The organism is Streptomyces incarnatus (assembly GCF_001027185.1).
In the GTDB taxonomy this organism is placed as follows: Bacteria; Actinomycetota; Actinomycetes; order Streptomycetales; family Streptomycetaceae; genus Streptomyces; species Streptomyces puniciscabiei.
The window spans coordinates 8132190-8187343 of the sequence record NZ_CP011497.1 but is presented as its reverse complement, the minus strand read 5'-3'; the positions used below and the strand labels follow the sequence as shown (position 1 = coordinate 8187343).

Annotated in this window: 55 protein-coding genes (1 of these 55 only partly in view); 33 read left to right on the top strand and 22 right to left on the bottom strand. The window is 71.8% G+C overall.

What is annotated here, in order from left to right; translation table 11 throughout:
- Nucleotides 1-402: the 5' portion of a hypothetical protein gene (locus tag ABB07_RS37400; RefSeq protein WP_208902876.1), read on the bottom strand. It extends 174 nt beyond the left edge of the window; the window shows 402 of its 576 coding nt (coding positions 1-402); it begins with the start codon at nt 400-402; its stop codon lies beyond the left edge, outside the window.
- 326 nt (nt 403-728) lie between these two features.
- Here ABB07_RS37400 and ABB07_RS41220 point away from each other — a divergent pair, with 326 nt between their 5' ends.
- Both ABB07_RS41220 and ABB07_RS37390 read left to right on the top strand, forming a co-directional pair.
- A complete protein-coding gene (locus tag ABB07_RS41220; RefSeq protein WP_244189655.1) occupies nt 729-878 on the top strand; it encodes a hypothetical protein in 150 nt (49 codons plus the stop codon).
- Nucleotides 879-1056: 178 nt separating this feature from the next.
- On the top strand, nt 1057-1749 hold the full coding sequence (locus ABB07_RS37390; RefSeq protein WP_208902875.1) for a DUF899 domain-containing protein: 693 nt from the start codon (nt 1057-1059) through the stop codon (nt 1747-1749).
- Between the two features lie 215 nt (nt 1750-1964).
- On the opposite strand, the gene ABB07_RS37385 is transcribed toward ABB07_RS37390, so the two are convergent.
- Nucleotides 1965-2453, bottom strand: coding sequence for a hypothetical protein (locus ABB07_RS37385; protein ID WP_208902874.1), 489 nt, complete (start codon nt 2451-2453; stop codon nt 1965-1967).
- A gap of 363 nt (nt 2454-2816) precedes the next feature.
- Between ABB07_RS37385 and ABB07_RS37380 the strand changes: the two genes are divergently transcribed.
- Together ABB07_RS37380 and ABB07_RS37375 are read left to right on the top strand one after the other, a co-directional pair.
- Nucleotides 2817-3017, top strand: coding sequence for a hypothetical protein (locus ABB07_RS37380; RefSeq protein WP_208902873.1), 201 nt, complete (start codon nt 2817-2819; stop codon nt 3015-3017).
- The gene (locus tag ABB07_RS37375) at nt 3004-3354 is read left to right on the top strand and encodes an ArsR/SmtB family transcription factor (RefSeq protein ID WP_208902872.1); all 351 of its coding nucleotides are present in this window, start codon (nt 3004-3006) and stop codon (nt 3352-3354) included. The genes ABB07_RS37380 and ABB07_RS37375 overlap by 14 nt, the downstream gene beginning before the upstream one ends.
- 171 nt (nt 3355-3525) lie before the next feature.
- On the opposite strand, the gene ABB07_RS37370 is transcribed toward ABB07_RS37375, so the two are convergent.
- On the bottom strand, nt 3526-4245 hold the full coding sequence (locus ABB07_RS37370) for an FAD binding domain-containing protein (RefSeq protein ID WP_208902871.1): 720 nt from the start codon (nt 4243-4245) through the stop codon (nt 3526-3528).
- 251 nt (nt 4246-4496) lie between these two features.
- On the opposite strand from ABB07_RS37370, the gene ABB07_RS37365 reads away from it, so the two are divergent.
- From ABB07_RS37365 to ABB07_RS37300, 14 genes are all read left to right on the top strand, one after another.
- On the top strand, nt 4497-5435 hold the full coding sequence (locus tag ABB07_RS37365) for a DMT family transporter (protein WP_208902870.1): 939 nt from the start codon (nt 4497-4499) through the stop codon (nt 5433-5435).
- A gap of 10 nt (nt 5436-5445) precedes the next feature.
- Nucleotides 5446-6513: a glucose-1-phosphate thymidylyltransferase gene (locus tag ABB07_RS37360; protein ID WP_208902869.1), complete on the top strand. Its 1068-nt coding sequence runs from the start codon at nt 5446-5448 to the stop codon at nt 6511-6513.
- Nucleotides 6510-7526 (top strand): dTDP-glucose 4,6-dehydratase, encoded by a 1017-nt coding sequence (gene rfbB / locus ABB07_RS37355; protein WP_208902868.1) that lies wholly within the window; start codon nt 6510-6512, stop codon nt 7524-7526. The genes ABB07_RS37360 and rfbB overlap by 4 nt, the downstream gene beginning before the upstream one ends.
- A 93-nt stretch (nt 7527-7619) precedes the next feature.
- Nucleotides 7620-8219 (top strand): acyltransferase, encoded by a 600-nt coding sequence (locus ABB07_RS37350; protein WP_208902867.1) that lies wholly within the window; start codon nt 7620-7622, stop codon nt 8217-8219.
- A 290-nt stretch (nt 8220-8509) separates the two neighbouring features.
- On the top strand, nt 8510-9682 hold the full coding sequence (locus ABB07_RS37345) for a hypothetical protein (RefSeq protein ID WP_208902866.1): 1173 nt from the start codon (nt 8510-8512) through the stop codon (nt 9680-9682).
- Nucleotides 9679-10449, top strand: coding sequence for a WecB/TagA/CpsF family glycosyltransferase (locus tag ABB07_RS37340; RefSeq protein ID WP_208902865.1), 771 nt, complete (start codon nt 9679-9681; stop codon nt 10447-10449). The genes ABB07_RS37345 and ABB07_RS37340 overlap by 4 nt, the downstream gene beginning before the upstream one ends.
- The gene (locus ABB07_RS37335; protein WP_208902864.1) at nt 10449-11708 is read left to right on the top strand and encodes a nucleotide sugar dehydrogenase; all 1260 of its coding nucleotides are present in this window, start codon (nt 10449-10451) and stop codon (nt 11706-11708) included. The genes ABB07_RS37340 and ABB07_RS37335 overlap by 1 nt, the downstream gene beginning before the upstream one ends.
- Nucleotides 11709-11711: 3 nt before the next feature.
- The gene (wecB, locus tag ABB07_RS37330; protein ID WP_208902863.1) at nt 11712-12827 is read left to right on the top strand and encodes a non-hydrolyzing UDP-N-acetylglucosamine 2-epimerase; all 1116 of its coding nucleotides are present in this window, start codon (nt 11712-11714) and stop codon (nt 12825-12827) included.
- Between the two features lie 48 nt (nt 12828-12875).
- Entirely contained in the window at nt 12876-13715 is an 840-nt protein-coding gene (locus ABB07_RS37325; protein WP_208902862.1) for a YveK family protein, read from the top strand.
- Nucleotides 13678-15246, top strand: a complete 1569-nt coding sequence (locus ABB07_RS37320) for an oligosaccharide flippase family protein (protein ID WP_208902861.1) — start codon at nt 13678-13680, stop codon at nt 15244-15246. The genes ABB07_RS37325 and ABB07_RS37320 overlap by 38 nt, the downstream gene beginning before the upstream one ends.
- A gap of 371 nt (nt 15247-15617) precedes the next feature.
- Nucleotides 15618-16346: a hypothetical protein gene (locus ABB07_RS37315; RefSeq protein ID WP_244189654.1), complete on the top strand. Its 729-nt coding sequence runs from the start codon at nt 15618-15620 to the stop codon at nt 16344-16346.
- A 28-nt stretch (nt 16347-16374) separates the two neighbouring features.
- Entirely contained in the window at nt 16375-17175 is an 801-nt protein-coding gene (locus ABB07_RS37310) for a glycosyltransferase family 2 protein (RefSeq protein WP_244189653.1), read from the top strand.
- 62 nt (nt 17176-17237) lie between these two features.
- The gene (locus tag ABB07_RS37305) at nt 17238-17915 is read left to right on the top strand and encodes a class I SAM-dependent methyltransferase (RefSeq protein ID WP_208902859.1); all 678 of its coding nucleotides are present in this window, start codon (nt 17238-17240) and stop codon (nt 17913-17915) included.
- Nucleotides 17909-18892 carry a class I SAM-dependent methyltransferase gene (locus ABB07_RS37300; protein ID WP_208902858.1) on the top strand — a complete coding sequence of 328 codons (984 nt, stop codon included), beginning with the start codon at nt 17909-17911 and terminating at the stop codon, nt 18890-18892. The genes ABB07_RS37305 and ABB07_RS37300 overlap by 7 nt, the downstream gene beginning before the upstream one ends.
- Before the next feature lie 125 nt (nt 18893-19017).
- Here the strand turns inward: ABB07_RS37300 and ABB07_RS37295 are convergent, their stop codons facing one another.
- On the bottom strand, nt 19018-19917 hold the full coding sequence (locus ABB07_RS37295) for a glycosyltransferase family 2 protein (RefSeq protein ID WP_208902857.1): 900 nt from the start codon (nt 19915-19917) through the stop codon (nt 19018-19020).
- Nucleotides 19914-21941: an O-antigen ligase family protein gene (locus ABB07_RS37290; RefSeq protein ID WP_208902856.1), complete on the bottom strand. Its 2028-nt coding sequence runs from the start codon at nt 21939-21941 to the stop codon at nt 19914-19916. Before ABB07_RS37290 ends, ABB07_RS37295 begins: the two co-directional genes overlap by 4 nt.
- 80 nt (nt 21942-22021) lie before the next feature.
- Here ABB07_RS37290 and ABB07_RS37285 point away from each other — a divergent pair, with 80 nt between their 5' ends.
- Nucleotides 22022-22693, top strand: coding sequence for a hypothetical protein (locus ABB07_RS37285; protein WP_208902855.1), 672 nt, complete (start codon nt 22022-22024; stop codon nt 22691-22693).
- A 14-nt stretch (nt 22694-22707) separates the two neighbouring features.
- Here ABB07_RS37285 and ABB07_RS37280 read toward each other — a convergent pair whose 3' ends face one another.
- From ABB07_RS37280 to ABB07_RS37245, 8 genes are all read right to left on the bottom strand, one after another.
- Nucleotides 22708-23754 carry a glycosyltransferase family 2 protein gene (locus ABB07_RS37280; protein WP_208902854.1) on the bottom strand — a complete coding sequence of 349 codons (1047 nt, stop codon included), beginning with the start codon at nt 23752-23754 and terminating at the stop codon, nt 22708-22710.
- Between the two features lie 69 nt (nt 23755-23823).
- Nucleotides 23824-27426 carry a DUF4082 domain-containing protein gene (locus ABB07_RS37275; RefSeq protein WP_208902853.1) on the bottom strand — a complete coding sequence of 1201 codons (3603 nt, stop codon included), beginning with the start codon at nt 27424-27426 and terminating at the stop codon, nt 23824-23826.
- A 71-nt stretch (nt 27427-27497) separates the two neighbouring features.
- A complete protein-coding gene (locus ABB07_RS37270; RefSeq protein WP_208902852.1) occupies nt 27498-28616 on the bottom strand; it encodes a DegT/DnrJ/EryC1/StrS family aminotransferase in 1119 nt (372 codons plus the stop codon).
- On the bottom strand, nt 28613-29395 hold the full coding sequence (locus tag ABB07_RS37265; RefSeq protein WP_208902851.1) for a NeuD/PglB/VioB family sugar acetyltransferase: 783 nt from the start codon (nt 29393-29395) through the stop codon (nt 28613-28615). Before ABB07_RS37265 ends, ABB07_RS37270 begins: the two co-directional genes overlap by 4 nt.
- Complete coding sequence (locus ABB07_RS37260) at nt 29392-30531, bottom strand: DegT/DnrJ/EryC1/StrS family aminotransferase (RefSeq protein ID WP_208902850.1); 1140 nt, start codon at nt 30529-30531, stop codon at nt 29392-29394. The genes ABB07_RS37265 and ABB07_RS37260 overlap by 4 nt, the downstream gene beginning before the upstream one ends.
- Nucleotides 30528-31508 (bottom strand): SDR family NAD(P)-dependent oxidoreductase, encoded by a 981-nt coding sequence (locus ABB07_RS37255; protein ID WP_244189652.1) that lies wholly within the window; start codon nt 31506-31508, stop codon nt 30528-30530. The genes ABB07_RS37260 and ABB07_RS37255 overlap by 4 nt, the downstream gene beginning before the upstream one ends.
- A 24-nt stretch (nt 31509-31532) precedes the next feature.
- Nucleotides 31533-32588 (bottom strand): Gfo/Idh/MocA family protein, encoded by a 1056-nt coding sequence (locus tag ABB07_RS37250; protein ID WP_208902849.1) that lies wholly within the window; start codon nt 32586-32588, stop codon nt 31533-31535.
- 53 nt (nt 32589-32641) lie between these two features.
- Entirely contained in the window at nt 32642-34081 is a 1440-nt protein-coding gene (locus ABB07_RS37245) for a sugar transferase (protein ID WP_208902848.1), read from the bottom strand.
- A gap of 346 nt (nt 34082-34427) precedes the next feature.
- Between ABB07_RS37245 and ABB07_RS37240 the strand changes: the two genes are divergently transcribed.
- Genes ABB07_RS37240 through ABB07_RS37230 form a run of 3 tightly spaced genes read left to right on the top strand, consistent with a single transcriptional unit; the run spans nt 34428 to nt 37735 of the window.
- Nucleotides 34428-35321 carry a glycosyltransferase family 2 protein gene (locus ABB07_RS37240; RefSeq protein WP_208902847.1) on the top strand — a complete coding sequence of 298 codons (894 nt, stop codon included), beginning with the start codon at nt 34428-34430 and terminating at the stop codon, nt 35319-35321.
- A 24-nt stretch (nt 35322-35345) separates the two neighbouring features.
- Complete coding sequence (locus ABB07_RS37235; protein ID WP_208902846.1) at nt 35346-36689, top strand: MFS transporter; 1344 nt, start codon at nt 35346-35348, stop codon at nt 36687-36689.
- A 23-nt stretch (nt 36690-36712) separates the two neighbouring features.
- A complete protein-coding gene (locus tag ABB07_RS37230; protein ID WP_208902845.1) occupies nt 36713-37735 on the top strand; it encodes a TolB-like translocation protein in 1023 nt (340 codons plus the stop codon).
- Between the two features lie 7 nt (nt 37736-37742).
- Here ABB07_RS37230 and ABB07_RS37225 read toward each other — a convergent pair whose 3' ends face one another.
- Nucleotides 37743-37988 carry a Smr/MutS family protein gene (locus ABB07_RS37225; RefSeq protein WP_208902844.1) on the bottom strand — a complete coding sequence of 82 codons (246 nt, stop codon included), beginning with the start codon at nt 37986-37988 and terminating at the stop codon, nt 37743-37745.
- 172 nt (nt 37989-38160) lie between these two features.
- Here ABB07_RS37225 and ABB07_RS37220 point away from each other — a divergent pair, with 172 nt between their 5' ends.
- Both ABB07_RS37220 and ABB07_RS37215 read left to right on the top strand, forming a co-directional pair.
- Nucleotides 38161-39156, top strand: a complete 996-nt coding sequence (locus tag ABB07_RS37220; protein ID WP_208902843.1) for an urea transporter — start codon at nt 38161-38163, stop codon at nt 39154-39156.
- Between the two features lie 280 nt (nt 39157-39436).
- Nucleotides 39437-39823, top strand: a complete 387-nt coding sequence (locus ABB07_RS37215) for a DUF2267 domain-containing protein (RefSeq protein WP_208902842.1) — start codon at nt 39437-39439, stop codon at nt 39821-39823.
- A 65-nt stretch (nt 39824-39888) separates the two neighbouring features.
- Here the strand turns inward: ABB07_RS37215 and ABB07_RS37210 are convergent, their stop codons facing one another.
- Nucleotides 39889-41220 (bottom strand): erythromycin esterase family protein, encoded by a 1332-nt coding sequence (locus ABB07_RS37210; protein WP_244189651.1) that lies wholly within the window; start codon nt 41218-41220, stop codon nt 39889-39891.
- Between the two features lie 225 nt (nt 41221-41445).
- On the opposite strand from ABB07_RS37210, the gene ABB07_RS37205 reads away from it, so the two are divergent.
- Nucleotides 41446-42468 (top strand): sigma-70 family RNA polymerase sigma factor, encoded by a 1023-nt coding sequence (locus ABB07_RS37205; RefSeq protein WP_208902840.1) that lies wholly within the window; start codon nt 41446-41448, stop codon nt 42466-42468.
- 139 nt (nt 42469-42607) lie between these two features.
- On the opposite strand, the gene ABB07_RS37200 is transcribed toward ABB07_RS37205, so the two are convergent.
- Entirely contained in the window at nt 42608-42892 is a 285-nt protein-coding gene (locus tag ABB07_RS37200) for a hypothetical protein (RefSeq protein WP_208902839.1), read from the bottom strand.
- A gap of 113 nt (nt 42893-43005) precedes the next feature.
- Here ABB07_RS37200 and ABB07_RS37195 point away from each other — a divergent pair, with 113 nt between their 5' ends.
- Nucleotides 43006-43458, top strand: coding sequence for a YbhB/YbcL family Raf kinase inhibitor-like protein (locus tag ABB07_RS37195; protein ID WP_208902838.1), 453 nt, complete (start codon nt 43006-43008; stop codon nt 43456-43458).
- Between the two features lie 286 nt (nt 43459-43744).
- On the opposite strand, the gene ABB07_RS37190 is transcribed toward ABB07_RS37195, so the two are convergent.
- On the bottom strand, nt 43745-44140 hold the full coding sequence (locus ABB07_RS37190) for a DUF2267 domain-containing protein (RefSeq protein ID WP_208902837.1): 396 nt from the start codon (nt 44138-44140) through the stop codon (nt 43745-43747).
- 257 nt (nt 44141-44397) lie between these two features.
- Between ABB07_RS37190 and ABB07_RS37185 the strand changes: the two genes are divergently transcribed.
- Nucleotides 44398-44601, top strand: a complete 204-nt coding sequence (locus tag ABB07_RS37185; protein WP_208902836.1) for a hypothetical protein — start codon at nt 44398-44400, stop codon at nt 44599-44601.
- 14 nt (nt 44602-44615) lie between these two features.
- Here the strand turns inward: ABB07_RS37185 and ABB07_RS37180 are convergent, their stop codons facing one another.
- From ABB07_RS37180 to ABB07_RS37165, 4 genes are all read right to left on the bottom strand, one after another.
- Entirely contained in the window at nt 44616-45866 is a 1251-nt protein-coding gene (locus tag ABB07_RS37180) for a PP2C family protein-serine/threonine phosphatase (RefSeq protein ID WP_208902835.1), read from the bottom strand.
- A 128-nt stretch (nt 45867-45994) separates the two neighbouring features.
- Nucleotides 45995-47143: an ABC transporter substrate-binding protein gene (locus tag ABB07_RS37175; protein WP_208902834.1), complete on the bottom strand. Its 1149-nt coding sequence runs from the start codon at nt 47141-47143 to the stop codon at nt 45995-45997.
- A 298-nt stretch (nt 47144-47441) separates the two neighbouring features.
- Complete coding sequence (locus tag ABB07_RS37170) at nt 47442-50156, bottom strand: SpoIIE family protein phosphatase (protein ID WP_208902833.1); 2715 nt, start codon at nt 50154-50156, stop codon at nt 47442-47444.
- 166 nt (nt 50157-50322) lie between these two features.
- Entirely contained in the window at nt 50323-51330 is a 1008-nt protein-coding gene (locus tag ABB07_RS37165; RefSeq protein WP_208902832.1) for a LacI family DNA-binding transcriptional regulator, read from the bottom strand.
- 111 nt (nt 51331-51441) lie between these two features.
- Between ABB07_RS37165 and ABB07_RS37160 the strand changes: the two genes are divergently transcribed.
- From ABB07_RS37160 to ABB07_RS37135, 6 genes are all read left to right on the top strand, one after another.
- Nucleotides 51442-52596, top strand: coding sequence for a Gfo/Idh/MocA family protein (locus ABB07_RS37160; protein WP_208902831.1), 1155 nt, complete (start codon nt 51442-51444; stop codon nt 52594-52596).
- 89 nt (nt 52597-52685) lie between these two features.
- On the top strand, nt 52686-52907 hold the full coding sequence (locus ABB07_RS37155; protein WP_244189650.1) for a Gfo/Idh/MocA family oxidoreductase: 222 nt from the start codon (nt 52686-52688) through the stop codon (nt 52905-52907).
- Nucleotides 52908-52947: 40 nt separating this feature from the next.
- The gene (locus ABB07_RS37150) at nt 52948-53319 is read left to right on the top strand and encodes a DUF3592 domain-containing protein (RefSeq protein WP_208902830.1); all 372 of its coding nucleotides are present in this window, start codon (nt 52948-52950) and stop codon (nt 53317-53319) included.
- 59 nt (nt 53320-53378) lie between these two features.
- Entirely contained in the window at nt 53379-53900 is a 522-nt protein-coding gene (locus ABB07_RS37145) for a GNAT family N-acetyltransferase (protein WP_244189649.1), read from the top strand.
- Between the two features lie 81 nt (nt 53901-53981).
- Nucleotides 53982-54224, top strand: coding sequence for a hypothetical protein (locus tag ABB07_RS37140; RefSeq protein ID WP_244189648.1), 243 nt, complete (start codon nt 53982-53984; stop codon nt 54222-54224).
- Nucleotides 54225-54346: 122 nt separating this feature from the next.
- Nucleotides 54347-54562, top strand: a complete 216-nt coding sequence (locus ABB07_RS37135) for a hypothetical protein (protein ID WP_208902829.1) — start codon at nt 54347-54349, stop codon at nt 54560-54562.
- Here the strand turns inward: ABB07_RS37135 and ABB07_RS37130 are convergent.
- Nucleotides 54559-54963, bottom strand: coding sequence for a hypothetical protein (locus tag ABB07_RS37130; protein WP_208902828.1), 405 nt, complete (start codon nt 54961-54963; stop codon nt 54559-54561). The genes ABB07_RS37135 and ABB07_RS37130 overlap by 4 nt on opposite strands.
- Nucleotides 54964-55154 lie beyond the last annotated feature (191 nt).

Genomic DNA, 55154 nt, shown 5'->3' with positions numbered 1-55154 from the left:
GAGGGGCAGCTCCACCAGTACGGCCGAGGCGGCACTCACCCACACATCCGCTCGCCCCCAGCTCAGGGAGACGTCGAACCAGGCATCGCAGATCAGGAGGGTGGCCGCCACGTACGACAGCGGGACCATGGCCTGCCGTCTCAGCCACACCGCCACTCCCGCACCGGCCAATGACACCAGCAACATCACATCGAAGCCCACCCACACCATGGGCCAGTACCGGGCCTCGAATCGATCCGGCAACGACACCGCCAGGTAGACGGTCCAGGGCACGAGCAGGAGCACGCACGCGCCGAGCTGCCGTAGAACCCGTCGGTAGCGGCGGCGCAGCGCGGCACCGTCCGGCGGGAAGGCGTCGGCCGCGATACCGGTGGGGGCAGTGGTGTCCCTCTGCTCGCTCATGCGCCTGTTCCTTCCGGCAGCTGATGGCCCGGCGAACCGGCGTTGCCGGTGCACTGCTCCCATGGTCGCATCCACGCGGAGATGCATGTACACGCCAGGAACATCCTGACGAACGTCAGCCGGAGCGCCGGTTCACCAGGGCCAGGCTCGCGGCGCGGGTGGAGGCGTGGTCTCCTGGCGATGTCCGCGGGAGGACAGACCGATGCGCCTCACCTTGGCCTCCGTCTTCGCGCCCGCCCGGTCGACCGCGCCGGCCGGAGCAGCCGGTGGCCTGCTGCCGAAACGGGATCTCGCATTCGCCTGGCTCCTCGTCTCACTGATTCGCGGTGCGCGCGTGGGCGCTGACCGTCGACCGGGCCCGGGCCATGGGGGCGGGGCCCGGCACCATGGGGATGGCGCTGCCGCTGTTCCTCCTGCTGTGGGTGACGATGCTGATCCCCCTCGCCGGGCTGTATCAGCTGGGCCCGCTCACGTAGGTGTGTCTGCGCCACTACCGCGCGTGGGCGTCGCCTTCCTGGTCCTGGCGGTGCTCGCACCGTTCCAGGACTGGCTGCTGCCGGGACTGCGGGGCTCGGGCCGACCTCCGATGAATTCGACGGCTGGGCGGGGTCTACACCTGAACACCGCAAGCCACGCCTACGACAGTGAGGAACCATGACCGCCCACGCACTACCGCCCGTCGTCGACGCCGGAACCTGGCAACGAGAGCTCGAAGCCCTGCGTGTCCGGGAGAAGGCCGCGACCCGGGAACTGGACGCGATCGCCGCCCAGCGGCGCCGGCTTCCCATGGTCCGGATGCCCGAGTACACCCTTGAGGGGGAGAAGGGACCGGTCCGGCTGGCGGACGTCTTCGAGGGCAGGAGGCAGCTGATCGTCTACAACCACATGTGGTTCCCCGGCAAGCAGTGGCAGTGCCCGGGCTGCACCGGCTTCACGTCGCAGTTCACCCGACTGGAGTTCCTGGACGCGTATGACGCCCGGTTCGTCATCGTCACCCAGGGGCCGATCGACGAAGCACTCGCCTACAAGCGGCGCGTCGGGAACCGAATGACCTGGTACTCCACGGCGAACAGCCCGTTCGGCAGCGACGTCGGCGCACCGCCCGGCGGGGGATTCGCCGTCAACGTCTTCCTGCGTGACGGCGACACCGTCTACCGGACCTGGCACACCGACGGTCGTGGCACCGAGCAGCTCAGCCACACCTTCGCGCTGATCGACCTGTTGCCGTACGGGCGCCAGGAGGAATGGCAGGACTCGCCCGAAGGCTGGCCCCAGGATCCGACCTACAGCCGGTGGAGCTCCTCCGAAGCCATCGCGGCACTCTACGGACCGGGACAGCGGGCTTAGGGCTACCGCCGGGTTCGGTGCCGGCGCCGAGTCGATGAGTTCGGCGGCGGAGCGCGGCCGGCGGAGTCAGCTGGGAGGCGCGGCGGTTGGGGCCTCCGCGTGACCCGGAGCCGCGCGGGGTGCGAAGGGGGGCGCGTTGTCGGACCGGGCTCAATACAGGGGCCCCGGCCCGATTCCGGCGGGCCGGGGCTCCAGATCATGTGACCGGCGCCGGACTAGTCCCAGTCCCCGCCCCCGTGGTGCCGGACCACGCGGAAGCTGGCCACCACCCCGTGCCTGACGTGGATGTCATCGGTGGGGCACGGGCGCACGCCCTCCGAGGAGCTGTGGGGCCCGACGGTGGCGATGGGGGCGCCGTTGTCGCAGACCGCCCCGCGGAACACCTCGACGGTCTTGCGCGTCTCGTTGCGAATGTTGAAGCTCCTGGCGCCCAGGCCGCTGACCACGGTGATGCAGTCGCCCGGGTGGGCGGAGTAGGACCGCTCGTTGATCAGGATCCGGCCCCAGTCGCCCTCACGGCCCTCACGGCCCTCGTTGCCCTTGCCCTGCCCGCCTTCGCCGCCGAGGGGCGCGGCGGCCACGGTGGCCGGGGCCGACTGGAGCGTCGGGGCCGGGGCCGCCGACGCATAGGTGATGCCGGTCGCGGCCAGGGCTGCGGCGGCCGCGAGACCAGCGGTGACCACGGTGGAACGGGGGACCTTCATGTCGTTTCTCCTGTCTGCTGTCTCAGAGATACCGGCCCGTCAGCCGGTCGTGATCAAAAGTACCGACAGCAGACATACCGGTCATATTGAATGACTATTGGAAGGCGCCGATCGGGGTATTTCCGGCGTGTCGCGCCGCTTCCCCGGAGGTGCCCACGGATGTCAAATGCCGCAGAATCAAGGCGGATTGATGCGACATTAGCCCTTTTGAATGATCTTCTGATGCCCGCTCACCTCACGCACTACGGCGTGTCGCCGCACCGGGAGAGGTCGAGGCGTGCTATGGGGCGCCGACCTGGGCACGCCAGACCACGCGTCGATCCCATTAACGCAACCATTCGGTTGCTATAGTGTCGCAAACAGATGGTTGCTATAGCCCTGGAGGCAGTGATGGCGGGCGGCTCGGCCTGGAGGAAATGGAAGGGCGGCCACTTTGCCGACATGCGGGTGGAGCGGGTGGAGGAACCGACGGTGTTCGGCTTCACCTGGCGCATGGCCGAACTGCCCGAGGGCTGGACGCGCGAACTGGGCGAACTGGTCGACCACCTCGATGCCGCAGCCTGACATGGAGGCGATCGCCGAGCAGGTCTTCGCCGCTCTGGCCGACCCGAGCCGGCGCGCCATCCTCGCCGCGCTGGCTTCCGGGGGGCCGGCCACCGCCACGGACCTGGCCGGCCGGCTGCCGATCACCCGGCAGGCGATCGCCAAACACCTGGCCCTGCTGGCCGACGCCGGCCTGGTGACGGCCGAACCGGGTGAGCGACGCCGGGTGCGCTACCGGCTGCGATCGGCGCCGATGCGGGTGGCGCAGCAGTTCCTGGCCGCGCTGGCACGCGACTGGGACAGCCCGCTCGGCGCGCTGAAGGATCACCCCGACGAGCAGGCGCGCGGATCCTCGTGACGAGATCGCCGCCCGACTCGCTCCGGGAGGAGAACCGCCGGTGAACGCGGCATTCCGGCGCCCGACCGCGCCGCCGACCGTGCTGGGAGTGACCCTCGGGCTCGCCGTGGCGTGCTCTCGTGATCGTCGTCGCGCCCTCACTGGTTCCGTGGCTCGCGCCGCACACGACCGTCAGTGCGCGCCCAGGCCACCCAGCAGACCGGCGACCTGAGCGCGTACGACGTCCCAGGCCGCGGTCGGCAGATCGCCGAAGGCCGTCGCGCGCAGTGCGTACAGGGCCTCCTCGGTGCCGGTGGCGCACGAGGTGCTGCCGCTGAGCACGTCGTAGCCGTCGCGTACGGCGACCCGCAGCCGCTCGCCACCGTCGTCGACGTGCACGGCCGAGGCGACGACGAGGGGTGGCGGGCCACCTGCCTCGCCGGCCAGTTTCCGGTACGCGCAGGCGATCGGCGCACGCCAGCGGAGGCTGAGCAGCACGGGGCGCTTGGAAACCAGCTCGGCCAGGTCCGTCTCCTGGACGCCATCGGATTCCAGCACCGTCGCCCGTGCGTTCAGGACGATCGCCGCGGGCAGCAGACAGCGCAGCGTGCTGCCGACGAGGTTGCCGCCGACCGTCGCCGTCCGCCGCACGGCCCCGGTGCCCACTGCCGCGGCCGCCAGGCGCAGCACGTCCGGCACCCGGTCGTCGATCCGGTGCAGGACCACAGCGCCTCCCGCGGTGTCCCGCCCCAGCACGTTGGCCTCGGGCAACTCCCGCAGTGACATGGCGACTTCGGGGAAGCCGTCCCGCTGCCATGTGGCCCACAGGAGCGTGGCTCCGCCGATCGGCACGGCGCCCTCGGCCAGATACTCCTGCGCTTCGGACACCGACGTGGGGAGACGCAACAACACGGCGACCGGCCTGCCTTCCTCGTGAGTCGACCGACGGCGGTGAGTCATGCTGTGGCCAACCGCCCTCGCCGAGGCAGTCTTCTCGCCGGGGCGGGGGCGCGTACAGGGCTCACACGAGCACGCCGTGCGGTCTCCCGCCGGGCAGCGCCCGGGCCCCGCCGGCCCGGCGGCCGGCACGGCCTTTTGGTCCACCGCACCGGTGGCGTTGTGGACCTGTCCATGACGTCCGGGGTGACGGCAGCGTGGGCGGTATGGACATACCTTCCGCTTCCCTCGCCCGGCTCGTCCCCGGCATGGTCGGGATGGCGCTGGTCGGCGGCAGCGTCAGCGTCTCGCGCACGCTCGTCGACGCGCCGCTGTTCGGCACCCAGGCGGTCCGGTACGCGGCCGCGACCGTGATCCTCCTGGTCCTGGCGCGGCTCGCCGGTGCTCGCCTGGTGTGGCCGAGGGGCCGGGAGTGGCTGTGGCTGGCCGGGATCGCGGTCACCGGTCTGGTGCTGTTCAACGTGGCCGTGGTCCGGGGCGTCGGGCACGCGGAGCCCGCGGTGATCGCTGTGGCGGTCGCGTGCGTACCGGTGGTGCTGGCTGTGATCGGTCCGGTGCTGGAGCGGCGCAGGCCGAGCCGGCGGGTGCTGTGGGCGGCGCCCGTCGTCATGGCGGGCGCGGTGCTGGTGGAGGGTACGGGCCGCACCGACGCCGTGGGAGTGGCCTGGGCGGCGCTGGCCCTGGGCTGCGAGGCCGCGTTCACGCTGCTCGCGGTGCCGGTGCTGCAGCGGCACTCGCCGTGGGGGGTGTCCGTGCACGCGATGTGGCAGGCCGCCGTGCTGCTGGCTCTCCTCGGCACGGTGACCGAAGGGCCGTCGGCCGTACGGGAGTTGTCCGCGTCCCAGTGGGCGGCCGTCGGTTATCTGGCGCTGATGGTGACGGCGGTCGCCTTCGTGCTGTGGTATTCGACGGTCCGCGCCGTGGGAGCGGGGCGCGCGGGCCTGCTGACCGGCATCGCGCCGCTCGCCGCGGCGGTCGTCGGCGCGGTCTCCGGCAGCGGCGCCCCGGGGCCGTCGGTGTGGCTGGGCATCACCGTGCTGATCCTCGGCCTGGTCGCCGGCCTGCGTCCACGCGGCGTTCCCGGCGCGGACGCCGCGACCCCCACCCGTGCGGAATGCCCCCGTCAGCAAGTCCGGCATAAGTAGGGTGATATGCATGAAGGCACTTTTGTTGTCTGGTGGCTCAGGTACCCGTTTGCGTCCCATCACCCATACATCGGCGAAGCAACTCGTACCGGTCGCGAACAAACCGGTGCTGTTCTATGGTCTGGAGGCGATCGCCGAGGCGGGCATCACCCAGGTGGGGATCATCGTCGGGGACACGGCCGAGGAGATCCGGGAGGCGGTCGGCGACGGTTCCGCGTGGGGACTGGACGTCACCTACATCCCGCAGGCGGCGCCGCTGGGACTGGCCCACGCGGTGCTGATCGCCCGTGAGTTCCTGGGCGACGAGGACTTCGTGATGTACCTCGGTGACAACTTCGTCGTCGGAGGCATCACGGATCTGGTGGCCGCCTTCCGCAGCGAGCGGCCGGAGGCGCAGATCCTGTTGACGAAGGTGCCGGACCCGACCGCGTTCGGCGTCGCCGAGCTGGACACGGCGGGCCAGGTGATCGGCCTGGAGGAGAAGCCCCGGCATCCCAAGAGCGAGCTCGCGCTGGTGGGCGTCTATCTGTTCTCCCCGGCGATCCACGAGGCCGTGCGCTCCATCCAGCCGTCCTGGCGCGGCGAGCTGGAGATCACGCATGCCCTCCAGTGGCTGATCGACGGCGGCCGTGACGTGCGCTCCACGATCATCTCCGGGTACTGGAAGGACACCGGGAACGTCACCGACATGCTCGAGGTCAACCGCTCGGTCCTGGAGACCCTGGAGCGCCGGATCGACGGCACGGTCGACGACGACAGCGAGATCATCGGCCGGGTGCGGATCGATCCCGGGGCGAAGGTCACCGGCAGCCGGATCGTGGGACCGGTGATCGTCGGCGCGAACACCGTGATCACCGACTCGTACGTCGGCCCCTTCACCTCGATAGCCGGGGACTGCCGGATCGACGACAGCGAGATCGAGTACTCGATCGTGCTGCGCGACTCCTCGGTGAGCGGGGTCCGCCGGGTGGAGGCCTCCCTCATCGGACGCAACGTCGAGGTGACGCCCGCGCCCCGCAAGCCCGCCGCCCACCGTTTCGTCCTCGGCGACCACAGCAAGGTGCAGATCTCGTCATGACGGCCCCTTCGTCCTCGCCCGCCCGGCCGGCCCGGATCCTGGTGACCGGCGGTGCCGGTTTCATCGGCTCGCACTACGTCCGTACGCTGCTCGGCCCGGCCGGCCCGGGTGAGGTGGCGGTCACGGTGCTGGACAAGCTGACCTACGCGGGTGATCCGGCCAATCTCGACGAGGTGCGCGATCACCCGGGGTTCGCCTTCGTCCAGGGTGACATCTGTGACGCCGCGCTGGTCGGCGAGCTGCTCGCCGACCATGACCAGGTGGTCCACTTCGCCGCCGGGTCACATGTGGACCGCTCGATTCTGGGCGCCGCCGAGTTCGTCCGGACCAACGTCCTGGGCACCCAGACCCTGCTGGACGCCGCGCTGCGCCACCCAGGTGCGAAGACCTTCGTGCACATCTCCACCGACGAGGTGTACGGCTCGACCGACTTCGGCTCCTGGCCGGAGACGGATCCGCTGCGCCCCAACTCCCCGTACGCCGCCTCCAAGGCGTCGAGCGACCTGATCGCCCTCGCGTACCACCGTACCCATGGCCTCGACGTGCGGGTGACCCGCTGCTCCAACAACTACGGGCACCATCAGTTCCCCGAGAAGGTCGTCCCGCTGTTCATCACGAACCTGCTGGACGGCAAGAGGGTTCCGCTGTACGGCGACGGCGGCAACGTCCGGGACTGGCTGCACATCGACGACCACGTCCAGGGCATCGAGCTGGTGCGCGCCAAGGGGCGAGCCGGTGAGGTCTACAACATCGGCGGCGGCACCGAGTTGACCAACAAGGAGCTGACCGCTCTGCTGCTGGAGGCCTGCGGCGCGGACTGGGACAGCAGCGTCGAGTACGTCGCCGACCGCAAGGGCCACGACCGCCGTTACTCCGTGGACTGCGCGAAGATCCGCGACGAGCTCGGCTACGAGCCCCGCAAGGACTTCGCCACCGGCCTTGCGGAGACGGTCACTTGGTACCGGGAGAACCGCGCCTGGTGGGAGCCGCTGAAGGAGCGAGCGGCGCTCTAGTGCCGTACCGATCCACTTTTTGACGACGAGCGCGGGGAACGTCGTACGCACGGCGTCTCTGGCTCTCCTCAACGAGAAGAAAGGTTCCGCCTGGTGAACTTCAGGATCCAGCCGACCGCCCAGGTCGACGAGACGGCCACGATAGGTGACGGGACGACCGTATGGGACCTGGCCCAGATACGGGAGGACGCCCGGCTGGGCAGCGGGTGCATCGTGGGCCGGGGCGCGTATGTCGGCCCGGGGGTGCGGATCGGCGACCACGTGAAGCTCCAGAACCACGCGCTGGTCTACGAACCCGCCCAGCTCGGTGACGGGGTGTTCGTCGGCCCGGCGGCGGTGCTCACCAACGACCACTTCCCCCGTTCGGTGGACCCGCAGGGCCGCCTGAAGCGCGGCGGCGACTGGGAGGCCGTGGCGGTCGTGGTGGGCGAGGGCGCGTCCCTGGGAGCCCGCTCGGTGTGCGTGGCGCCGGTGCGCGTCGGCCGTTGGGCGCTGGTCGCGGCCGGCGCCGTGGTGACCCGCGACGTGCCGGACTTCGCGCTCGTGGCGGGAGTTCCGGCGCGCCGGATCGGCTGGGTCGGCCGGGCCGGCGTGCGGCTCGTCGAGCGGGACGGCGAGCCGGGCGTCTGGGAGTGCCCGGAGACGGGGGCGCTGTACGACGAGAAGGACGGCGAACTCGCCGAGCGCGCATGACCGTTCATCGCGCACTTACGACTGCCGATTCTCCCGAAACGCCAATCCTCGAACACGTGCAGGCATAACATGTGTGCGAACTGTGCAGAGTCGGCACAGTGAGCGCACAAACCAGTGCCCAGGGGGGGTTACCGGGTGAGCACAGCTGTGTCCAAAACGGGTGTGACGCCGGCTTCGACGCCTGACGTCTGACGTTCTGACATCCGCCTGCCGCCGCGTGGCCATCCGCGACGCGGCGATCACGAGCCTGCGCGAAAAAGGACCCACAGGGGGGTTGGTGTGCCCAGAAGATGACGACCACACGTCTGGCGGCGCTCGGTCGTGAGGAGCCGCCGCTGCTCGCACTCGCCCGGCGACTGCTCGCGGTCGCCGAGTCGGGGCTTCCGTCGATGCTGCTCCCCGGAGGTGAGGCCTTCGCCTTCACCATGGCCGGGCGGCGGGCCCCCGATGGTTCCTGGACCCTGGAGCGGCGCGGGACCAGCACCCGCTACGCGGCCATCACGGCACTGGGGGCCCGGTTCCTGCCCGAGGACCGCCAGCGCGCGGTGCTGGGGGGGCGTACCGCCGAGGAGTTCACGGGTCTGCTGGTCGAGTCACTGCCCGGGGTGGCCAACCTCGGTGACGCGGCGCTCATCGCCTGGGCCGCCGCCGAGACCGGGCATCCCAAGCTGTCCGACGCTCTCGCGCGGGTCGATTCCCTGGACGAGGAGGGCCGGCCGCAGTACACCGTGGAGGCCGCCTGGGTGCTGTCCGCCCTCGCCGCGGCCCGCGACACGGTCGACGTGGAGATACGTTTCACCGCAGCCCGTGACCGTCTGTTGCGGGCTCGGATCGGCGACAGCCCGCTGTTCCCGCACGCCACGGGGCCCGGCCTGGTGCCCTGGTACCGGGCGCACGTGAGCTGCTTCGCCGACCAGACGTATCCGCTGCAGGCGCTGGCCCGCGCCCACGCGAGCAGCGACGGGGGCGGCGATCCCGAGGCGCTGGCCGCGGCCGAGGCGTGCGCGGCGCGCATCTGCCGACTGCAGGGCGATGGCGGGCAGTGGTGGTGGCACTACGACGCGCGCACCGGCGGTGTCGTGGAGGGCTACCCCGTCTACAGCGTCCACCAGCACGCGATGGCGCCGACCGCGCTGTTCGATCTCGCGGACGCCGGCGGCACCGACTTCGGCGCGTCGGTCCGCAAGGGCCTGCGCTGGATGACGGACGTACCCGAACTGGCCGAACGCCCGGAAAACCGCGAGCCGTTGATCCTGGACGAGCTCGGCGCCACCTGGCGCAAGGTCTACCGGGGCGACCCGAAGAAGGCCGTACGCGCCGCCCGGGGACTCGGCAGCCGAGTCGCGCCGAACCTGCGCCTGAAGTCCCTGGACCGGATGTACCGGCCCCTCTCCGTGGACCGCGAATGCCGGCCGTACGAGTTCGGCTGGATGCTCCACGCCTGGCAGGGGGGCCGCGTATGAGCGGGCGGCGGTCCCTCTTCGGCGTCGAGCTGGACCCGCTGACCATGGACGAGACCGTGCAGCGCTGCCTCGCGGCGGTCCGGGACGGCAGGCAGCTCGAGATCGGGGTGGTCAACGCCGCGAAGCTGGTGAACATGCGGCGGGACCCCCGGCTCGCCCGGGCCGTGGCCGGCTGCGATCTCGTCCTCGCCGACGGTCAGGCCGTGGTCTGGGCCGGCCGGATGCTGCGCGCCCCGCTGCCCGAACGGGTGGCCGGTATCGACCTGTTCCTGCGACTGCTGGCCGAGGCGGAATCGGCGGGCATGTCGGTGTACTTCCTCGGCGCCAGACAGGAGGTCCTGGAGGAGATGCTGCGCCGGGTGGCCGGCCGCTTCCCCCGCCTGAAGGTGGCCGGCAGCCGGAACGGCTATTTCGACGACGCGCAGCAGGAGGCGATAGCGGACGGGATCGCCCGGAGCGGCGCCCAGATGCTGTTCCTCGGCATGACCTCGCCCAAGAAGGAGATCTTCACCGCCGCCTACGGCGCGCGCACCGGCGCCCGCGTCGTGCACGGGGTCGGCGGCTCCTTCGACATCCTGGCCGGGGTCACGAGACGCGCCCCCGGTTCCTGGCAGCGGTGGGGGTTCGAGTGGCTCTACCGCGCACTGCAGGAACCGCGCCGTCTGGGCCGGCGCTATCTCACCACCAATGCTGCCTTCGTCCTCATGACGGCGCGAGAGTTCATCCGGCTCAACCCGTCGACCGCTCCCGCGAACAGGAGTCACTGATGCGCGTCGTCGTGGTTGGACAGGGATACGTCGGCCTGCCCCTGGCCATCCGTGCCGCCGAGGTCGGCCACGAGGTGATCGGATACGACGTCGACTCCCGCCGGGTGAAGAGCCTTTCCGCCGGTGAGTCCTTCGTCGAGGACGTCTCCTCCGAGCGGATCCGCACGGCACTGGACAGCGGCGCCTACCGGGCGAGCGAATCGGCGCGCGACTGCGGCGGTTTCGACGTCGCCGTCGTGACCGTACCGACCCCGCTGCACGAGGGCACCCCCGACCTCCGCTACATCAAGGAGTCGGCGGTGACCCTCGCCCGCTACCTGCGTCCCGGAGCCACCGTCGTCCTGGAGTCGACCACGTATCCCGGCACCACCCAGGAGCTGTTCGCCCCGATCCTGGAGGACGGCTCGGGCCTCACCGCGGGCCGCGACTTCCACCTCGGCTACAGCCCCGAGCGGATCGACCCCGGCAACGCCGTCTGGGGCTTCAAGGAGACCCCGAAAGTCGTGTCCGGCGTCGACGCGGCGTCGCTGGAGGCCGTTCAGGACTTCTACGCCGGGCTCGTCGACACCACCGTGCCGGTGAGCTCGCCGAAGGAGGCCGAACTCGCCAAACTGCTGGAGAACACCTTCCGCCATGTGAACATCGCGCTGGTCAACGAGATCGCGATGTTCGCCCACCACCTGGACATCGACGTCTGGCAGGCCATCGACGCGGCCTCCACCAAGCCCTTCGGCTTCATGAGGTTCACCCCGGGACCGGGCGTCGGCGGCCACTGCCTGCCGATCGACCCCTCGTACCTGTCCTGGCGGGTGCAGCGCGAACTCGGCCAGAGCTTCCGCTTCGTGGAACTGGCCAACGACATCAACAGCCACATGCCCGAGTACGTGGCACGCCGTATCGGCGACCTGTTCAACGAGAGACGTCGCTCCGTGAACGGCTCGCGCATCCTGCTGCTCGGTCTGGCGTACAAGAAGAACACCGGCGACGCCCGCGAGTCGCCCGCCCTGCGCATCTCCCAACTGCTGCTGGACATGGGGGCCCAGGTCAAGGCGGCGGACCCGCACGTCGTCGAGGGCCTGCCGGTGGACACCCGCCTGGTGCGGGTCGAACCGACGGCACAGGAGCTGGCGGCCGCCGACGTGGTGGTGCTGCTCGCCGACCACGACAGTTTCGACTACGAACTCGTCGCCGAGCACGCCCGTTTCGTCCTCGACTGCCGTCGGCGGCTGCCTTCCGGACCCACGATCGAGGTGCTCTGAGCCATGCCGCGAGTCGTCTGCGTCGCCGGGGCACGCCCCAACTACATGAAGATCAAACCGGTGATGGACGCCCTGGAACGCCGGGGCGCGGACGTGGTCCTCGTCCACACCGGGCAGCACTACGACCCGGCCATGAACGACGTGTTCTTCGCCGACCTCGGCATCCGGCCGCCCGACCGCTTCCTCGGGGTCGGGTCCGGCACCCACGCCGAGCAGACCGGACGCGTGATGACCGCGTTCGAGCCCCTGCTCGGCGAGGTCCGCCCGGACATCGTCGTCGTGGTCGGCGACATCAACTCCACCCTGGCCTGCGCCCTGGTCACCGCCAAGGCCGGACCGCTGCTGGCCCATGTCGAGGCGGGCCTGCGCAGCCGCGACTGGGGCATGCCGGAGGAGGTCAACCGGGTCGTCACCGACCGCGTCAGCGACCACCTGCTGGCCCCTTCGCCCGACGCCGCCGAGAACCTGCGCGCGGAAGGGTACCGGGAGGACCAGATCCACCTCGTCGGCAACGTCATGATCGATACGCTGCTGGCCAACCTGGAGCGGGCCAGGGCCTCGGACGTCGTGAGCCGGTACGGCCTGACCGCGGGCGGGTACGGCCTGGTCACCCTGCACCGCCCCGCCAACGTGGACGACCCCGAGGTCCTCGGCGGGCTCCTGAAGGCCCTGGGCGAGATCGCCGGCCGCTGCCCGCTGCTGCTGCCCGTGCACCCGCGCGCGGCGCAGCGGCTGGCCGACGTCGGCGTCCCCGGCGGGATCCAGCTCGTGCCGCCGGCGGGATACCTGGACTTCATCGCCCTGCAGGACTCGGCCCGGCTCGTGCTGACCGACTCGGGCGGCGTACAGGAGGAGACCACCGCGCTGGGCGTGCCGTGCGTGACCCTGCGGGACAACACCGAGCGGCCGATCACCGTCGAGCAGGGCACCAATGTGCTGGCCGGCCGGGATCCGGCCCGCATCGTGTCCACCGTGCACCGGGTGCTGGACGATCCGCCCGGGCCGCGTCGGCCCGAGCTGTGGGACGGCCGCGCGAGCGACCGCATCGCCGACGTGCTGCTGGCAGGAGGCACCGCGAGCACGCGGCCGAGACCCACCGACCGAACGCTCCCCATATGAACCGCTTGAAACATATGCTCGTCGAACGTCGGTTCGCGAGGGGGGACCATGGACCTGGCTGAGATCGTCCGCGTCATGCGCAGGCGCTGGTACGTCCTGCTGCCCGGACTGCTGCTGACCGCCGGCCTGATCCTCGGTGTGGCCCTGATGGTTCCGGTCACCTACCAGTCGCAGAGCACGGTGGTGCTGCTGAACTCCCAGAAGGCCACCGTCGCCTACGACGGCAACCCCTTCCTAAGCAGCCAGACCTCGCTCACCGGGATGGCCGACAGCCTGGCCCGCAACCTCAACTCCGACGGCTCTGTCCAGGACCTCAAGTCCCGTGGCGCCTCGGGCACGTTCGCGGCCAAGCTCGCCGACAACGCGCAGGGGCCGCTGCTCTGGCTCACCGTCACCGGCACCGACAAGGCCGCCGTCCTCGCCTCGGACAAGATCCTGACCGCCTACGCCAGGGAACGGCTGGATCTGTTCCAGAAGCAGCAGTCGGTCGCACCGAAGGCCATGATCCGCATGACGACCATCGTGCCGCCGCAGAACCCGGTGGCGCAGACGAAGACCCGGATCGAGTACCTGGTCATGGCCGGGTGCCTGGGCCTGGTGCTGAGCCTGGCCGCCGCCTTCTACGCGGAGGCGCGCAAGAGGCCGCACAAGCCCGGGCCGGAGCAGGAGAAGACGACCTCCCCCGCCCCCTCGGCCGGGGAACCGGTGGTGGACGAGACGCTCGCCATCCGGCGGCCGCCGAGCTGGTCACGGCCCGCCGGGGACCGGGCGGCCGCCGCAGAGCCCACAGCGCCACGGCCCGTCATGGCCGGGGCGTCCGCCGCAGAGCCGCTCGACGAGGAGCCGACTCATGGACACCGCCCGCGCTCCGCAGAGCGAGACCGGTGAGACGAGCGACACCCCCGCTCCTCCCCCTCCCTCATCCCCTGCCGCCAACTCACTTGAGCGAAAGGTCCGTTCGGCGGCCCGGTGGAGCCTGATCAACACCCTCGTGCTGCGCCTGGGCACCTTCGCGACCGGCATCGTGCTGGCCCGCTTCGCCCTGGGCCCGGCTCAGTGGGGCGTGTACGGCATCGCCCAGACCGTGCTGCTGGTGCTGCTGTCCGCGAACGAGTTGGGTGTGGGCCTGGCCATCGTGCGCTGGGAGGGGGACGCACGGCGGTTCGCGCCGACCGTGCTCACCCTCAGCACCCTCTCCAGCGGCCTGCTGTACGTGGCGCTGTTCGCGGCGGCACCGGCGGTGGCCGACCTGCTCGGCTCCCCGGACGCCACCGGCGTACTGCGGGTGATGTGCCTGTGCGTGGTGATCGACGGGGTGGCCCAGGTACCCGGCGGCTTCCTCACCCGGGAGTTCGCCCAGGGCAGGCGGATGGTCATCGACGGGCTCAACTTCGTGCTCGGCACCGCGGTGACGCTGCTGCTGGCCTTCGCGGGCCAGGGCGCGATGAGCTTCGCCTGGGGAGCCGTGGCGGGCAACGTCGTGACGCTGATCGGCTGCCGGCTGGCCGCACCGGGCACCCTGAGATACGGCTGGGACCCCGGGCAGGCCAGGGCGCTGCTGCGGTTCGGGCTTCCGCTGGCGGGGGCGAGCCTGCTGGCCCTGGCGGTGGTCAACGTCGACACCATGGTGGTGGGCGCGACGCTGGGCAATGTGTCCCTGGGCTTCTACGTCCTCGCCTTCAACATCTCCGGCTGGCCGGTGCGGATCATCTCCGAGGCCGCCCGCCGGGTCTCCTTCGCCGGGTTCTCCCGGCTGGCCGGGTCGCCGCAGGCGCTCGCCCAGGGCTTCAGCCGTGCCCTGGGCGTGGTGATCACCGGCACGGTGCCGCTGTGTGTCCTGCTGGCCGGCCTCGCGGAGCCGGTCATCCAGCTGATCTACGGCACTCGCTGGACCCCGGCCGCCGCGGCGCTGCCCTGGCTGATGGCCCTCGGGCTGATCCGCATCGGCAGTGAACTCGCCTATGACTGTCTGGTCGCGACCGGACAGCGCCGTTCGCTCTTCCTGGTGCAGGGACTGTGGCTGGTGGCCCTGGTCCCGGTGCTTCTGGTCGCCGCCCGTCTGAACGGGATCGTCGGAGTCTCCCAGGGCCATGTCCTGGTCGCCGGCGGCCTGGTGGTGCCCGTGTTCCTGGTCGCCCTCGGCCGTGGCGGCATCGGCGTCGGCCGGATCGCCAGGGCCTGCGCCTGGCCCTTCCTCGGCGGGGCCGTGATGGGCGCGATCGTCCTCGGCCTGGAGCGCCCGTTCGGCGACGGACGGCTCGCACTCCTCGCCATCGGCGCGGCGGCGCTGGCCGGCTACACGGTGTGCGTCCTGCCCAGCCGCGACTTCCTGCGCGGCGCCGACCGCGGCGCCAGGTCCCCCCGTGGCCGCCACCGGGCGTCCGTACCGGTTCCGTCTTCCCAACAGGACATGAGGTGAGCCGGATGTCACGGCGTATCAGCCGGAGCTCGCTCGCGGGGCCGCTGCTCGCGGCCTTACTCGCGGTCGGGGGCGCGGCCTGCTCGGGATCGGTCCGGTCCGCGCCGCCGGCCTGCGCGGACGACGCGCCGACCTGCCCGGCGAGGGGGTCGTCGGCGTCGCCGAGCGCCGGTCGGTCGTCCGCGGCCGGCGGGACGTCAGCGGGACCCGCCGGCACGCCGACCCCGACCGGGACGGCCGGTGCGAGCGGCGCCTCCGGCCACCCCCCGGCCAAAGCGGCGTGCGCCTCCCCCGGCGCCTGCGGTTTCCCCGACGCCCGTACCACCGGCCCGCGCGTCCCCCTCGAGCCCCACAGGACCGGCTACCTGGCCGTGCGCACCAACGGGCTCGTCATCCGCGGCTGGGACATCACCGGCTCGCTGGACATCTACGCGAACGACGTCACCGTCATCGACACCAAAATCACCTCGGACAACTGGTGGGGCATCAACCTGCGCCCCGGTTACCACGGCCTGCGGGTCCTGCACTCCACCGTCACGGCCGTGCCCGGCAAGGGGCCCGACAACGGCGGCGTGGACTACGCGGTGTCGAACATGGGCGGCAGTTCCGTCGAGGTCGGCTGGTGCGACGTCTCCGTGTTCGGTGACGCCCTGTCCATGGGACAGGGCGATCTGCACGACAACTACGTCCACGACATCGTCCCGTTCGTCAACCAGGGCGGCGAGTGGCAGCACACCGACGCGGTCATCAGCGGCGGCGGCAACACCGGGCAGCTGATCGTCCGCCACAACACACTGCTGAACCCGACCGGCCTCAAGCAGGGGGCCTCGGGAAGCATCGGCCTGTTCGCCGACACCGGAGTGGTCCGCAACGTCACCGTCGACCACAACTGGATCGCCGGCGGTGCGTACGCCCTCTACGGCGGTGACAAGGGCGCCACCGGGATCAAGGTCACCGACAACATCTTCTCGACCCAGTACCACCCCGCCTCCGGCGGCTACGGCACGGTCGCCCACTGGAACGCCGGCGGCACCGGCAACGTGTGGCGGAACAACCGGATGTCCGACGGCCGCACGATCCAGCCCGAGCCGTCCCCGTGAGCGGGATGCCCTGCCAGGAGGGAACCACATGATGCGTCGTGTCGCGCGGGCGCCCTGGACGCTGCTCAAGGCCGCGTTCGGCTGGCTGGTGCTCTTCGAGGCCAGGAACAAGATCCTCCTGGCGCCCACCGCGGTGCGGCTGCGCCGGACCGAGGACGCCGAGACCCGGCGGCTGGCGGCCCGCCTGCCGTCACCGCCCTCGGCACTCGTCGCCACGGTGATCGCCACCCACCGGCGCCCCGAGGCGCTGCGTGCCGCGGTGCGCTCGGCCCTGGAGCAGACCGTCCGCGACCAGGTCGTCATCGTGGTCGACGACGGCGCCGGGCTCCCCGAACTCCCCGGCGACCCACGGCTGTTCGCCGTGTCCCTGGCACGCAACACCGGCGTGGCGGGCGTCGTGCGCAACGTGGGCATCCGCCTCACCCGCTCGCGGTACGTGGCGTTCCTGGACGACGACAACCTCTGGGAGCCCGACCACCTGGAGCGCGCGTTGGCGGTCCTGGAGTCCCCCGGCGGGCCCGACGGCGTCTACACCGCGCTGCGCCGCGTCCTGCCCGACGGCCGTGAGCAGGACGTCCTGTCGGTGCCCTACGACCGGCGCCGGTCCGCCCGCGAGGCCTTCCTGGACACCAACGCCTTCGTCGCCCGCCGCTCTCGCTCCCTGCACTTCAGCCGCCTGCGCCGGACCCCGGAGGTGCTGCCCCGCGAGGACTGGGAGCTGATCCGCCGGTACGGCCGCAGGCACCGGGTGCGCCATGTGCCGTACCCCACCGTCCGGTACCTGATGAACCCGGCCAGCTTCTACACCCGGTGGCAGCAGCCCGGTTGAAGCGGCCCCCGGCTCCGCAGACCTCAGCTCCCCTTCCGCTCCGACGACAGGTGGTTGATCCCGTGCCCCGCTCCCGCGCCCTCAGGAACAGATTCGTCGACGCGCCCGGCTCGCTGGGCGAACGGCTCCGCACCGCCCGCTGGGAGCGGTTCCGGCGCTGCTTCCCCGGCATCGAGAACATGAGTGTGGTGGACCTGGGGGGGACGGCCGAGATGTGGCTGCGCGCACCGGTGCGCGCCAAGCACGTCCACCTGATCAACCTGGAGGCACACCCGGCCGGACTGCCCGACTGGATCACCGCGGAGAACGCCGACGTCACCGACCCGGCGGTCGCCGCCGCACTGAGCAGCCAGGGCGGCTACGACCTGGTGTTCTCCAACTCGACCATCGAGCACGTGGGCGGCCACAGCCGGCGCCGCCGGTTCGCCGCCGCCGTCGAGCAACTGGCGGCGCTGCACTGGGTCCAGACGCCCTACCGCTACTTCCCCGTCGAACCGCACTTCGTGGCGCCCGGCTTCCAGTTCCTGCCCCTGGCCGCCCGGGCACGGCTGGTACGGCACTGGCCGCTCGTCCACAGCCGCCCCGACAGCCCGGAGTCGGCGATGAACGCCGTGATCAACATCGAGCTGCTGACCCGCGCGGAGATGCGCTACCTGTTCCCCCGGTCGGTGCTGCTCAGCGAGCGGGTGCTCGGTGCCCCGAAGTCGCTCATCGCCGTACGGACGGAGCCCGCATGCTGAACAACCTCGTCAACCGACATGACGCCGACCGCCTGCTGCGCAAGGTGCGCAAGCTGGACCTGGAGCCGGTGCTGGCCAAGGTGCGGGTGCGCGGCGGCGCGCGGGTGGTCCAGCACTGGTCCCGGGTCGACCCGTCGCTGACCGAGTGGTGGGCGATACCGGCGGTCATCAAGCGGTGGAACCTGCTGATGACCGGCGACGCGGACACCTCGTTCCCGGAGTACGTGGCCGCCAAGCACTTCGCGCCGCGCACCGATCTGCGCGGCCTGTCCCTCGGGTGCGGCACCGGCGGGAACGAGCTGTTGTGGGCGAGGACCGGCGCGTTCTCGCTCCTGGAGGGCGTGGATGTGGCGCCGGAGCGGATCGGCTTCGCCACCCGCGCCGCCGCCGAGCACGGCCTCGCCGACGTCCTGCGCTTCCGGGTCACCGACGTCAACCGGATGACCAGCGACGGGGAACGCTTCGACGTGCTGCTGGGCCTGCAGTCGCTGCACCACTTCGACGAGCTCGACGAGACCCTGCCCCGGCTGTCCCAACTGATCGAACCCGACGGGATGTTCGCGATCGACGAGTTCGTCGGCCCCACCCGGTTCCAGTGGACCGACGCCCAACTGGACGCGGCGAACGCGCTGCTGGCCCAGCTGCCCGAGGAGCGCCGGCGCATGGCCGACGGCCGGATCAAGCGGCGGGTCGTGCGGCCCAGCAGACTGTCGATGGTGCTGGACGACCCCTCGGAGGCGGTCGACGCGGCGGCGCTGCTGCCGGGGCTGCGGCGCGAGTTCGACGTCGTCGAGGAGCGGCCGTACGGAGGGACGGTGTTGCACATCGCGTTCTCCGGGATCGCGCACAACTTCCTTGACCAGGAGCCGGGGACGCTCGCGCTGCTTGAGCGGTGTTTTGCTGCGGAGGACGCTGCGTTGCCGGAGGTTGGCCATGACTTCGTTGCCATGGTGTGCCGGCGTCGGAGCGTCGGCTGAGTGAGTGCCGCGGTCTGTCTGTCGGCCGTCTGCGGGTACGTTGTGGCTGGTCGCGCCCACGCGGCGGAGCCGCATATCGATACAGCCCCGCGCCCCTTCTGGGGCGCGTCCGCACGGGTTCGCTGTCACGGCCCCGGCGTCATACGCAGGGCCCCCGGTCGAGAGAGCGCGGCCGCTGCCGCTCGGCTTGCCGGGCGGCCGAGCGCTGCGCGTGAGGTCTCCCTGAGCAGGACGGCGGCGCGGAAGGCAGCAGTGGCTACGGGGCCGTGCCTACGCCCGTACAGGCGGACGCGGTTGAGGGTGAGGAGCTTCCAGAGGCGGGGCGACACCTGGGAGTCGCCTCCCAGGTGGACGGCCTCGGCCCTCGGCTCCAACTGGGTTGGGTACCCCCGGTCCCGCGCCCGCAGGCAGTACTCGGTCTCCTCCGAGTAGAGGAAGAAGGACTCGTCCCACGGGCCGCAGGCGGTCAGGCATTCCCCCGAGATGGCCATGAGCGCGCCGGTCGCCCAGTCCGCGCGCGTGGGCCGTTGGTATGCGGCGGGGTCGGTGACGAGCTCGCTCAGGGCCGGGAAACGCCCGGCGCGGGTGTTGCCGATCACGGCCTCACCGAGGGCCCGGAGCACACTCGACTCGCGACGCAGTGAGTAGTGGGGCGTGTCATGGCCGTCCTCGTAGAGAAGGGGTACGGCGATCCCCACACCATCGCCGAGCGTGTCGACGAGGCGCTTGGCGCAACCCTGCCGCATCCGGATGTCCGGGTTGCAGATGAGGACGGACCCGTACTCACCTGCTGCCCGCAGCGCCGCGTTGATCCCGGCCGCGTACCCGGCGTTGTAACCGGTCTGGACGACGGTGGCGTCGGGGGCCAGCGTCCGCAGGACCTCGACGGTGTCGTCGGCGGAGTCGTTGTCGGCCACGACCAGCCGCCAGTCGAGGCCGGCCATGCCGTCCGGGAGCGCGGCGAGGAACCCGGGGAGCACCGAGGCGCTGTTCCAGGTGACGACGATGACGGCGACGGTGCTCATCGGGACTCCGCGAGTTGGGGGAGCTGGGCTTCGGATGCCTTGCGGGACAACGGGACCGTGGGCGCGGCCGCCTCGCGGCGGATGAAGCCGAGGTAGCTGCCGCCGGCGCCCAGCGTCAGGAAGAACATCCCGGCGTACATGGGGAAGCTGAGGGCGTCGAACGTGGCGCTGATGACCAGCGCGACCAGCGCCGAGGCGAGGAAGGCCTGCCCGAGCTCGCGGTCCGATTCGGTGCGGGCGAGCCTGCGGACGGCACCGCCCTGGTGGATTCCGGTGACGAACAGGACGAGCAGCGCGACCAGCCCCACGACGCCCGTCTCGGCCAGGGTCAGCATGTACTGGTTGTCGGTGAAGAAGTACAGGTCGGGGGTGAAGGTGCCGAATCCGCGTCCGAACCAGGGGCGTTCGGCGAGATAGGGGACGATCGCGCTGTACTTGACGGTGCGCGCCTGGGTGCTGCTGTCGGAGTTGGACAGGAAGCTGGCGAACAGGTTGGTGATGGTTCCGATCAGGCCCGGGATGATCACCTTGAAGCCGGCCACCGAACCCAGGATCAGCCCGATCGCGGCCCAGCGCCGCTGCGGCCGCCAGCGGGGCACCATCACCAGGATCACGATGAAGGCGCCGATGATGGACGTCCGGGACACCGTCAGCGGAAGCGCGCCGGCCATGATCGCCACCGGAGCCCAGCGGCGCAGCGCTCCCGCGTGCCGCCGCACCGGGTCGAAGGCCTGGTGGACGGCGAAGGGGACCAGGATGGCCAGCATCCCCCCGAACTCCAGCGGGTGGGCCGTGGTGGAGCGCGGGCGGGTGAACGAGCCGCGGTCCATGGCGCTGATCCCGGCGGTGCTGGAGTGCAGGCCGGGGATGTGGATGGAGTCGGCGATGTTGGTCGCGGCGAAGAAGTCGTAGTAGCCGATCAGGGCGACCACCGTGCCCAGGACGACAAGCCGCCGCATCAGGGTCTCCAGCCGGCTGCGCTCCTGGATCCCGGCCGAGGCCAGCACCACCAGCGCCACCCACACCGCGAGCCCGATGAGTCCCCGGTCGGCCCCGAGGACCTCCTCGTGCGAGCTGTCGCGTGTCGCGTCGGCGAGATACGACAGCAGCACCGCGGCGGCGAGCACACACATCACCACGCGCGGCAGCCTGGTGCCCTGCGCCGGAAGGATGCGGCCTCCGAGCCAGGTGGCGAGGTACCAGAGCAGGCCCAGCAGGGCGAAGACGTTGGCCGGGGTGCCGACGCCGCCGAGGGCGGGCAGGGTGAGGTTCGAGGGGACGAAGAAGGCCAGCACCAGATAGCCGGTGAGGATCGTCGTGGCGTCCAGCCTGCGCACCAGCAGCCCCCGGGGCGCCCGCTCGGGGGGCCGGGCGCGATGGCGCCGGGGAACGTATCCGGCCCGGGCGCGTCCCCGGCGGCGGACCACCGCGACGCCTTCGGCCAGGATGGACAGCAGGAACGCGCTGACGAAGCCGACGATGACGACCGCCGCGATGTCCTGGTAGCGGCTCTTCGACTGCGAGACCGGAGTCTGCGGCAGGACGACCGGCGCGGTCTGCACCACGTACGTCGCCGGCACCTTGGCGGCGGCCTGCAGGGCCTTCAGCTGCTCCCCGGCGAAGCTGGTGAGGGTCGTGGTCTCCCGCAGCACCTTCGCCCGGTCGGTTCCGCTGACGCTCAGGGTGAGCAGCGGGCTGTCGGCGTCCGGAGCGAAACCGACCGTGTACCGGTCCGTGACGCCGCGGGAGCGCAGTTCCTTGGCCGAGTCGCCGGACTGGAGTGTCCTGATCAGCACGTCGGCCGTGACGACCAGCGAACCGCCGGCGTTCGACAGGGGGTTGCCGAAGGTCGGCGCCAGCTCGGCGACCGCCCTGGAGTCGAGCAGCGTGACGGAGCTCTGCGACGCGTAGGACACCGGGATGGTCCGGTAAAGGTACCCGCCCGCGAGCAGACTGAGCAGGGTGAGGGGCACCATGAAGTACCAGCGCCTGCGCATGATCGACAAGAGGTCGCCGAGGCTCATGAGCACTCCCCCAGGACACGTGATCCGGTGGCAGCTTGCCCTGGTTCCTGCGAGTATCGGGGCCGACGGAAGGAATCCCCGTGTCGCCTCGTGATGTCGCCGAAGCGCTGCTCCGCCGCTGGTACGTGCTGGTGCTCGCGCTGCTGCTGACGGCCGCCGGAGCCTACCGGGTGCTGCATCCGGCCCCGCAGTACCTGAGTTCGGCGGTGGTCGTCCTCAAGCCGCCGGTGACAGGGAACCAGCCGAACCAGCTGACGAACCTTCAGCCGCCGCTCGCCACCCTCTCGTACGGGGTCATCCAGCAGCTCGAGTCGCCGGCCGGGCACGAGGAGCTGCACGCCGCGGGCGTACAGGGGACGTACCAGCTGATCCCGCGCAACAGCGGCACCAGCGCGACGCCGCGCTATCTGATCCCCTCGGTGCAGGTGCAGGCACAGCGCGGTGGGGCCGCCGAGGCCGACACGGTGGTCCGACGGGTCATCGACGCCTACACCAGGCATGTGACGGAGCTGCAGGATGCGCAGGGGGTCGCGCCCGCGGCGCGGATCAGCGCATCCGTCCTGGTCGCCCCGAGCGCCGCCCCGGTGCAGGGCACCCGGACCCGCGCCCTGGCGGGTACGGCGCTGCTCGGCGGAATCGCAGGGATCCTGGGTGCCCTGTGGTTCGACCAGTACGCGCTGCGCCGCAGGGGCAGGAAGGGGACCTCGCCGGACCCCCGCCGCCAGGCGGACGGGGTTCCGGTGGCGGGCTGAGTCTCGTCTGGACATCAGATACCGCGGCGCTTCCACGACTCCCACCACAGCCACTCCCGCCCGCGCTCGGCCACGGCCGACCACACCAGCGGCTGCAGATACGGCATGGCCTTCGGACCGATCCGTCTGCGCAGCCGCAGTGCGCGGTACTCGGGCAGCGCCGCGTATCCCGGCAGGCACTCCTCGGCGAACGCCACGCATGCGTCGACCGGTACGACTCCGGTACGGCCCCGGTCGTAGGCCCGGTAGGCCCGGCGCAGGGCGTAGCGCGCGAGGCGGGTGTGGACCTGCTCGGCCAGGCGGTCGGCCTGGGGCAGCCGGCCGGCGCATTTGGTGAGCACCGAGTCGAAGGCCACCAGGCGCTGGCGCAGGTCGTCGAGCTGACCGCCGAAGTCGGTGGTGGACATGTTCTTGCCGTGCACGCGGTAGAAGGCCTGGTCGGCGCCGCGGATGTAGCCGACGTCGGCGTGTGCGGCGAGCCGCATCCACATCTCGATGTCGCCGGCGTGGGGAAGTCTCGGGTCGTAGCCGCCGACCGTGCGCTGGAGGCCGGTGCGGACGACGACCTCCGGCGAGGTGATGCACCCGGTGCCCTCGCGGAAGCGCCGCTCCAGCCACCACTGGCCCGGGTAGACGACCGATCCGGTGCTGTGCGTACGGGCCCTGGGCAGCGGTCCGCCGTGCTGGAAGCGCAGGGGGCGCCCGTAGGCGAAGCCCACCTCGGGGTGGGCGTCCAGGAGTGCGGCGGCCCGGACCAGCGCGCCCGGGACCAGCCGGTCGTCGGCGGAGAGGAGGGCGACGTAGTCGCCGTCGGCCCATTCCAGCAGGCCCTCGTTGTAGGTGGCGATGTGGCCCTTGTTGGTCTCGTGGACGCGGACCTCGATGCGCGGGTCGGCGGCGGCCAGTTTGTGCGCGACCTCCGCCGAGTCGTCGGGTGAGGCGTCGTCGATGATGAGCACCCGGACGTCGACGCCGTTCTGCTCGTCCAGGACACTGCTGACGCAGTCGGCGAGGAAGTGGCCGTACTTGTAGCAGGGGATGACAACACTGACGGTGCTCATCGATGGGCAAGCCAATCCCCGGGGCGGCCTCCGAGGTGCGGGAGACCGCCCGCGGTGCGTTCGGGTCGGTCAGTTCTTCTTCTTGCGGACGGTCTTGCTGGTCAGGGTCCAGCTGCGGGACGTCACCGGGTGGCGGTGCTGGTCCCGGGCCGTGACCGTGAGGGTGAACCGGGTGCCGTCGGGCAGCGGGGCGGACAGATGGACGGACACCTCGTGGGTCTTCCGGTCGTAGGAGACGACGGCCGTGACGTGGAGCTTCCTCGCGGCCTCGGAACCGCGCAGGATCGTCACGGTCGCCTGGACGGAGGACACCGCGGCCTTGTCCGGCACGGTCATGACGAGGGCGCTCCCCGCGTCGGCGGTGTGGGTCACCGAGGACGCGGTCTCCTCCGAGGCGGTGGCCGTCGACAGGGAGGCGCTCGGGTTGTCGGCGGTGAAGACGGGGCCCACCCAGTAGTTCGCGGATCCGTAGGAACCGTTGGGGAAGGCCGGGTCGGTGCCGTACTTGTAGAGCCCGTTGTGGTGCGCGGTGGTGTCGGCGGTGGCCGTGAGCGGATAGGACTGGTGGGCCGCCGCGAAGTAGCCGCCGTCCACCGCGTAGTTGCCGTTCGGCGCGTGGTAGGAGACGACGTACGGGGTGCCGGCGGTGATCGCCACCGGGGTGGCGAAGGTCAGGGTCTGCCAGCCGGAGGCCGTCTCGCCCGTGAAGGTGCCGCTGGCGAGCAGCGTTCCGTTGTCGGTCCACAGGCTGCCGGTGTGGGTGCCGGTGTTGCCGGTGCCCTTGTAGAAGGTGACGCCGGTGACCCAGCCGTCCGCCGAGGAGGTGAACCGGGTGCCCAGCTCCACGGAGTTGGGGTCGCCGGTCATGTCGGTGGTGGCCGGTACGGCGCCGGAGGTCCACAGCGTGCACGGGCAGGTCACCGCGGGCGGGGTGGAGCTGGTGGTGAAGGACCACGTCACCGGGTCCGCCATGGCGTTGCCCCACAGGTCGGAGGCCTGCACGGAGGCGGTGTACGTGGTGTTCAGCGCCAGCTGCGTCGACGGGGTGAAGGTCGCCTTGTTCGACGCGGGGAGTGTCGTGCTCCCCGGCACGGTGCTGCCGTCCGGGCCCTTCAGGGTGAACGTCAGGCTGCCGGCGTCGACGGGCGAGCTGAAGGTGGCCGACACCGGTGCCGTGATCGACACGCCGGTCGCCCCGGACGTCGGGGAGGTCGAGCTGACGGTGGGCGGGGTGGTACTGGCCGTCGAGGTGTCGAGCACCACGTCGACCCAATAGTTGCTGCCGGCGGACTGCGAGGACGGGAAGGCGCTCGTCGAGCCGTAGTGGTAGACGCCGTTGCCGCCGTCGGTGCCGGACTTCAGTGCCGTGAGCGGGGCGAGGCCCGCGTCACTGTCGTTGAAGTAGCCGCCGTCGTAGGAGTATCCGCCGTTGGGGGCGAAGTACGAGGCGACATAGGTGGTGTTGGCCTTGACGGGCACCGGGGTGGCGAAGTTCAGCTGCTGCCAGCCGGATGCCGTCTCACCCGTGAAGGTGCCGGTGGCCAGGCGGGTGCCGGACGCGGTCCACAGGCTGCCGGTGTGGGTTCCGCTGTTGACGGGGGACTTGTAGAAGCGGACGCCGGTGACTGAACCCGTCACCGTGGTACGGAACTTGACACCCAGCTCCACGGAGCCGCCGTCGCCGCCGTTGACGGTGCCGGGCACGGCCGAGGCCGGCCAGACGGTGCACGGGCAGGTCTGGGGACCGACGGTCAGCGAGACGGTGGTGACGGCGCCGATGTTCACGCTGTCGTCGACCGCGCGCACCTTGATCGATGCCGGGCCCGGGGTCGTCGGGGTCCAGCTGTAGCTCCAGGACGCGAGGCCACTGGCGGCCTGCCAGGTCGTGCCGCCGTCCGTGGACACCTCCACGCGGGCCACCACGCCGCCGCCGGAGTCGGTGGCGGTGCCCTTGATGGTGACCGGCTTCAGCGCCGGGACGGTCACCCCGGAGGCCGGGTTCGTCACCGTGACGGCCGGTCCCGTGGTGTCGGTGGAGGCCGTCGCGGCGACCAGGTTGCTCTGCCGGGTCGCGGGCTGGACGCCCATGTCGGCGAGGATGTTCACCGTCGCCTGCTGCATCCGGGAGTCCTCGGTGACCACCGCGTCCGCGGGGTCGCTCGTCGGGACGTCGGTCAGGCCCCACGACCACTGCACGGTCCCCGACCCGAACACCAGGGCCCCGGAGTCCTGGTCCCGGAACTCGACGAGATGGTGCGTCGCCGTGCCGTTGCCGTAGATGTTGCCCCAGTCCATGCGGAGCTTGCCGTCGTTGATGTCCACCGTGGTGGACGACACGTCGATCGCCCCGGCGGGCCGGGTGCTGTTGTCGATGTCGCTGTCCCACTCGTAGCCGAGGGTGCCCGTCGGGAACGTGGCGGTCTGGCCGGAGCTGAGGCCGGCGATGGAGGTGTTGCGCCAGATCCGGTTCCTGCCGTAGGAGCCGGGGACGGTGATGGCGTCACTGCGGTAGCCGTTCACCTGGAACATCGAGCCGGTGAGGATGTTCGGCGGCTGGTAGGTCTGGCCGTACCGGGTGCTGGTCGGGTCCATCCAGGTGCCGGTCCAGCTGCCGCTGGGGTCGGCGACGCCGTTGTTCTGCGCCATCTTGGTCATCTTGTAGCAGACCAGCGTCCGGTCCGCCGTGTTCGTCCCGTCGATGCTCGGCGCGAGCCGGGTCTTCCAGAAGACCTCGTTGCCGCTGAAGAAGGCCTCCCGGACGCCGGCCTTTCGGGCCGCCAGCACATTGGAGTACTGGCTCTGCGTCCAGTACTCGTCATGGCCGGACGACATGTACACCTTGTGCTTCTTCAGGAGGGTGGCGCCATTGGCGGAGGACACGTCCACGCCGGACAGATAGCTGACGTCGTAGCCGTTGCGTTCCAGCCAGGACAGCATCATGTACTCGGAGCCGTAGATGCCGTTGTCGCCGCCGATGTCCAGGGGCCGGTTGTAGCTGACCTCGTAGGCGCGGCCGTCCGGCGCGGGCCCCGCGCCGCCGTACAGATCCTGGCCGCCGTAGTCGTTGTAGGCCTGCCAGGTCTGGTCGCTGGTCTGCACGACCATGTCGGAGGTGCTGGAGTCGTTGCGGACGACGAACGGGTAGGGCATCAGGCCGTTGCCATCGGCCTGGTCCAGGTTCGCGACGTACAAGCCGGACACGGCGTCACTGGGCACCGTCCAGGTCGCGGTCACGGGCCAGTTGCCGCAGTCGACCAGCCCGGTGCTGCTCTTGGTCGTGCAACTGGCGGGCCTGGTGGTGTAGTCGGCCGGGTGGGACACCGCCGCCTGGGCCGGGGTCGACATCTCGCGCGCGCCGTCGCCGCCGTACCAGCCCAGCCGGTAGATCTCGATGTGGTACGGGACCGGCGACTGGACCTTGAACTGGACGGTGTCGCCGGCCTGGACGCTCTCCTTGGTGGTGAAGCCCTTGATGTCGCCGTAGGCGTTGGGCGCGAACCAGTCAGACATGGGGGTGCCCGGCTTGGAGTTCTCGCAGACGATCGGGTTCGAGCCCGTGCCGCACGGGTCGGAGGCCGCCTGGGCGGTCACGGCCTGCGGGAGCACCGCCCCCATCAATGCTGCCACGACGGCGAGGCGGACGCCCCGGATCCGTCTGCTCCATCTGTTCATGTGTACCTCTCAGCGGTGCTGTGCAGGACCGACCCGTGCGGTCGGGTGGAGCGCGTGAAGCCGGTGACCGGTCAGCCGCGGAGGGCGTGGGCGAGCGTGTCCACGACGCGCTGCTGCTGGTCGGGGGTGATCTGCGGGTAGAGCGGGAGCGACAGGATCCGGTCCGCCGCCTTCTCGGCGTGGGGGAAGTCGCCCCGTGTGTGACCGAGGTGGCGGTACGCCGGAGTGAGGTGCACGGGGGCCGGATAGTGCACTCCCGCGCCGATGCCCTCGGCGTTCAGCTTGCCCACGATGTCGTCGCGGTCCGCCCCGGCGACCTGGACGACGTAGAGGTGCCACACGTGGACGTTGCCGGCTGCCGTCGTGGGGCGCACGACGCGTCCGGCGTCCGCGAGGTCGCCGAGCAGGGCGTCGTAGCGGGCCGCGGCCGCACGGCGGGCCGCGTTTCCGTCCGCCAGCCGCGCCAGCTTCGCGCGCAGGACGACGGCCTGCAGTCCGTCCAGACGGCTGTTGAACCCCGGCACGTCGTGGCGGTACTTGGCGACGCCACCGTGGTTCGCGATGGCGCGCACCAGGCCGGCCCGTTCCTCGTCGTCCGTCAGCACCGCGCCGGCGTCGCCGTACGCGCCCAGGTTCTTGCCCGGGTAGAAGCTGGTGGCCGCGATGCCGCCGCTGCCCGGCGTCCGGCCGTCGCGGGTGGCGCCCTGGCACTGGGCGGCGTCCTCGACGACCCGTACGTGGTCGGGAAGCCCGCCGGACAGCGCCGCCACGTCGGCCATCTGGCCGTAGAGGTGCACAGGTACGACCGCGCGGGTGGCCGGGCCGACCGCGTCCAGGGCGGCCTGGGGGTCCAGGAGATGGGTGCCGGGCAGGCAGTCGGCGAGGACCGGGCGCGCTCCGATCCTGGCCACGGCGCCGACGGTGGCGATGAAGGTGTTGGCGGGTACGACGACCTCGTCGCCGGGGCCCACTCCGCTTGCGCGCAGGGCGAGTTCGACCGCGTCGGTGCCGTTGGCCACGCCGACGCAGTGTGCGGTGCCGCCGAACTCGGCGTATTCGCACTCGAATTGGCGTACCTCGTCGCCGCCGACGAAGGCGGTGCCGGCCAGGACTCGGTCGAATCCGGCCCGGACCTCGTCGGCGACCTCCGCGTGGGCCGCCTTGAGGTCCACGAGCGGTATCTGGTTCATGTCAGCGGTCCCCCCACTGTGCGCGGCGCGCGTTCCGTGCGCGGCGCGCGTTCTGTGCGCGGCGCGCGTTCCGTGCGCGGCGCGCGTTCCGTGCGCGGCGCGAGTTCTGGGCGCGGCGCGAGTTCGTCGAGCGCGGGCGCGTCCGCCGCGCGCAGCCGTCGGGCCGGGCTCCCCACCCAGACCTCGCCCGGCGGCACATCGCCGAGCACGGCACTTCCCATCCCGATCAGGGAGCAGGCGCCGACCGTCGCACCCTCCCTGACCAGGGCGCCGGAGCCCACATAGGCCCCCCGCTCCAACCGCGCTCCCCCGCCCAGGCGAACACCGGAGGCCAGCGTGGCGAAGTCCTCGACGACGACGTCATGGGTGAGGACGACATGCGGCATCACGGCGACGTGCGCGCCCACCACCACGGCGGTGGTCAGGGCGCAGTGCGCGAGCAGCACGGAGCCGGGTCCGATGTCGCAGGTCGCCTCCGGCACCGCCGCCGTCGGGTGGATCACGGTGGCATAGCGGCCCTCGGGCAGGCCGAGCCGGCGGACCAGCCGGGCGCGCGCCGCGTAGTCCCGGGGGTTGCCCACACAGACCACCACCTGGGCGTCGGACAGTTCGTGGACCAGCCCGCTGCCGCCGAGGACGGGCACGCCGTCCACCTCGGTGCCGTGCAGGGCGGGATTGTCGTCGAGGTGTCCGAGCAGCCGGTACTCACCTCCGGCGGCCACGGCCGCCGCGGTCTCCCGGGCGAACCCGCCCGCGCCGACGATCAGTAGCCCGTTCATCCGAGGGCCTGTTCGCGCAGTGCCGCGACGACGCGGTCCTGCTGGGCCTCGGTCATGGTGTGGAACAGCGGCAGGATCAGCGAGTCACGGGTGATGCGCTCGGTGACCGGCAGCGGCGGGCGGGGGTGGTCGGCGTAGGCGGGTTCGAGGTGCGCGGCCATGATGCCGCGCCGGGCGGAGACGCCGGCCTCGGCGAGCGCGGCGAGCAGGTCGTCCCGGCCGACGGGGAAGTCCTCGTCCAGCAGCACCCAGTACGACTGGAAGTTGCTCTGCCCGTGTGCGGGGTCGCGTACGGGGGTGAGGCCGGGGACGTCGTACAGCAACGCGTCGTAGCGCGCGGCCAGTTCGCGGCGCCGGGCGATCATGGTGTCGAGCTTGCCGAGCTGGACCAGGCCCACGGCGGCCTGGATGTCGGTCATCCGGTAGTTGAAGCCGACCTCGAGGTAGCTCTCCAGGACGGGGCTGTCGCTCGCGTGGCGCTGCGCCGCCGAGGCGTTCATCCCGTGCTCGCGCAGCCGGCGCAGGCGTGCCGCCCACTCGGCGTCGTCGGTGGTGATCATGCCGCCCTCGCCCGTGGTGACGAGCTTGCGCGGATGGAAGGACCAGGCGGCGAGCAGTGCGCCGTGGCCGACGGGCTTGCCGCCGACCGTGGAGCCGATGGCGCAGGCCGCGTCCTCGACCAGGGGCAGGTCCCGGTCGGCGCAGGCGGCGCGCAGGGCGTGCACATCGGCCGGCACACCGCCCTGGTGGACGGCCAGGACGGCCTTCGTACGGGGGGTGCGGACCGCGTCCACGGTGTCCGGGGTCAGGTTGCCGGTGGCGAGGTCGACGTCGGCGAACACCGGCTCGGCGCCGACGTACCGTACGGCGTTGGCGGTGGCGATGAACGACAGCGAGGGCACCACGACCTCGTCGCCGGGGCCGAGGCCGAGCGCGACGAGTGACAGGTGCAGGGCGGTCGTGCACGAACTGACCGCGATGCCGTGCTCTGCGCCCACCCGCTCGGCGAAGGCCCGCTCGAACCCGGCGACGCGGGGCCCCTGGGCGACCCACCCGGACAGCACGGCGTCGGAGGCGGCCCGGGCCTCCTCCTCGCCGAGCCAGGGGATCATCACCGGGATGCGGTCGGTGCTCACTTGGCCGCCTCCCGCTCCGCGCGCCACCACGCGACGAGGTCGCGCAGCCCCGTACGCAGGTCGATCCGCGCGGTGAAGCCGAGCCGCTCGGCGGCCCTCGAGGTGTCCGCGAGCCGCCGGGTCACGCCGTTCACCGCGCGGGCCGGCCCGTGCACCGGCTCCAGGCCCGTCGCGCCCATCGCCTCCAGCAGGCCCTCGGCGAGCTCCTTCAGTGAAGTCTCGGTCCCGCTCGCGATGTTGAACACCTCGTCGGTGAGATCCGACTCCGCGGCCAGCACATTGGCCCGGGCGATGTCGCGGACGTCGACGAAGTCCATGGTCTGGGTGCCGTCGCCGAGGATCAGCGGCGGTTCGCCCGCCTCGATGCGCTCCATCCAGCGGATGAGCACCTCGGTGTAGAGGCCGTGGATGTCCATCCGGGGGCCGTAGACGTTGAAGTAGCGCAGCGCCACGTAGTCCAGGCCGTACATGGCGTGGAAGCTGCGCAGCATGCCCTCGTTGAAGGCCTTGGCCGCGCCGTAGAAGGTGTCGTTGTTGTACGGGTGATGGCGCTCGGTCGTGGGAAAGGTCTCGGCCATGCCGTAGACCGACGCCGAGGAGGAGGCGATCACCTTGGCGACCCCGGCCTCGGCCGCCGCCTCCAGGACGTTGAAGGTGCCGTCGACCAGGACCTCGTTGGCCAGCCGGGGCTCCTCCGCGCACTGGGTGATGCGGATGGCGGCGAGGTGGAAGACGAGGTCGGCGCCCTCGGTGACCTTCCGTACGGTGGCGGCGTCCCGGACGTCGCCCTCGACGATCTCCACGACGCCGCTGGGCAGGGCCCGGGCGAGGTTGGCCCGCCGTCCGCGCACGAAATTGTCGAGTACGACGACCTCGCGGGCGCCGCCCTCGGCCAGGAGGTCGACGAGGTTGGAGCCGATGGTGCCCGCTCCCCCGGTGACCAGGATCTTCTTACCGCGTACGCTGCTCAACTGCACGTGCCTCTCCGCCGATCGGATCTGTCAACGCCCGGCGCGCAGGCCGACGACCGCGCCCTTGAACTCGAGGCTCCGGGACGCCGCCTCGAGAATGTCCAGCACCCTGAGGCCCGCCCGGCCGTCGGTCAGCGGCGCCCGGCGCTGCGTGATCGCGTCGGCGAACTCGTCGACCATGCCGCGCAGCGCCTCCTTCTCGCCGATGGCGGGCGCGACCATGTCTCCCGAGCGGTACGAGACGAGCATGTCCCGGCGCTCGTCGGCGCCGATCTCCTGGGGCGAGGACAGGTCCACGCCCCGGTCGTAAACGGCCACTCGCTGCAGGGGGTTGAGGTCGTCCCAGATCAGGGTGCGTTTGGCGCCGCCCACCATGGTGGTGCGCACCTTGGTCGGGGACAGCCAGTTGACGTGCACGTGGGCGATGGCCCCGGTGTTGAGCTGAAGCGTCAGATAGGCCACGCAGGCCTGTCCGGCGCCGATCGGGTCGGCCCCGTGGGCGGCGACGGCGACCGGCTCGACGGCGTCGGGGAGGATGAAGTCCAGGATGGACAGGTCGTGCGGGGCGAGGTCCCACATCACGTCGATGTCCTTCTGGACGAGCCCGAGGTTGATCCGGACCGAGTCCACGAAGTGGATCTCGCCGAGTTCGCCGGAGCGGACCAGGTCCCGGATGCGGCCCACGGCGGGCGTGTAGCAGTAGGTGTGGTCGCACATCAGGGTGATCCCGCGCTCCTCCGCCTCGGTGACCAGGCGCAGCCCGTCGGCGTACGTCGCCGCGAGCGGCTTCTCCACCAGGACGTGCTTGCCGGCGCGCAGGGCGGCGAGGGCGATGTCGAGGTGGGTTCCGGCGGGCGTGGCCACGGCGACGGCGTCCACCTCGGGGTCGGCGAGGACGGCCGCGTAGTCCGCGGTGGCCTCGACCGTGGAGTAGCCGCCGAGGACGCGGCGGGCCCGGTCCACGTCGAGGTCGCACAGCAGGCGCAACCGGAACCGCTCGCTGGCCTGGAAGTTGCGGACGAGGTTGGGTCCCCAGTACCCGGCGCCGACGACCGCGACCCCCAACGGCTCCCTGGTCTGCGTCACTTGGTTCCTCTCGGCTTGGTCCTTCGGTGGGCGGCCGGTCTGCGGGCGGTCCATCAGTAGGCTCCCGTTCCCCGCACCACCGCGGATCCGGTGCGCAGCAGGATCGACACGTCGAGGCTCATCGACCAGTTGTCCACGTATCCGAGGTCGAGCCGGACCGCCTCCTCCCAGGGCAGGTCGGAGCGTCCGCTGACCTGCCAGAGCCCGGTGAGGCCTGGCTTGACGAGCAGCCGGCGCTTGATGTCCGGGGTGTAGGCCTCCACCTCCTCGGGCAGCGGCGGGCGGGGGCCGACCAGGGACATGTGGCCCCTGACGACGTTGAGCAGTTGCGGCAGTTCGTCGAGGGAGCTCCGGCGCAGGAACGAGCCGACCCGGGTGATCCGCGGGTCCTCCTTCACCTTGAACAGCAGGCCGTCGCTGTTCTCGTTGAGGTGCTCCAGTTCCGCCCGGAGGGCCTCCGAGTCCGGCCGCATCGTGCGGAACTTCAGCATGGTGAAGTGGTCGCCGTACCGGCCCACCCGCTGCTGCCGGAACAGGGCGGGCCCGGGGCTGTCCAGCCGGACGATCAGGGCGATCAGCAGCATGGGCAGCGCTAGGAGCAGCAGGAGTGCCGCCGCGAGCGTACGGTCCAGCAGTTCCTTGGGCAGCCGGGAGATCCGGGAGAGGTTCGGGGCCTGGATCCGCACGAGCGGCACCCCGCCCGCGGGCCGTACCGCGAGCCGGGAGGCGGAGACGTCGGTCAGCACGGGGGCCAGGAGGAAGTCGACGCCCTGCGCGGCCGCCGTCCAGGACATCCGGCGCAGGACGGAGGCGTCGGCCCCGGGTACCGGCAGCGCCACGACGGTGCTGATGCCCAGGGCCCGGACGACGTCGTCCATGTCGCCGACGCCGCCGAGGACGGGCAGTCCCAACCTGCGGATGTCCGCGGCGTTCTGTGGATCGCTCAGGCACGCTCCGGCGGCCTGCAGTTCCTGTACGCCGCCGCGCCGCAGCACGGCGACCAGGTCCACGATGCCTTGTGCCGGCCCGACCAGAAGCGTCGCACTCCGGTCCCGGCCCCGGGACCACCGCCTGTGCAGCCGGCGGCGCAGCGCGTACCGGACCGGCAGGGCGATCACGGCGGCCGGCACCGCTGCCATGATCATGTCATGCAAGAGGCCCGCGTCGCGCGTGACCAGCCAGTACGCGAGGACGGCCAGCGCCGGCAGGGCGACGGCTCCGCGCAGCACCCGCCGGTACTCCTCGGTTCCCAGGCCGAGGGCACCGCGATCGTAGGAGCGATGGGCCAGCATCGCCACGATCCACGTCGGGGGCAGCACCAGGGCCACCGTCCAGCGGCCGTACGCCCCGTGGATCAGTAAGGCCGCGGCAACGGCCGCGAGGCCGTCCGCGACCAGCAGGACGGTGCGGTATTTCCGTTCCCAGCGTCTTCGGCGAGCTTCCGGACGTCTGTGTTCCACGACCAGTTGCTCATGCGTGACCTCAATGGTCATGTCCCCCCACCACATGCGCGGCTCCCCCTGGCCGGACGCAACCGGACCTACGGTCGCATGTGCGCAAGCCAGGGCTGGATCAGCACCGCATGTGTCTCCTCGGCACAGCGGCACTGAAAAAGACGAGGAAGCCTTCAGCGGTTCCCCAACCGCCTCGCGCTTCCTGCATGTTGGTTACTGCCTGTGTCGCATCCGGTTCACCGCGCCGCACCTTGACGTGTCGTCAAGGCCAAGTAGCCCTCCCAAACGGCCCGGCGGAGCTCAATCTAGACCACTGGACGCAGTCACGGGAACAGTTGGACGAAACACGCACCGCAATGGCGACTTCGGCGCCATACTGCCCGACGTGACGAGCATCGTGATCCCGGCCCACAATGAGGCGCGCGTCATCGGCCGGCTCCTCGATTCACTGCTGGCCGAGCCTTCCGGGCCCTCCGAGTCCTGCGAGTCCTCCGCGTCCTCCGTGTCCTCCGAGGACGAGACCGACATCGTGGTGGTGTGCAACGGCTGCACGGACGACACCGCGCGGATCGCGGCCGCGCGCGGCCCGCGCGTGCGGGTGGTCGAGATCCCCGTGCCTTCCAAGCACGCCGCCCTGCGGACCGGGGACGACCACGCGCGCGGCTTCCCCCGTCTCTACGTGGACGCCGACGTCGTGCTCACGGCGGCCGACGTACGGGCGCTGACCGAGCCCCTGAACGACGACACCTCGGGCATCCTCGCCACCGCGCCCGAACGGCGGATCCCGCTGGCCGCCTGCGCCTGGCGGGTGCGCGCCTACTACCAGGTGTGGCAGCGGCTGCCCGCCGTGCGCGAGGGGCTGTTCGGCCGGGGCGTGATCGCGGTCTCCAAGGCCGGTCAGGCCCGGATCGCCGCGCTGCCGCCGCTGATGGCCGACGACCTGGCCGCGTCCCTGGCGTTCGCCCCCGAGGAGCGGCTGGTGGTCGACGCGGCCCGTGTCGTGATCCAACCGCCGCGCACCTGGCCGGACTTGATGAGACGGCGGATCCGTGCCGCGGTGTCCACCGCCCAGGTCGAACGGCATCGCCGGCCGGAAGAGGCCTCGGCGCGCACCAGCACGGCGGATCTGAAGGCACTGCTCCGCAGGGAGCCTCGGCTCTTCGCGGCTGTCGTGGTCTTCGCCGCGGCGGCGGTCGGCGCCCGGCGGGGGGCCAGGAGGGCCATCCGGGCACAGGACTTCGGCACCTGGCTACGGGACGAGAGCAGCCGGCAGAACTGACCGCACCGCACCTGGAGCCCTGTCTTGTATCTCACCGACCGCTCCGCGCCCGTCGAGGCGGGCACCGACCGGCGCCGAAGACGCGGACCGGGCCGCAAGGTCGCCCCGGTCGTGCTCGTGCTGGGCACGGTCAGCCTGATCACGGACGTCTCCTCGGAGATGGTCACCGCCGTCCTGCCGCTCTACCTCGTCACCACGCTCGGCTTCAGCCCGCTGGGATTCGGCACCCTCGACGGCGTCTACAACGGCGTCAGCGCGCTGGTCCAGCTCACCGGCGGCCATCTCGCCGACCGGGTGCGGGGCCACAAGCTGCTGGCCGGGCTCGGCTACGGCCTGTCCGCGCTGTGCAAGCCGCTGCTGCTGATCGCCGGCAGCCTCGGCACCCTCGGCACGGTCCTGGCGCTGGAGCGGACCGGCAAGGGTCTGCGCACCGCCCCGCGCGACGCGATGATCTCCCTGTCCACGCCGGCCGGGAACCAGGGCCGGGCGTTCGGTGTCCACCGGGCGATGGACACCACCGGCGCGATGCTCGGCCCGCTGGCGGCCTTCCTCATCCTACGCGCCGCGGCCGACGGTTACGACGCCGTGTTCGGCGTGAGCGCGTGCGTCGCCGCGCTGGGCGTGGTCGTACTGGTGCTGTTCGTGCCCGGAAGGCCGCGCGGTCCGGGGAGGTGGCGGGACGGGCGGACGCCTGACGCGGAGAGGACCTACGACGCCGATGTGACCGACGGTGCCGATGTGACAGGCGGTGCCGATGTGAGGGGCGGCAAGCCGTCCGTCCGGGTTGGCGAGGCGCTGGCGCTGCTGCGGCTGCCGCGGCTGCGGGCACTCGCCGGGTGTGCCGCGCTGCTCGGCCTGACCACCGTCAGCGACGCCTTCGTGTATCTGCTCCTCCAGCGGCGGGCCGGGGTGGGCGAGGAGTGGTTCACGCTGCTGCCGCTGGGCACGGCCGTCGTGTTCCTGCTGCTGGCCGTGCCCGTCGGCGCGCTGGCCGACCGGGCCGGGCGGCGCACCGTGTTCCTCGCCGGACACCTGGGCCTGCTCACCGCCTACGCCCTCCTGCTGTGGGCCCCGGACACACCGCTCCTCGCCCCGCTCGTCCTCGCCCTGCACGGCCTGTTCTACGCGGCCACCGACGGGGTGCTCCCGGCCGCCCTCGCGGACCTTGTGCCCGAGCGTCTGCGCGCCAGCGGCCTGGCCATCGTCGGCACCAGCCAGGCGCTGGCCCGGTTCTGCTGCTCGCTGGCCTTCGGCGCCGCCTGGACGGCGTGGGGCGACGGCCCGGCACTGGCCGGCTCGGCGGTCGGCCTGCTGTGCTGCGCGGCCGTCGCGGGCATGGTGCTCCGGCCGGCCGGCGGAACCCGATGACCACCACAGCCACAAGGATCCGGATGACATCGCTGCGCCGCCGTCTGCTCGTACTCGTCGGGGCCGTCCTGCTGCTCGCCGGCCTGGGCACCGGCGTGGTCCTGCACGCCGCGGCCCGCGCGGACCGGGCGAACGAGCCACACTCGGGTGAACCAGCCGTCACTGCAGGCAAGTTGACCCTCGGCCAGAAAGGCCGGCTGGCGTTCCTCAACGCGGCCGCCGGCCCGCACCGCACCGCGGTCGCCTCGGTACCGTCCACGGACCCGAGGGGCGGGCGGACCGCCTCGAGCCTGAGGTGCGCACGCTTCTACGCGGCCGCCGGCACGGGCATCTGCCTCCAGTCCAACCCGGGCGTCCTCAGGCAGAGCAACCGGGCCCTGCTGCTGGACGCCGACCTGCGCACCCGGCGCACCTTCCCGCTCGCGGGCACGCCCAGCCGGGCCCGGGTCTCGCCCAGCGGCCGCTTCGTCGCCTGGACCGTCTTCGTGTCCGGCGAGTCCTATTCGTCCGCCTTCTTCTCCACCCGGACCTCGATCCTGGACACCCTGACCCTGCGGCTGACCCCCAGCCTGGAGACGTTCGCCATCGTCAGGGACGGCAGGCCCTACCACGCCTCGGACATCAACTTCTGGGGCGTCACCTTCTCCGCCGACGACGACACCTTCTACGCCACCCTCAACACCGCCGGCAAGACCTACCTGGTCCGGGGTTCGGTCTCCCGGCGCACGGTCACCACGCTGGCAGAGAACGTGGAGTGCCCGTCCCTCTCGCCCGACGGGACCCGGGTCGCCTTCAAGAAGCGGGTGTTGTCCCGTACCGACCTGTGGCACGAGTACGTCCTCGACCTGCGCACCCTGCACGAGACGCCGCTGGCCGAGCGCCACAGCGTCGACGACCAGGCCACCTGGCTCGACGACCGCACCGTCGCCTATGCCCTGCCCGCGAACGGCAAGGTCGGCGGCAGCGACCTGTGGAGCGTGTCCGCGGACGGCACGGGGACCCCTCGCCTGCTGATCGCCGACGCCTCCTCCCCTGCCCCGCTGTAGGCCGGGATCACTGGAAGTGGACGAGGATGCGCCCGGTGTTGCCCGTGTCGACCTCGCGCCGGACGTACAGCTTCCTGATGTGCTTCTGGTCCAGGAACGCGAGCACCCGGGTCCTGAGCCGCCCCGATCCCTTGCCCGGGATGATCTCCACAACCGGCTCGCCCGACTGGTTGGCCCTGAAGAGGAACTGACGCAGCGCCAGTTCGATGTCGCGGTTGTTGCGGAAGATCGGGTGCAGATCGAGCGACAGCATACGGAACCTCCCGGTGATGCGACGACTCGATCAGGTCCGTCACGTCGATGTCAATCGCCGACCCGCTCCTGACCACTCCGACGTACCACAATGCCGTAATGCGGAAATAAGATGCCACCAAGCGGAAAACGTGAGGGTGGGGTTGAGTATGCGGCGCCATGTCAGGACAAAGATGCTCAGACGCGGTCCGCGGTTCGCGAGCGGCGTGCTGCGCGGCCTCGCGCAGGTCATGTTCCTCGACAGCGCACGGGCAGGCGCCGTCTTCGCCCTCGCGCTGTGGACGGCGGACTGGCGGTACGGCGCCTACGCCCTGGGCGGCGCGGCCCTCGGAACCGGCGCCGCACGCCTGCTGGGCGCTCCTCATGACCGGGTGCGGGCGGGGCTGGAGGGCTTCAACTCCTGCCTGACCGCACTCTGCGTCGCCGTGTTCCTCGGCGCGGGGCGGCCGGCCACGGTGGTGCTGGCGGCCGGTGCCTGTCTCGTGGTCACCGTCGTCACCGCCGCGGTGATCCGGCTGCTGCAGGTGTGGGGCCTGCCGGCCCTGACCCTGCCCTACTGCCTGCTGGCGGGCGCGGTCACCGTGGCCGCCCCCGCCTTCCGGCGGATCTGGCCGCAGGGCCACAGCATCGCCGCGCTGCCCGGCGCCGCCTCCGGACCCACCGTCCTGCGCTGGAAGGACGTGGCGGGGGCGTTCTTCCGCAACGTGTCCCAGGTCTTCTTCCTGGAGCAGTGGCAGGCGGGGGTCCTGCTGCTGGCCGGCCTCTTCCTGGCCGGCCGGGTGGCCGGATGGGTGGCCTGCGCCGGCAGCGCGACGGGCATCCTGACGGCGTGGGCGCTCGGCACGCCGGCCGCCCGGATCGCCGACGGCACGATGGGCTACAACGCCGTACTGGTCGCACTGGCGCTGTGCGGGGTGTTCCTGGCCGCCACCCGGACGACGCTGCCGTACGCGCTGCTCGGCGCCGCGACCGCGACCGCCCTCACCCCGGCCGTCGCCGCACTCCTCGCCCCGTCCGGCGGCCACCCGTTCACCTGGCCGTTCGTGCTGACGACCCTCGGCTTCCTGGCGGCCGCCCGCTCCTTCCCGCACGTCACCGACCCGACCAGGCGCCGCACCTCGAGCCGGTCCGCCCCGTCACTCCACGGCGACCAGGCCGCCGCAGACTGACGGGCCGGATCCGCCAGAAGCTCCGCAGGGCGGCGAGCTGCGGCTCGGCGTTGAGCTGCTCGCGCAGGAGATGGGTGCCGCCGTTATGGGACCTCGACCGGCGTACTCCCGTAGGCGCTCGGACTGATGCGCTCCGCCGCCTGCTTCGGCGTTCTCCGCACCGGTACGCCCCTGAAGCGCGCCCGGCCCCAAGGCTCGCGCGCCCTGTGCCGCACGTCGGTTGGTGCCATCCGGTGCGGGTACCCGGGGGCGCACAGCGAGCACCACCGGGGAGCGCATCATGACGGCCACCGAATTCCTCGCCACCGTGCGGGAGCACGGGGAGTACGCCGACCGCGACGAGGCGGCCCGCGTCACCGAAGCCGTCCTCAGCACCCTCGGCGACCGGCTGCAGCCCACCGCGGCGGATCACCTCGCGGATCAGCTGCCCCTGGAGATCGGCGCCTTCGTCACCGGCGTGGGCAACACCGGACGCACCTGGGGCGTGCAGGAGTTCGTCCGCCAGGTTGCCCGGGCCGCCGCCGAGGACGAGGCCGCCGCCCGGAGGGACGCGGAAGTGGTCCTCACCGCCGTGGGCGACACCGTGTCGGGCGGTGAGCTGCACAAGCTGCTCAGCCTGCTGCCGAGCGGATACGCCGCGCTGTTCGGCCACCCCGACCTGACCTGACACGCGCCTTTCGCCGTCCGGGGAGCGGCAGGCCGAGCCGCCCGGCGGTCGCGGTCGCGCCGGCGTCACACACCCGCGGGCCAGGTCTGCTCCTCCAGGCTCCCCTTGGACCAGGGGTGCAGCGGGGTGAGCGCGTGGGTGCGGTCGAGGTAGCAGAAGGCGTCGTAGCGCTGGGCCAGGACCGTGGGGACGTAGTTGCCGACGCGGTCGTACTGCGGCCGGTACACCACGCCGATCGCGCGGTGACCATGCTCTTCGTGGAACCACTCGCCCCGCCCGGAGGAGGGCGGATGCTGGAACTGCACATGCGGGAAGACGAACAGCGCCCGCTCGCCCGGCAGCGCCCGGTGCAGCAGATCCTCCACGCTGCCCCGGCGGGCGGCCGGCACGCCCATGATCCTCGGCGTGTCACCCCAGGCGTCCGCGGCGATCACGGTGCCGGAGTGCGAGCCGAACCCGACGAGCACCACACCCCTCCCCAGGTGCCGCTCGCGCACCAGCTGGCCGACGTTTATCTCGCCGACGTCGGCCATGTCCGTGGCACGCGCGTCGCCGATGTGGGTGTTGTGCTCCCAGACCACGGCCTTGGCCTCGGGACCGTAATGCTCCATCAACCGGTCCAGGGTGTCGGCCATATGCCGGTCCCGGATGTTCCACGACTCGGGGCCGCTGTCGAGCATGACCCGGTAGTAGGCCTCGGCCCCGGCCAGCACCTCGGCGTTCTGCCGGGCGGCGAATTCCGCGAGCGAGCCGTCCATGGCCGCCGCCTGCGCCGCCCGCCGCCGCAGCTCGGTGAGCAGGGACACCACCTGGGGCGCACAGCCCTCCGACACATAGCTGGTGGCCAGCGCGTAGGACTGCGGATCCCGGGCGTACGGCTCGAAGCAGCGGCACGCCTCCAGGGCGTGGTCCACCTCGTCGGGGTCGTGCTCGCGCAGGTGGGCCAGCACCGCGTCCAGCGACTCCCACAGGCTGTAGACGTCCAGCCCGAAGAAGCCCACGCGCCGCTCGGGCGGCAGAGCCTCGTTGTGCCGGCGCAGCCACCGGGTGAAGGCGGCCACGTCGGTGTTGCCCCACATCCACGCCGGCCAGCGCCTGAAGCCCGCCAGCACCTCGCCGGGATCCTCGGGCGCGCCCGGCGCGGCGACCACGGCGCAGTGCACGGCCTGGCAGTCCGGCCAGTCGCCCTCCACCGCGACGAAGGAGAAGCCCTTCTCCTCGATCAGCCGGCGCGTCAGCAGATCGCGCACCCGGTAGTAGTCCGCGGTGCCGTGGGAGGCCTCGCCGAGCAGCACATAGCGGGCGTCGCCGATGCGTTCCATCAACGGGTCCAGCGACGCCGGATCGGTCAGCGGCAGCGCCTGCCTGCGGATGCGGTCCTGGTCGGTGTCGGGCACGGACGCTCCCCCTTTCCGGCGGACGCCGCACCGGGTTCCCGCACCGCGGCGGGCCGAAACGGCGGGCATCCTCACGCCCGAACCGGGAGCCGTCCCCGCGCACGGAACGCACGTGTCCTGACGCTCCGGCCGGGTACCCGCCACCCTGGTCGACCCCCTCCGGAAGCACGGGGTCAACCTCCCGCAAGCACAGAGTCGAAGCGACAGGAGTCGGAGGCCGGAACGATGCCTGCCCCGGCACGATCCGCTCTCGCGGATCCCCAAGAGCGCCGCCGTGCCGCCGCCCGGTCCGCACGCCCGCGCAGCCGGGTCCCGGAGACCATCGGCGACGAACCGGACCTGCTCGGCCAGTACCTGGCCCAGATCGCCGCGACCCCCCTGCTCGACGCCGCGGACGAGGTACGGCTGGCCCAGCGCATCGAGACCGGGGTGCACGCCACCGGGGAACTGGAGCGGGCCGACGCCGGTGACCGCGCTCTCGCCCCCTCGCGGCGCCGTGAACTGGAGGCGGCCGTACGGGAGGGCATGCGGGCCAAGGACCATATGATCCGGGCCAACCTGCGCCTCGTGGTGTCGATCGCCAAACGGCACGCCCACCGGGGCGCGCCCCTGCTGGACCTGATCCAGGACGGCAACCTCGGGCTGATGCGGGCGGTGGAGAAGTTCGACCACACCAAGGGCTTCAAGTTCTCCACGTACGCCACCTGGTGGATCCGGCAGGCCATCGAGCGGGGCCTGGCCCAGCACGCCCGCACGGTACGGCTGCCCATGCACGTCGTGGAGCAGCTGCAGAAGCTCGCGAAGTGCGAACGGCAGCTCCAGTTGCGCCTCGACCGCGAGCCGACGGACGACGAGGTCGCCCGGGAGAGCGGGTTCGCCGAGGACCGGGTCGTCTGGCTGCGCCGGGTGGGGCGGCAGACGCTGAGCCTGGACACGCCGGTGGACGAGACCGGCGAGACCGTGGTCGGGGACCTCATCCCCGCCACCGACGTACTCCAGGCTCCGCAGGTGGCCGAGTACCGGGCGCTGGCGGAGGACCTCAGGGACGCCCTGGGCGTGCTGGCACCCCGCGAAGCCATGATCCTCAGTCTGCGCTACGGGCTGCACGACGGGCATCCGCGCACGCTGCAACAGGTGGCCGACCAGGTGGGCCTGACCAGGGAACGCGTGCGCCAGCTGGAGAAGGAGTCCCTCACCCGGCTGCGGGCACCCGAGACGGGCGAGCGCCTGCTGGACTGGGCGGGCTGACGCCGACACCGCGCGGGCGGCCCGGCGCTGCCCTTTGTTCGTGCCCCGGAGCGTTCGCGCGCCGGAGGCTGGCGCCGGGGCACAGCCGCGTTCAGGTTCGGGCCCGGCATCGGCTTCAGGCCCGGGCGTCACCCGGGCGTCAGGACCCCGGCGTCCCGCCCAGCGTCGTGTTCCGCGTCCGGCGCGGCCGGGAGCCGCGGTGGCGGCCGTTGTGTGCCGCGCCGCTCACCATGATCACCAAGCCCACGCAGAAGATGAGCGCCAGCGCGAGTCCGGAGCTGAACAGGGCGAGCCCGCTCATGGTGGCGATGTCGTGATTGAGGACGGACACCGTGTACTCGGGCCCGCCGGACAGGTTGCCCGCGATCGCGAGGGCCGTGAAGGCGGCCGCGCCCGCGAAGAGGAGCAGTCCGATGAACCGCATGCCAGTCATCTCCTCGCACGGGGGTGTGTCAGTCGTGCGGGTACCCCGCGCCTCCTCGGTCATCCCGTGCGGTGGGGCCGTATGCCCCGGTCCGTGCCGGGTACTCCGGTCGCATGGCCGGTATCGAACTCACAAGCGCAGCCTTCAGTGACCACAGCATGATCCCGCGCCACTACGCGCATGACGCGGACAACGTGTCTCCCCCGCTCACCTGGTCCGGGGTACCGGATGACGCGGCGGAGCTGGCCCTGCTGTGCGAGGATCCGGACGCTCCGTCCGGAACCTTCGTGCACTGGCTAGTCACCGGTATCGACCCCCACGCCGGGGGCCTGGACGCCGGCGAGACACCCCGGGGCAGCCAGGCCCATCGCAACGGATTCGGGGAACGGGGCTGGGGCGGCCCACAGCCTCCGGTCGGCGACAAGGCCCACCGGTACTTCTTCCGGCTCTACGCCCTCCCCGCCCCGGTCTCGCTCCCGGACCGGGCCGGCGCCGACGAGGCCCACGCCGTCCTGGACCGGCAGCAGCTGGCCAGCGGCACGATCGTCGGGCTGTACCAGCGCTGACCCCGGCGGTTGGCATCCGCGGCCACGGCACGGGGCTCCGGCACGGCGTGGACTCGCCGCCCGCCGTGCCAGGACCACGGATCTGCTGCTCGGCACGCTGGTGCCGGACGGCACGTATCTCGACGTACCGGGGGCGCACACCTTCCCCCGGCCGTTCCCTGATGCCTGGTCGCGGCCGGTACGGGAGCCGGCCGCGAGGGCCCCGTGAACCCCGACCGGTTCTGGAACTCGGCCTTTTTCAGCGGCGGTTGAGCGCGGTCGGGGTCCGGGTGGCGCGGGTGGACCGCTAGGAGAGCGGATCGGGTTCCGTGAACAGCGTGCCGAACTCGTCCGGCAAGGCGCCTCGCAGATCCGCGGCCAGCGACGTGTCCTCCGCGGAGATCCGGCAGAGCACCGTCCGGGCCAGGAACAGTGCCTGGTCCGGAGTCGCACCCACGGGCCGGGCCACATCGGCCAGCAGTTCGTCGAGGCCCGGGCCGGAGCCCTCCGCCGCGTCGGCGCCGTACTGCAGCGCGGGGCGTTCATGGGCCGGTACGGCCTGGCGCAGATGCTCCCGGTGCGGTGGGTCCAGGCGACTGCTCAGCGCCGCGAGGACCAGATGCACGGCGGCGTCCGCCGCCTCCGGGTCGTCGAGCCGAGCCCGCGACGCCACCTCTTCCACCAGATGCCGATGGCTGATCATGCTGCCTCCCGCTGGTGAGGACGGGGTCATGCCCGAGGGGTCCGAGCGGCGACCCTGGGGGCCGCGTTGCACGGGTGCCCGTCGGGCCGTCCCGTACACGGGACGACGTCGGCACGGACGGACATCCGCCTGTGGTCCTGGTGACGTACCAGCGAGTCGGCCGGGGCGGCCGACGGGTACCAGGGTGCGGAGGCGTTCCGGATCCGGGGTAGGGATGGATCACGCAACGGATCACGGCGGAGGTGGGCGGCAGGCCGATGGTGGCCTGGAGTACGGAGGCCTCCCGCGCGCACCTCGAGTCGTACCTGCACGCCTCCGCTCCGTACGACGAGATCCGGATCCTGCTGTTCACACTGAGCAAAATCCGCACCCGCCCCCCGCTGCCCCTGCCGCTCAATGCCGCGGACGCGGTCTCCGCGCTCACCGGGCGGGAGGGCATCGTCTGGCGTCCGCTGCCATGACGACCTGTTCCCGCTCAGAGCCGGACGACGATCAGGGCGATGTCGTCGCGGCCGCCGCCGGCGACGCCGAGGCGGGCCAGGACGGTGTCGGCGAACTGTTCGGTGCCGAGGCGGGCGCAGTCGCAGAGCGTGTCGCACAGCCGGCTCAGGCTGACGTCGATGTCCTCATCCCTTCTCTCGATCAGTCCGTCGGTGTACAGCACGAGCGTGTCTCCGGGCCTGTAGGCCGCGATCGCCTGCGGGCGGGGGACGTGCTGGGGGCGGGTGCCGAGCGGTGGGTCGGTGGCCTGGTCCAGCAGTTCGCAGCGGCCGCCGGGGTCGACGAGCACCGGCGGCGGGTGACCCGCACTGCTATAGGTGATCAGGCGGCTGCGGGTGTCGACGATCGCCTTGACGGCGGTGGTGCCCAGCGCCCCCTCGATGGACCGGGCGTACAGACCGAGCACCTCCAGGGCCTGCGCGGGTCGTTCCAGGGCGCGGATGGCGGCGGACAGGGCACTGCGGAGCATGCCCATGACGGCCGCGGCCTCCAGGCCGTGGCCGATGACATCGCCGACCGCGAGGGCGAGCCGGTCGGGCGGGATGTCGACCACGTCGTACCAGTCGCCGCACACGTTCAGGGAGCCGGTCGCGGGCAGGTAGCGCACCGCGATGTCGCGGTGGCGGGCCAGGTCGGGGGCGTGCAGCATGGCCTGTTGCAGGGTGACGGCGACCTCTCGTTCGCGGGTGTGGGCCTGCCGCAGTTCCTCGTTCAGCCGCTGCAGCTCGCGCGCCCGCGCGTACAGCTCGGCCTCCAGAGCCTGCGCCTCCTCCAGGCGCTGCCCCACCCGGACGCCGGCGGGATGGGTGGCCCTGTGTGCCTTGACGAACGCGGTGACGTCCTCCACCCGGTGGATGATGTACGCCACCTGCCCGTCGGGCCCGGGTACCGGGGTGTTCACCGGGGACCACCAGCGCTCCTCGAACACCTCCGGCCGGCCCATCACGGGGATGTCGTACTTCTGCAAGGCCATCGTGTCGGCCTCGCGCGTGGTGAGGACCCGGTGCAGGGAAGCACCGAGGTTGCGGACCCCGTCGGCGTCCGGGTCGGCGGGGTTGTCGGGGAACGCGTTGAAGATGTGCCGGCCGAGCAGGTCTTCCCGGGTGCGCCCGGTGGCCGCCAGGTAGGCCCGGTTCACGTCCACGATGACCAGGTCCGGGCCGAGCACCAGGTAGGGGCTCGGTGTGGCGGCGAACAGGGCCGCGTGGTCAACCCGCGATGCCACCGGCAGCACTCCCTTCCCCGCCCTCCTCGTATCACCACAATCTAGGCGCCCTCCTGCGCCTGTGCCCGCCGTCCCGCCCACCTCGGCGGCTACCGCGGTGAGGAGCCGCTGCCGACCCGGCCGGGCCGTCACGGCCGGCCGGAGACGGCCTTCGCCCAGCCCTGGGTGACCGCCTTCCTCGCCTTCTCCAGTTGCTCGTCCGTCGGGAACTGGGGCGTTCCCTCGACCGTCGGCAGCCGTGCGGCGGCGGCCTTGTCGAGGGTGCCGTCCTGCTTCATGACGTCCATGAGCACCGGGCGGGCGTAGCCGCGCAGCCGGAGGTTCTGGCCCTCCGTGCTGAAGAGGTACTCCTGCCACAGGCGGGCAGCCGCCGGGTGCGGGGCGCGCTTGTTGACCGCCAGCGCGAAGTACTGGGCGAAGCTGCCGTCGAAGGGGATCGCGACCTGCCAGTCGACGCCCTTGTCGCGGAGCTGGTCGGCGTAGTGGAGGTTGACGTAGTCCCAGTTGATGCTGATGGGAGTCCGGCCGTCCTCGACCGTCGCCGTGCTGGAGCTGACGGGATTGAAGTTGCCGATCTTGTTGAGCTGGGCGAAGAAGTCGAGGCCGGGCTGGATGTCGTCGAAGGATCCGTTGTTCGCCAGCGCGGCGGCGTAGACGCTGTCGAAGGCGGTGGCCGACCGGGTCGGGTCTCCTTCGAGCGCGACCTTGCCCTTGTAAGCGGGTTTCAGCAGATCGGCGAAGGTCTCCGGGCAGATCCTGACCCGGTGGGCGTCGCAGCCGATGGAGATGTAGCCCCCGTAGTTGTTGGACCAACGGGCCTGTGCGTCCTTCTGGTTCACGGGGATCGAGTCGAACGCGGCGACCTTGTACGGCGCGAGCAGGTTCTGCTGCGCCGCGCTCCGCGCGAACGTGTCGCCCACGTCGATCACGTCGGGAGCCGTCGGGCTGTTCCCGCGCTTCCGCACGGCGTCGAGCTCGTCCTCGCTGTGGCCCTGCGGATCGTCGACCCTGACCTTGATCCCGTACTTCTTCTCGAAGCCGTCGATCAGGTCCCCGTAGTCGGCCCAGTCACGCGGCAGCGCGATCGCGGTGAGCGCGCCCTCTCGTTTCGCCGCGGCGATCAGTGCGCGCATGCCGCCCGCGTTCTCCGCGGACGTGGCCAGCGACGGCTTCTGGGGCCTGGCGGCCGGTGGTGGGTTGCCGCAGGCGCTCAGGCCCAGTGCCGCGAGAGCGAAGCAGCCGGCGACGGCCGCTGCTCGGGCCCGGGGTGTGGTCACGACGGCTCCTGGGTGGGGAATGCGGGTGTCGCCGAAGGATGCGGCTTGTCACAGGGTGTGTCGTACCACCGCCAGGATGCGCGGTTCCGCCGTGGCGCGCACGCTCGTGGACTCCCGAAGGCTGTCGCAGGCCGGCCCGGGGCGTGCTCCGGTCCGCCGGCACACGGTCCACGGCGTCGGCGAAGTCGCCATCGAGGTCAGGGTGCCCGGCGGCCCCGCCGGCGGACTCCCGCCCGGAAAGCCTGCGATCAGCGTGTTTCCTCTGCGGAACGCACTCTTCTCACACCGCCGTGCCGTCTCACAGCGCCGTGTCGTCCCACTGGTCGAGCAGGATGTCGCCGACTCCCGCCGCTTCCGGAGCGGCGCCGCCGTGGAGGGGCTGTTCGGCCCAGATGACCTTTCCGGTGGGCGTGTAGCGGGTCCCCCAGCGTTCGGCCAACCGGGCGACCAGGAAGAGGCCGCGGCCGCCTTCGTCGGTGTCCTTCGCGCGGCGCAGCCGCGGCGAGGTGCTGCTGCCGTCGGAGACCTCGAAGATCAGGCTGCCCGCGCCGGGACCGCTGAGCGGCACCGTGCGCAGCAGCCGGACGGCGATGGGCTCGCCGCCGTAGCGGACGGCGTTGGTGATCAGCTCGCTGAGGACGAGTTCGGCGGTGAAGGTGACCTCCTCCAGGCCCCACTCCGTCAGCCGCCGGGCGCAGGCCGCGCGCACCGGGCCCACGGCCGCCGGGTCACGGGGCACGTCCCACTCGGCGACCTGATCCGGTCCGAGCCGGCAGGTGCGGGCCACCAGGAGGGCGATGTCGTCCCTCGGCCGGTCGGACAGCATGGCCTGCACCACCGCCGTGCACGTGGCCTCCGGCGTGCGGGCGGGCCCGGACAGGGCGTGGCGCAGGGCTTCCAGGCCGGCGTCCAGGTCCCGGGTGCGGTCCTCGATCAGCCCGTCGGTGAAGAGCACCAGCCGGGAGCCCTCGGGAACGGTGAGTTCGGCGGTCTCGACCGGCAGGCCGGCGCCGAGCCCCAGGGGTGGCGAGACGGGCAGCTGGAGCAGGTCCACGGTGCCGTCGGGCCGGACCACGGCCGGGCCCGGATGGCCGGCGGTGGCGAGGGCCAGCCGCCCGGAGGTGGGGTCGTAGACGGCGTACTGGCAGGTCGCCCCGGTGATCATCGACTGCCCGTCCTCGGCGGCGGCGATCTCCTCGGCGTCGATCTGGGCCACCAGCTCGTCCAGGCGGACCAGCAGCTCCTCCACCGGCAGGTCGAGGCCGGCGAAGTTGTGCACGGCGGTGCGCAGCCGGCCCATGGTCGCCGCGGCGTGCAGACCGTGGCCGACGACGTCGCCCACGACGAGGGCCACCCGGGTGCCGGACAGCGGGATGACGTCGAACCAGTCGCCGCCCACCCCGGCCTGGGCCGGCAGGTAGCGGTAGGCCACGTCGAGGGCGGACTGTTCGGGCAGCCCGCGCGGCAGCAGGCTGTGCTGCAGGGTGACGGCCATGGTGTGTTCGCGGGTGTAGCGGCGGGCGTTGTCGATGCACAGCGCCGCCCGGGCAGCGAGCTCCTCGCCGAAGGACACGTCCTCGTCCTCGAACGGCTGGGAGTCCTTCGCGCGCCAGAACTCCACCGCTCCCAGCACCACGCCGCGGGCTCGCAAGGGGACCACGAGCAGGGAGTGGATGCCGTGCTCGAGGATCCGCCGGGCCCGTTCGGGGTCCTGGGCCAGCCAGCCGCCGGAGGCGTTGAGGGCCCCGACCAGGAAGGGGCGGCCGTCGGCCAGCGCCATGGAGACGGGGTGGTCGGGGACGAACCGGATCAGTTTGCCGAGGGGGTTGAGGAGCCGGTCCGTGTCCAGACCGGCGACGGCGCTGCGGCGCAGCTCGGTGATCCCGTCGGCGGCACGGGAGCACTCCTCGCCGCGCAGGACCGGGTCCAGCAGTTCGACGGTGACGATGTCGGCGAACCGGGGCACCGCTACTTCGGCCAGTTCCTCGGCCGTGCGCTTCACATCGAGGGTGGTGCCGATCCGCAGCCCGGCGTCGTAGAGCAGCCTCAGCCGCTCGCGCGCCACCTCCGCCCGTCCGGCGACGATCCGCAGCTCGGTGGTGTCGCGGAGCGTGACCACGCTGCCGACCGGTCCGTGCGGTGCGGTGAGCCGCTTGTTGACCGCGAGCAGCCGGTCGCCCGCCAGGTAGACCTCGTCGGTGGCGGGGCGGTCGGAGACCAGCAGCGCGGTGAGGTCCTCGGCGAGCCCCAGATCGGTGACGCGGCGCTGCTCCGCGTCCGTCGGCAGGTCCAGCAGCCGCCGTGCCTCGTCGTTGGCCAGCAGCAGCCGGCGGCCGTCGCCGACGATCAGCACGCCTTCCCGCACGGCGTGCAGGACCGCGTCGTGGTGCTCGTACATCCGGGTCATCTCGGTGGCCCCCAGGCCATGGGTCTGCCGCCGCAACCGGCGGCTCACCAGGGCCGACCCGCCCGCGGCGACGACGAGGGCGGTCGCGGCGCCGCCGAAGAGGACCGGCAGCTGCCGGTTCACCCGGTGCTGCACCGACTCCACGGTGACGGGCACGGAGACGATGGCGATGACCGAGCCGTCGGGGGCCCTGACCGGGACCGCCGAGACCACGGAGAGCCCCAGGGACCCCTGGAAGGTGCTGGTGAAGGGCTTGCCGGTCGCCGCCTGTGCGTAGGGTCCGATGACGCGTTTCCCGATCTGGTGCGGGTCGCTGTGGGTGAGGGTGATCCCGTTCAGCCCGTACACGATGATGGCGTCGACGCCCGCGGCCTTGCGGGCCGCCTGGGCGTGCGGCTGCAGCGCCGCGGTCGGGTGCGCGCTCTTCAGGGCCGACACGATCCCGGGGGAGTTCGCGAACGCCTGCGCCGTGGTGAGGGTCCGGTGGCGGGCGTCCGCCATGATGTCGCGTCGCGCCTGCACCACGAGCGCCACCAGGGTGGCGGCGACGATCAGCACCACGACGGCGAGCTGCAGCAGGAAGACCTGGCCGGCGAGGCTGTGCACGCTCAGCAGCGACCGCCACGACTCTCCCCCGCGACGGGGCCGATCCGGCTCGTGGGTGCTCCTGGAGACATCAGGCGCACCACGCCCGGATCGACCCGATTCTTCGCTCACATCACCTTTCTATCGTTTCTCGGGCGCCACAACGAGGCGACCGGGACCGGCGGCGTCAGGAATCCGCGAGCGGCGGGGCGGTCGTCCCCCTCACCTCCAGGAACGGGGTGGCGAGGTCGACCTCGCCCGGGCGGTCCGGCTCGTCGATCCGGTCGAGCAGCCGCTGCGCGGCGCGTCGGCCCACGTCATGGCTGGCGTTGTCCACGGTGGTCAGCCACAGATGGCGCAGGCGGGCGAGATAGGTGTTGTCGTACCCGACCAGGGAGAGGTCGCGGGGTACCCGCAGACCGGTCTCCTCGGCGGCGGAGAGGGCGCCGACGCAGGTCATGTCGTTGACCGCGAAGACGGCGGTCGGGCGCTGCGGGCGGCTCAGCAGCCGGACGGCCGCGCGGTACCCGCCCTCCTCGGTGAGGTCGCCCTGTTCCACGACCGCGGTGCCGGCGAGGCCGTGCTCGCGCATGGTGGCCTCGAAGCTGCGCCGGCGCAGCTCGCCGACCGCGCCATGACCGGCGATGTGGGCGATGTGCCGGTGACCGAGGCCGATGAGGTGCTCGGTGGCCAGGCGGGCTCCGTGCTCGTCGTCATTGGCGACGATGTCCACGCCGGGCAGCACCGGTTCCCGGGCGCCGGCGACGACCGTGGGCACCCGTCCGGCGGCGGTGCGCAGGGCCTGGGGATCCTGGAGCGTGCCGACGGCGATCAGGCCGTCGACGCGGAGTTCGGTGAAGGTCCGGGTGAGGTCCTCGCCGAGGCGCCGGTTGAGGTGGCCGTCGGCCAGCAGCATGTGCAGGCCGTTGTCGTACAGCCGCGTGTTCAGGCCGTCGAGCAGTTCCACGAACCAGGGATTGCGCAGGTCGTCGAGCAGCACGCCCACCGTGCGGGTGCGCCGCTCGCTCAGGCTGCGCGCGGCCGCGTTGGGCCGGTAACCGAGCGCTTCGACCGCCGCGAGGACGGCCTCGCGCTTCTCCGGCCGGACCCCTTCGGAGCCCCGCAGCACGAGCGAGACCAGGGACTTGGACACGCCGGCCCGCTCGGCGACGTCACGGATGGTCGGATTGCCCATGGCATGGACCGTTCCACAGGCCACACGCCGCTGTAAAGACCCTTGACACCGGGGAGAAGCGGGATCCACGCTGGGCGCGCAAGCTCTGGAACGGTCCAAAGAAGGGCGCTCATGGTGAATACGCTCGGCGTCGCCGTCGTGGGATTCGGCTGGATGGGACGGGTGCACACCCAGGCGTACGCCCGTCTGCCGCACCACTTCCCCCAGCTGTCCGTGCGGCCGCACCTGCTCACCGTCGCGGACGAGGTGCCGGGCCGGGCCGAGGAGGCCGCCGGGCTGTACGGGTTCGCCGCCGCGACGCGGGACTGGCGGGAGGTGGCCGCCGATCCGCGCGTCCAGGCGGTCAGCATCACCGCCCCGAACTTCCTACACCGCGAGATCGGCGTGGCGATGGCCGAGGCCGGCAAGCACATCTGGATCGAGAAGCCGGTCGGGCTCACGGCCGACGACGCCCGGGCGGTCGCCGACGCGGTCACCAAGGCCGGTGTGCAGGGCGCCGTCGGCTTCAACTACCGCAACGCGCCCGCCGTCGAGGCCGCCCGCGAGCTGATCGCCTCCGGTGAGATCGGCACGGTCACCCATGCCCGCGTCCGCCTCTTCAGCGACTACGCCGCCCACCCGGACGGCGCCCTGACCTGGCGCTACGAGCGCGCCCGCGGCGGCAGCGGCGTGCTGGGCGACCTCGCCTCGCACGGCGTCGACCTGGCCCGCTTCCTGCTCGGCGACATCGCGTCGCTCATCGCCGACACCGCGGTCTTCCTCCCCGAACGCGCCCGGCCGGCCGGCGCCACCGCCGGCCACACCCTCGCCACCGGCGGCGAGCCCGGGCCGGTCGAGAACGAGGACTACGTCAACTGCCTGCTGCGCTTCGCCTCCGGTGCCCGCGGCGTGCTGGAGGCCTGTCGCGTGTCGGTCGGCGAGCAGAACAACTACGGCTTCGAGGTGCACGGCACCAGGGGCGCCGTCTTCTGGGACTTCCGCCGCATGGGCGAACTCGCCGTCAGCCGCGGCACGACCTACCAGGACCAGCCGGTCAGCACGGTGTACGTCGGCCCCGGCCACGGCGAGTACGGCGCGTTCCAGCCGGGCGCGGCCACCAGCATGGGTTACGACGACCTCAAGGTCATCGAGGCGTACCGGTTCCTGCGCTCCGTCACCGAGGGCACCCCCGTCGGCACCACGCTCAGCGATGCCATGGCCAGTGCGGTTGCGCTGGAGGCGATGGAACGCTCGGCCGAGCGGGGCACGTGGGTGAGCCTGGCGTGAGCACCGGACGCATCGGGGTCGTCGGCGCGGGCACCATGGGCCCCGACCACGTGCACACGCTGCACCACTGAGTGTCCGGCGCAGAGGTCGTGAGCGTCGCCGACGTCGACGAGCAACGGGCCGCCCGCGCCGCCGCGGTGCCCGGAGCCCGGGCGACCGGCGACGGCCAGGCGCTGATCGCCGACCCGGACTTCGACGCCGTCGTCATCGCCTCGCACGACACGACCCACGCGGACCTCGCCGTCGCCGCACTCCGCGTCATGGACGACATCCGCCGACTGTGCGGCGCCGCCTTCCCGCGTGCGCTATAGGTAGCCCATGGTGTGGTTGCTGGTGACAGCGGGAGTGCTCGTGGCGTCGCTCGTCACCATGGCACGCGAACTGCGACAGAACGTGATGCTCCGGCAGGTCCGGCCCACGGCGCTCGAGCTGTCGGCCGAGGTGATCGGCAACAGGGCCACGCGGAGCGGGAAGCCGGGCGCGTACTTCCTGACGCCGGTCGTCCGCTACCACATCGACGGCAAGCGCTACGAGGCCGAGATCGCCAACGCCTCCTTCGGCCGCCCCGCCGAGACCGGCTCCTCGATGACCGTCCTCGTGTCCCCCGGCCATCCCTACAGCCCGATGGACCCCTACGGCGGCCTGGGCGCCACACTCCGCGGTGCGATCGTCACCGCCGTACTGAGCGCCCTGCTCCTCGGCTGGCAGATTGCCCTGCAGTAAGCGTTTCCGACGGCTTCCGCTGCCGGAACCGCGCGATGGCCCGGGGCGTCCCCGTCCGCATGACCGGTACATCGATTGCGTCGATCGGAATCCGCCCGGCTCGTCCCGAGGAGGCCCGGGCCCTGGCCGTGCTCCACACCCGCACGCGGACGGCGTACTACACGGCGGGCGGCCTGCCCGCGACGGAGCTGGACGGCGCGGAGCGGATCCTCCCCTACTGGGAGCGTGCGGTTGCCGAGGGCCGGGCGCTGGTCGCCGCCACGTCCGAGGGCCGTGTGGCCGGTTTCCTGATGACCGGCCCGCCGAAGTTCGACGACGTCGATGCCGCGTCGGTGCGGGAGCTGCAGCAGATCGGCGTCGAGCCGGGCGGCTGGGGACGCGGTGTCGGCGGCCTGCTGCACGAGGCGTTCGTGCGGCGGCTGCACGCGGACGGGCTCACCGACGGGGTGCTGGAGTGCTGGGAGGCCAACGCGCGGGCGCAGGCGTTCTACGCCCGGCACGGCTGGCGTCCGGACGGCTCCCGCCGCCCCGGCCCGCTCGGGCGCGACTACGTCCGGCTGCGGGTCACCGTCCCTCTCTGATCGACGTGACACCGTGGGCTCCAGCCGAGCGGGAGGCCGGCGAGCGGGTGGAAGCGGTGGATTCGCCATAGGATCCGAACCGTGGCAGATGTTCCGGATCGGTTGATCAAGCTGGAACGAACCGCCGAGGAGGAGCGCGCGAAACTCGCGGGCCTCACCGGCGGCGAATACGACGCACAGCTGCGCCGCTGGCGCGAGGCGTCCGAAGCCGTGCAGGCCGCCATCGCCGCGCACGCCGCAGCGACCGGGTCCAGCCCGCACGAGGTCGAACAGGCGGTGAAGAAGGCTGTGCGGTGCAGCCAGGAGGACCCGGCCGTGGAGTAGCGGCGCGCGGACCGCGCCCGGCGGACGGGGGAACGTTCCTGACCGGGGTCGAGCAGACAACGCGGGCTCGTTCAGCGATGCTGGACAAGGGTGGCACCCCTCCATGCGACAAGGAGCACGGCATGCCCACAGATCCGGTCGTACGATTCCTGGCAGCCCTGGACCCCGATCACCGGGACACTGTCGGTGCCAAACCGCGCCAGGAGCAGGAACAGCTCGCAGCGGCCTGGGAACGGGAACTGGAATCCGACGACGAGCTCGACACCCTCGACGAGCTGTCCCCGCCCGCCGCGGAGGCCGAGGCCGCCCGCCGCGTCCTGGCCCGCGGAAGCGGCTAGAAACCGGTGCGTTGCCTTCGTTCGCTCACCGAGCTGACAACGGCGCAGACGACGGCGGTCGTGGCGAAGCTGCCGATCATGACCAGCCCCACCCCGATGACGAAGAGTCCGCTGGAGTCGTCCGACCAGTCGTAGTAGGTGGCGAGGGTGAGGCCGGCCGTCGGGCCCAGCACGGTGGCGACGAGGTGGCGCCGGGATGCCGCCCAGGACACCGGCACGAGCAGGGTGACCACCAGCCCGATCACCTGCCACGCCTCGTACGGGCCGGTCGTGGAGCCGTCGGCGTGCACGTCGCGGTGCTGGTCCCAGCCCAGCCATGCGGCCCACGCGGCAACGGACACCCCCGCGAGCAGGAGGAACGGCAGCAGAGGGGCAACGGGTCTCGTCAGTCCTTGGCGCATGTCCCGAGCGTGCCGGCCGGCGCCGCCTGCCGGGCAGAGCGCAGGTACTCACCTCCGGCTGAGTACCTGAGGACGGCGCGGCGCCGTGGGACAAGGTCCGGTGACCGGCGTGGCGCCGGCCCCCACCTCGGTCAGCGGCGCACGCGTGCCCCGGGCGCCGGCCCGAGCGCCCGGCCGAGGACGGCGAGCTT

What these genes read in the sequence shown, in the direction of transcription:
- ABB07_RS37390 (WP_208902875.1), top strand. Translation starts at nt 1,057, where the DNA reads ATGACCGCCCACGCACTACCGCCCGTCGTCGACGCCGGAACCTGGCAA.
- ABB07_RS37385 (WP_208902874.1), bottom strand. Translation starts at nt 2,453, where the DNA reads ATGAAGGTCCCCCGTTCCACCGTGGTCACCGCTGGTCTCGCGGCCGCC.
- ABB07_RS37380 (WP_208902873.1), top strand. Translation starts at nt 2,817, where the DNA reads ATGGTTGCTATAGCCCTGGAGGCAGTGATGGCGGGCGGCTCGGCCTGG.
- ABB07_RS37375 (WP_208902872.1), top strand. Translation starts at nt 3,004, where the DNA reads ATGCCGCAGCCTGACATGGAGGCGATCGCCGAGCAGGTCTTCGCCGCT.
- ABB07_RS37365 (WP_208902870.1), top strand. Translation starts at nt 4,497, where the DNA reads ATGGACATACCTTCCGCTTCCCTCGCCCGGCTCGTCCCCGGCATGGTC.
- ABB07_RS37360 (WP_208902869.1), top strand. Translation starts at nt 5,446, where the DNA reads ATGAAGGCACTTTTGTTGTCTGGTGGCTCAGGTACCCGTTTGCGTCCC.
- rfbB (WP_208902868.1), top strand. Translation starts at nt 6,510, where the DNA reads ATGACGGCCCCTTCGTCCTCGCCCGCCCGGCCGGCCCGGATCCTGGTG.
- ABB07_RS37345 (WP_208902866.1), top strand. Translation starts at nt 8,510, where the DNA reads ATGACGACCACACGTCTGGCGGCGCTCGGTCGTGAGGAGCCGCCGCTG.
- ABB07_RS37340 (WP_208902865.1), top strand. Translation starts at nt 9,679, where the DNA reads ATGAGCGGGCGGCGGTCCCTCTTCGGCGTCGAGCTGGACCCGCTGACC.
- ABB07_RS37335 (WP_208902864.1), top strand. Translation starts at nt 10,449, where the DNA reads ATGCGCGTCGTCGTGGTTGGACAGGGATACGTCGGCCTGCCCCTGGCC.
- wecB (WP_208902863.1), top strand. Translation starts at nt 11,712, where the DNA reads ATGCCGCGAGTCGTCTGCGTCGCCGGGGCACGCCCCAACTACATGAAG.
- ABB07_RS37325 (WP_208902862.1), top strand. Translation starts at nt 12,876, where the DNA reads ATGGACCTGGCTGAGATCGTCCGCGTCATGCGCAGGCGCTGGTACGTC.
- ABB07_RS37320 (WP_208902861.1), top strand. Translation starts at nt 13,678, where the DNA reads ATGGACACCGCCCGCGCTCCGCAGAGCGAGACCGGTGAGACGAGCGAC.
- ABB07_RS37310 (WP_244189653.1), top strand. Translation starts at nt 16,375, where the DNA reads ATGATGCGTCGTGTCGCGCGGGCGCCCTGGACGCTGCTCAAGGCCGCG.
- ABB07_RS37300 (WP_208902858.1), top strand. Translation starts at nt 17,909, where the DNA reads ATGCTGAACAACCTCGTCAACCGACATGACGCCGACCGCCTGCTGCGC.
- ABB07_RS37295 (WP_208902857.1), bottom strand. Translation starts at nt 19,917, where the DNA reads ATGAGCACCGTCGCCGTCATCGTCGTCACCTGGAACAGCGCCTCGGTG.
- ABB07_RS37290 (WP_208902856.1), bottom strand. Translation starts at nt 21,941, where the DNA reads ATGAGCCTCGGCGACCTCTTGTCGATCATGCGCAGGCGCTGGTACTTC.
- ABB07_RS37280 (WP_208902854.1), bottom strand. Translation starts at nt 23,754, where the DNA reads ATGAGCACCGTCAGTGTTGTCATCCCCTGCTACAAGTACGGCCACTTC.
- ABB07_RS37275 (WP_208902853.1), bottom strand. Translation starts at nt 27,426, where the DNA reads ATGAACAGATGGAGCAGACGGATCCGGGGCGTCCGCCTCGCCGTCGTG.
- ABB07_RS37270 (WP_208902852.1), bottom strand. Translation starts at nt 28,616, where the DNA reads ATGAACCAGATACCGCTCGTGGACCTCAAGGCGGCCCACGCGGAGGTC.
- ABB07_RS37265 (WP_208902851.1), bottom strand. Translation starts at nt 29,395, where the DNA reads ATGAACGGGCTACTGATCGTCGGCGCGGGCGGGTTCGCCCGGGAGACC.
- ABB07_RS37245 (WP_208902848.1), bottom strand. Translation starts at nt 34,081, where the DNA reads ATGACCATTGAGGTCACGCATGAGCAACTGGTCGTGGAACACAGACGT.
- ABB07_RS37230 (WP_208902845.1), top strand. Translation starts at nt 36,713, where the DNA reads ATGACATCGCTGCGCCGCCGTCTGCTCGTACTCGTCGGGGCCGTCCTG.
- ABB07_RS37225 (WP_208902844.1), bottom strand. Translation starts at nt 37,988, where the DNA reads ATGCTGTCGCTCGATCTGCACCCGATCTTCCGCAACAACCGCGACATC.
- ABB07_RS37220 (WP_208902843.1), top strand. Translation starts at nt 38,161, where the DNA reads ATGCTCAGACGCGGTCCGCGGTTCGCGAGCGGCGTGCTGCGCGGCCTC.
- ABB07_RS37215 (WP_208902842.1), top strand. Translation starts at nt 39,437, where the DNA reads ATGACGGCCACCGAATTCCTCGCCACCGTGCGGGAGCACGGGGAGTAC.
- ABB07_RS37205 (WP_208902840.1), top strand. Translation starts at nt 41,446, where the DNA reads ATGCCTGCCCCGGCACGATCCGCTCTCGCGGATCCCCAAGAGCGCCGC.
- ABB07_RS37200 (WP_208902839.1), bottom strand. Translation starts at nt 42,892, where the DNA reads ATGCGGTTCATCGGACTGCTCCTCTTCGCGGGCGCGGCCGCCTTCACG.
- ABB07_RS37195 (WP_208902838.1), top strand. Translation starts at nt 43,006, where the DNA reads ATGGCCGGTATCGAACTCACAAGCGCAGCCTTCAGTGACCACAGCATG.
- ABB07_RS37190 (WP_208902837.1), bottom strand. Translation starts at nt 44,140, where the DNA reads ATGATCAGCCATCGGCATCTGGTGGAAGAGGTGGCGTCGCGGGCTCGG.
- ABB07_RS37185 (WP_208902836.1), top strand. Translation starts at nt 44,398, where the DNA reads ATGGTGGCCTGGAGTACGGAGGCCTCCCGCGCGCACCTCGAGTCGTAC.
- ABB07_RS37165 (WP_208902832.1), bottom strand. Translation starts at nt 51,330, where the DNA reads ATGGGCAATCCGACCATCCGTGACGTCGCCGAGCGGGCCGGCGTGTCC.
- ABB07_RS37160 (WP_208902831.1), top strand. Translation starts at nt 51,442, where the DNA reads ATGGTGAATACGCTCGGCGTCGCCGTCGTGGGATTCGGCTGGATGGGA.
- ABB07_RS37145 (WP_244189649.1), top strand. Translation starts at nt 53,379, where the DNA reads ATGACCGGTACATCGATTGCGTCGATCGGAATCCGCCCGGCTCGTCCC.
- ABB07_RS37135 (WP_208902829.1), top strand. Translation starts at nt 54,347, where the DNA reads ATGCCCACAGATCCGGTCGTACGATTCCTGGCAGCCCTGGACCCCGAT.
- ABB07_RS37130 (WP_208902828.1), bottom strand. Translation starts at nt 54,963, where the DNA reads ATGCGCCAAGGACTGACGAGACCCGTTGCCCCTCTGCTGCCGTTCCTC.